This is a genomic window from Bradyrhizobium archetypum (genome assembly GCF_013114835.1).
Lineage (GTDB): Bacteria > Pseudomonadota > Alphaproteobacteria > Rhizobiales > Xanthobacteraceae > Bradyrhizobium > Bradyrhizobium archetypum.
Window position 1 is genome coordinate 686646 of record NZ_JAAVLW010000001.1, and the last position, 57671, is coordinate 744316.

At 63.6% G+C, this 57671-nt stretch carries 46 protein-coding genes and 1 pseudogene (1 of these 47 only partly in view); 20 read left to right on the forward strand and 27 right to left on the reverse strand.

The window, feature by feature from the left end; translation table 11 throughout:
• Positions 1 to 304 precede the first annotated feature (304 nt).
• On the forward strand, positions 305 to 1915 hold the full coding sequence (locus HCN50_RS03070; RefSeq protein ID WP_311966963.1) for a flavin-containing monooxygenase: 1611 nt from the start codon (positions 305 to 307) through the stop codon (positions 1913 to 1915).
• 769 nt (positions 1916 to 2684) lie between these two features.
• Here the strand turns inward: HCN50_RS03070 and HCN50_RS03075 are convergent.
• Positions 2685 to 6017 (reverse strand): carboxyl transferase domain-containing protein, encoded by a 3333-nt coding sequence (locus HCN50_RS03075; RefSeq protein ID WP_171708130.1) that lies wholly within the window; start codon positions 6015 to 6017, stop codon positions 2685 to 2687.
• A 225-nt stretch (positions 6018 to 6242) separates the two neighbouring features.
• Here HCN50_RS03075 and HCN50_RS03080 point away from each other — a divergent pair, with 225 nt between their 5' ends.
• Positions 6243 to 7457 carry a mandelate racemase/muconate lactonizing enzyme family protein gene (locus HCN50_RS03080; protein ID WP_171708131.1) on the forward strand — a complete coding sequence of 405 codons (1215 nt, stop codon included), beginning with the start codon at positions 6243 to 6245 and terminating at the stop codon, positions 7455 to 7457.
• 137 nt (positions 7458 to 7594) lie between these two features.
• Here HCN50_RS03080 and HCN50_RS03085 read toward each other — a convergent pair whose 3' ends face one another.
• The 5 genes from HCN50_RS03085 to HCN50_RS03105 all read right to left on the reverse strand — a co-directional run bounded on the left by HCN50_RS03085 (position 7595) and on the right by HCN50_RS03105 (position 15374).
• On the reverse strand, positions 7595 to 8821 hold the full coding sequence (locus HCN50_RS03085; RefSeq protein ID WP_171708132.1) for an ABC transporter substrate-binding protein: 1227 nt from the start codon (positions 8819 to 8821) through the stop codon (positions 7595 to 7597).
• Positions 8822 to 9465: 644 nt separating this feature from the next.
• Entirely contained in the window at positions 9466 to 11511 is a 2046-nt protein-coding gene (locus tag HCN50_RS03090) for a hydantoinase/oxoprolinase family protein (protein WP_235976708.1), read from the reverse strand.
• A complete protein-coding gene (locus HCN50_RS03095) occupies positions 11508 to 13172 on the reverse strand; it encodes a hydantoinase B/oxoprolinase family protein (protein WP_171708133.1) in 1665 nt (554 codons plus the stop codon). Before HCN50_RS03095 ends, HCN50_RS03090 begins: the two co-directional genes overlap by 4 nt.
• A 45-nt stretch (positions 13173 to 13217) precedes the next feature.
• Positions 13218 to 14450, reverse strand: coding sequence for an MFS transporter (locus HCN50_RS03100; protein ID WP_171708134.1), 1233 nt, complete (start codon positions 14448 to 14450; stop codon positions 13218 to 13220).
• Positions 14451 to 14528: 78 nt separating this feature from the next.
• The gene (locus HCN50_RS03105; protein WP_171708135.1) at positions 14529 to 15374 is read right to left on the reverse strand and encodes a CmcJ/NvfI family oxidoreductase; all 846 of its coding nucleotides are present in this window, start codon (positions 15372 to 15374) and stop codon (positions 14529 to 14531) included.
• Positions 15375 to 15493: 119 nt separating this feature from the next.
• Here HCN50_RS03105 and HCN50_RS34180 point away from each other — a divergent pair, with 119 nt between their 5' ends.
• The gene (locus tag HCN50_RS34180) at positions 15494 to 15628 is read left to right on the forward strand and encodes a hypothetical protein (protein ID WP_283812038.1); all 135 of its coding nucleotides are present in this window, start codon (positions 15494 to 15496) and stop codon (positions 15626 to 15628) included.
• Between the two features lie 258 nt (positions 15629 to 15886).
• Here the strand turns inward: HCN50_RS34180 and HCN50_RS03110 are convergent, their stop codons facing one another.
• Positions 15887 to 16186, reverse strand: a complete 300-nt coding sequence (locus tag HCN50_RS03110) for an HU family DNA-binding protein (protein WP_028347431.1) — start codon at positions 16184 to 16186, stop codon at positions 15887 to 15889.
• Positions 16187 to 16615: 429 nt separating this feature from the next.
• Here HCN50_RS03110 and HCN50_RS03115 point away from each other — a divergent pair, with 429 nt between their 5' ends.
• From HCN50_RS03115 to HCN50_RS03130, 4 genes are read left to right on the forward strand one after another with little or no spacing between them, the layout of a single operon-like run.
• On the forward strand, positions 16616 to 18232 hold the full coding sequence (locus HCN50_RS03115) for an ABC transporter substrate-binding protein (protein WP_171708136.1): 1617 nt from the start codon (positions 16616 to 16618) through the stop codon (positions 18230 to 18232).
• Positions 18233 to 18255: 23 nt separating this feature from the next.
• The gene (locus tag HCN50_RS03120; protein ID WP_171708137.1) at positions 18256 to 19233 is read left to right on the forward strand and encodes an ABC transporter permease; all 978 of its coding nucleotides are present in this window, start codon (positions 18256 to 18258) and stop codon (positions 19231 to 19233) included.
• A 4-nt stretch (positions 19234 to 19237) separates the two neighbouring features.
• The gene (locus HCN50_RS03125; protein ID WP_171708138.1) at positions 19238 to 20068 is read left to right on the forward strand and encodes an ABC transporter permease; all 831 of its coding nucleotides are present in this window, start codon (positions 19238 to 19240) and stop codon (positions 20066 to 20068) included.
• A complete protein-coding gene (locus HCN50_RS03130; protein WP_171708139.1) occupies positions 20065 to 21696 on the forward strand; it encodes an ABC transporter ATP-binding protein in 1632 nt (543 codons plus the stop codon). Before HCN50_RS03125 ends, HCN50_RS03130 begins: the two co-directional genes overlap by 4 nt.
• 173 nt (positions 21697 to 21869) lie before the next feature.
• Here HCN50_RS03130 and HCN50_RS03135 read toward each other — a convergent pair whose 3' ends face one another.
• The gene (locus HCN50_RS03135) at positions 21870 to 23174 is read right to left on the reverse strand and encodes an NAD(P)/FAD-dependent oxidoreductase (RefSeq protein WP_171708140.1); all 1305 of its coding nucleotides are present in this window, start codon (positions 23172 to 23174) and stop codon (positions 21870 to 21872) included.
• Positions 23175 to 23248: 74 nt separating this feature from the next.
• On the opposite strand from HCN50_RS03135, the gene HCN50_RS03140 reads away from it, so the two are divergent.
• Complete coding sequence (locus HCN50_RS03140) at positions 23249 to 24103, forward strand: VOC family protein (protein WP_171708141.1); 855 nt, start codon at positions 23249 to 23251, stop codon at positions 24101 to 24103.
• Positions 24104 to 24241: 138 nt separating this feature from the next.
• On the opposite strand, the gene HCN50_RS03145 is transcribed toward HCN50_RS03140, so the two are convergent.
• The 4 genes from HCN50_RS03145 to pucL all read right to left on the reverse strand — a co-directional run bounded on the left by HCN50_RS03145 (position 24242) and on the right by pucL (position 28960).
• On the reverse strand, positions 24242 to 25900 hold the full coding sequence (locus HCN50_RS03145; protein WP_171708142.1) for a regulator: 1659 nt from the start codon (positions 25898 to 25900) through the stop codon (positions 24242 to 24244).
• A complete protein-coding gene (locus HCN50_RS03150) occupies positions 25897 to 26604 on the reverse strand; it encodes a cysteine hydrolase family protein (RefSeq protein ID WP_171708143.1) in 708 nt (235 codons plus the stop codon). Before HCN50_RS03150 ends, HCN50_RS03145 begins: the two co-directional genes overlap by 4 nt.
• Positions 26605 to 26778: 174 nt before the next feature.
• Positions 26779 to 28056, reverse strand: a complete 1278-nt coding sequence (locus HCN50_RS03155) for an allantoate amidohydrolase (RefSeq protein ID WP_171708144.1) — start codon at positions 28054 to 28056, stop codon at positions 26779 to 26781.
• Between the two features lie 61 nt (positions 28057 to 28117).
• On the reverse strand, positions 28118 to 28960 hold the full coding sequence (pucL, locus tag HCN50_RS03160; RefSeq protein ID WP_171708145.1) for a factor-independent urate hydroxylase: 843 nt from the start codon (positions 28958 to 28960) through the stop codon (positions 28118 to 28120).
• A 169-nt stretch (positions 28961 to 29129) separates the two neighbouring features.
• On the opposite strand from pucL, the gene HCN50_RS03165 reads away from it, so the two are divergent.
• Positions 29130 to 30524 (forward strand): nucleobase:cation symporter-2 family protein, encoded by a 1395-nt coding sequence (locus tag HCN50_RS03165; protein ID WP_171708146.1) that lies wholly within the window; start codon positions 29130 to 29132, stop codon positions 30522 to 30524.
• Positions 30525 to 30535: 11 nt separating this feature from the next.
• On the opposite strand, the gene uraD is transcribed toward HCN50_RS03165, so the two are convergent.
• From uraD to HCN50_RS33375, 8 genes are all read right to left on the reverse strand, one after another.
• Positions 30536 to 31420, reverse strand: a complete 885-nt coding sequence (uraD, locus tag HCN50_RS03170; RefSeq protein ID WP_171708147.1) for a 2-oxo-4-hydroxy-4-carboxy-5-ureidoimidazoline decarboxylase — start codon at positions 31418 to 31420, stop codon at positions 30536 to 30538.
• Positions 31421 to 31430: 10 nt separating this feature from the next.
• Complete coding sequence (gene puuE, locus HCN50_RS03175) at positions 31431 to 32369, reverse strand: allantoinase PuuE (protein ID WP_171708148.1); 939 nt, start codon at positions 32367 to 32369, stop codon at positions 31431 to 31433.
• Positions 32370 to 32371: 2 nt separating this feature from the next.
• Positions 32372 to 32785, reverse strand: coding sequence for a DUF3830 family protein (locus HCN50_RS03180; protein ID WP_171708149.1), 414 nt, complete (start codon positions 32783 to 32785; stop codon positions 32372 to 32374).
• 130 nt (positions 32786 to 32915) lie between these two features.
• Positions 32916 to 34058, reverse strand: coding sequence for a mechanosensitive ion channel family protein (locus HCN50_RS03185; protein ID WP_171708150.1), 1143 nt, complete (start codon positions 34056 to 34058; stop codon positions 32916 to 32918).
• A 153-nt stretch (positions 34059 to 34211) separates the two neighbouring features.
• Positions 34212 to 35000: a shikimate dehydrogenase family protein gene (locus HCN50_RS03190; protein ID WP_171708151.1), complete on the reverse strand. Its 789-nt coding sequence runs from the start codon at positions 34998 to 35000 to the stop codon at positions 34212 to 34214.
• 4 nt (positions 35001 to 35004) lie between these two features.
• Entirely contained in the window at positions 35005 to 35844 is an 840-nt protein-coding gene (locus HCN50_RS03195; RefSeq protein WP_210264745.1) for a carbohydrate ABC transporter permease, read from the reverse strand.
• Positions 35841 to 36740 (reverse strand): carbohydrate ABC transporter permease, encoded by a 900-nt coding sequence (locus HCN50_RS03200; protein WP_171708152.1) that lies wholly within the window; start codon positions 36738 to 36740, stop codon positions 35841 to 35843. Before HCN50_RS03200 ends, HCN50_RS03195 begins: the two co-directional genes overlap by 4 nt.
• Positions 36737 to 38101 (reverse strand): ABC transporter substrate-binding protein, encoded by a 1365-nt coding sequence (locus HCN50_RS33375; RefSeq protein ID WP_311966964.1) that lies wholly within the window; start codon positions 38099 to 38101, stop codon positions 36737 to 36739. Before HCN50_RS33375 ends, HCN50_RS03200 begins: the two co-directional genes overlap by 4 nt.
• Positions 38102 to 38253: 152 nt before the next feature.
• Here HCN50_RS33375 and HCN50_RS03210 point away from each other — a divergent pair, with 152 nt between their 5' ends.
• The 3 genes from HCN50_RS03210 (at position 38254) to HCN50_RS03220 (ending at position 41227) form a co-directional block, all read left to right on the forward strand.
• A complete protein-coding gene (locus tag HCN50_RS03210) occupies positions 38254 to 39012 on the forward strand; it encodes a FadR/GntR family transcriptional regulator (RefSeq protein ID WP_210264747.1) in 759 nt (252 codons plus the stop codon).
• A gap of 79 nt (positions 39013 to 39091) precedes the next feature.
• Positions 39092 to 40165, forward strand: coding sequence for an LLM class flavin-dependent oxidoreductase (locus HCN50_RS03215; protein WP_171708153.1), 1074 nt, complete (start codon positions 39092 to 39094; stop codon positions 40163 to 40165).
• A gap of 84 nt (positions 40166 to 40249) precedes the next feature.
• Complete coding sequence (locus HCN50_RS03220) at positions 40250 to 41227, forward strand: NADPH:quinone oxidoreductase family protein (RefSeq protein WP_171708154.1); 978 nt, start codon at positions 40250 to 40252, stop codon at positions 41225 to 41227.
• A gap of 104 nt (positions 41228 to 41331) precedes the next feature.
• On the opposite strand, the pseudogene HCN50_RS03225 reads toward HCN50_RS03220, so the two are convergent.
• Positions 41332 to 42579 (reverse strand): annotated as a pseudogene (locus tag HCN50_RS03225) (SulP family inorganic anion transporter); the annotation flags it as partial.
• A gap of 303 nt (positions 42580 to 42882) precedes the next feature.
• Here HCN50_RS03225 and HCN50_RS03230 point away from each other — a divergent pair.
• The 7 genes from HCN50_RS03230 to HCN50_RS03260 all read left to right on the forward strand — a co-directional run bounded on the left by HCN50_RS03230 (position 42883) and on the right by HCN50_RS03260 (position 50538).
• Positions 42883 to 43137 (forward strand): hypothetical protein, encoded by a 255-nt coding sequence (locus tag HCN50_RS03230; protein ID WP_171708156.1) that lies wholly within the window; start codon positions 42883 to 42885, stop codon positions 43135 to 43137.
• Positions 43138 to 43498: 361 nt separating this feature from the next.
• The gene (locus HCN50_RS03235; protein ID WP_171708157.1) at positions 43499 to 44437 is read left to right on the forward strand and encodes an ABC transporter permease; all 939 of its coding nucleotides are present in this window, start codon (positions 43499 to 43501) and stop codon (positions 44435 to 44437) included.
• Entirely contained in the window at positions 44434 to 45321 is an 888-nt protein-coding gene (locus HCN50_RS03240; RefSeq protein ID WP_171708158.1) for an ABC transporter permease, read from the forward strand. Before HCN50_RS03235 ends, HCN50_RS03240 begins: the two co-directional genes overlap by 4 nt.
• A gap of 71 nt (positions 45322 to 45392) precedes the next feature.
• Positions 45393 to 46886, forward strand: coding sequence for an ABC transporter substrate-binding protein (locus HCN50_RS03245; RefSeq protein ID WP_171708159.1), 1494 nt, complete (start codon positions 45393 to 45395; stop codon positions 46884 to 46886).
• Between the two features lie 12 nt (positions 46887 to 46898).
• The gene (locus HCN50_RS03250) at positions 46899 to 48470 is read left to right on the forward strand and encodes an ABC transporter substrate-binding protein (RefSeq protein ID WP_171708160.1); all 1572 of its coding nucleotides are present in this window, start codon (positions 46899 to 46901) and stop codon (positions 48468 to 48470) included.
• Positions 48470 to 49450 (forward strand): ABC transporter ATP-binding protein, encoded by a 981-nt coding sequence (locus tag HCN50_RS03255; protein WP_171708161.1) that lies wholly within the window; start codon positions 48470 to 48472, stop codon positions 49448 to 49450. The genes HCN50_RS03250 and HCN50_RS03255 overlap by 1 nt, the downstream gene beginning before the upstream one ends.
• Complete coding sequence (locus tag HCN50_RS03260; RefSeq protein WP_171708162.1) at positions 49447 to 50538, forward strand: ABC transporter ATP-binding protein; 1092 nt, start codon at positions 49447 to 49449, stop codon at positions 50536 to 50538. The genes HCN50_RS03255 and HCN50_RS03260 overlap by 4 nt, the downstream gene beginning before the upstream one ends.
• 87 nt (positions 50539 to 50625) lie before the next feature.
• Here the strand turns inward: HCN50_RS03260 and uxuA are convergent, their stop codons facing one another.
• The 6 genes from uxuA to HCN50_RS03290 all read right to left on the reverse strand — a co-directional run bounded on the left by uxuA (position 50626) and on the right by HCN50_RS03290 (position 56799).
• Entirely contained in the window at positions 50626 to 51816 is a 1191-nt protein-coding gene (gene uxuA / locus HCN50_RS03265; RefSeq protein WP_171708424.1) for a mannonate dehydratase, read from the reverse strand.
• A 31-nt stretch (positions 51817 to 51847) separates the two neighbouring features.
• The gene (locus HCN50_RS03270) at positions 51848 to 52894 is read right to left on the reverse strand and encodes an L-idonate 5-dehydrogenase (RefSeq protein ID WP_171708163.1); all 1047 of its coding nucleotides are present in this window, start codon (positions 52892 to 52894) and stop codon (positions 51848 to 51850) included.
• Positions 52891 to 54297 carry a TRAP transporter large permease gene (locus HCN50_RS03275; RefSeq protein WP_171708164.1) on the reverse strand — a complete coding sequence of 469 codons (1407 nt, stop codon included), beginning with the start codon at positions 54295 to 54297 and terminating at the stop codon, positions 52891 to 52893. The genes HCN50_RS03270 and HCN50_RS03275 overlap by 4 nt, the downstream gene beginning before the upstream one ends.
• 4 nt (positions 54298 to 54301) lie before the next feature.
• Positions 54302 to 54880 (reverse strand): TRAP transporter small permease, encoded by a 579-nt coding sequence (locus HCN50_RS03280; protein ID WP_171708165.1) that lies wholly within the window; start codon positions 54878 to 54880, stop codon positions 54302 to 54304.
• A gap of 132 nt (positions 54881 to 55012) precedes the next feature.
• Positions 55013 to 55921, reverse strand: a complete 909-nt coding sequence (locus HCN50_RS03285; protein ID WP_376700251.1) for a sialic acid TRAP transporter substrate-binding protein SiaP — start codon at positions 55919 to 55921, stop codon at positions 55013 to 55015.
• A 146-nt stretch (positions 55922 to 56067) separates the two neighbouring features.
• Positions 56068 to 56799: a FadR/GntR family transcriptional regulator gene (locus tag HCN50_RS03290; protein ID WP_171708167.1), complete on the reverse strand. Its 732-nt coding sequence runs from the start codon at positions 56797 to 56799 to the stop codon at positions 56068 to 56070.
• 123 nt (positions 56800 to 56922) lie between these two features.
• Between HCN50_RS03290 and HCN50_RS03295 the strand changes: the two genes are divergently transcribed.
• A protein-coding gene (locus tag HCN50_RS03295) for a mannitol dehydrogenase family protein (protein ID WP_171708168.1) crosses the window boundary here: on the forward strand, positions 56923 to 57671 show its start. It continues 772 nt past the right edge of the window; 749 of the gene's 1521 nt are visible here — the first part of the coding sequence; its start codon is at positions 56923 to 56925; its stop codon lies beyond the right edge, outside the window.

Genomic DNA, 57671 nt, shown 5'->3' on the forward strand with positions numbered 1-57671 from the left:
TCATTGCGAGGAGAGTCGCGACGAAGCAATCCATATCTCCGCAAGCGGCAAAATGGATTGCTTCGCTTCGCTCGCAATGACGGGGCGGCAGGGCGACTCCAAACTGGCAAATTCCCGCTGGCCTCAGCCATTGCTCCCCCCATCCAGCGCCGCCGCTTGCCAGGCGATCTGAACCCCGACGATAGGGGCAGATGCGGTCGCGAGTAAAGTCGACAGGCCGACGACAAACCTGCAACCCTGCCACGCGTCGATGCGGGGTTTGTCGGCGGACATCGGAGCGGATAGGCTGAGCCCAAACAAGGACGTGGAGGCCACGCCGATTCCGGACTACGACGCCATCATCATCGGCGCAGGCATGTCGGGCCTGTACCAGCTCTACCGGCTGCGCGAGCAAGGTTTCCGCGTGCGCGGGTTCGAGGCCGCGACCAATGTCGGCGGCACCTGGTATTGGAACCGCTATCCCGGCGCGCGCTTCGATTCCGAAAGCTATTCCTACGGCTACTCGTTTTCCAAGGATCTGTTGGATGAATGGGAGTGGTCGGAGCATTTTGCCGGCCAGCCGGAGACGCTGCGCTATCTCAATTATGTCACCGACAAGTTCGACCTGCGCCGCGATATCCAGTTTCGCAGCCGGGTGACGGCTGCAGTCTACGACGAGGATTCGCGGAGCTGGAGCATCGCGCTCGAAGACGGCAGCCGTTTCAACTCGCGCTTCCTGATTACGGCGATCGGGCCGCTTTCCACACCGACGCTGCCGCGGATCGAGGGCCGCGATGATTTCAGGGGCGCCTCCTTCCACACCGCGCGCTGGCCGAAGGAGCCGGTGGATTTCGCCGGCAAGCGCGTCGCCGTGATCGGCACCGGCGCAACGGGCGTGCAGACGATCCAGACCATTGCGAGCCAGGTCGGCCACCTCACCGTGTTTCAGCGCACGCCGAACTGGTGCGCGCCGCTGCACAACGGCAAGATCGACGCCGAGACGCAGGCGAAGATCAAGGCGGGCTATCCGGAAATCTTCGCCCGCTGCAAGGAAACGTTTGCCTGCTTCCTGCATACGCCTGATCCGCGCGGCGCGTTCGACGTGTCGGACGAGGAGCGCGACGCGTTTTACGAAAAACTCTATGCCGAACGCGGCTTCGGCATCTGGCAGGGCAATTTCCGCGACATACTGATCGACCGCAGGGCCAACGCCACGATCTCTGACTTCGTCGCGCGCAAGATCCGCCAGCGCGTGAAGAATCCGGTGGTCGCGGAAAAGCTGATCCCGAAAAATCACGGCTTTGGCACCCGCCGGTTGCCGCTCGAGACCTTCTATTACGAGGTCTACAACCAGGACAATGTCGAGCTGGTCGACATCAAGGAGACGCCGATCGAGCGGATCACGCCTCTGGGGATCAAGACCAGCGAGCGGGAATACGAATTCGACATCATCATCTATGCGACGGGTTTTGATGCCATCACCGGCAGTTTCGACAAGATCGATTTTCGTGGGGTTGCCGGCGCGCGGCTGAAGGACAAGTGGAAGCACGGGCCCGAAACCTATCTCGGCATCATGGTGCATGAGTTTCCGAACATGCTGATGCTGATGGGACCGCATACCGCGCTCGGCAACATCCCGCGCAGCATCGAATACAGCGTCGACTGGGTGACCGGGCTGCTCATGTTCGCGACGGAAAAGGGACTGACGCGGCTGGAGGCGACGCCGGAGGGCGTGAAATCCTGGACCGATCACGTCAAGGCGCTCGGCGAGGGCTTGCTGTCGAACGAGGTCGATTCCTGGATGACCGGCATCAATTCCAACATCGAGGGCAAGCAGAGGCGCATCGTGGCCCGCTACAGCGGCAGCGCGCCGGCGTATCGTGCCAGATGCGACGAGGTGGCGGCGAAGGAATATGATGAGTTGAGGCTGGGGTAGATCGTAGCATATGAGCCTTCCGCACTCGGTGACTGTCATCCCCCGCATGCGGGGATACAGTACACTGCGGCTTCTCCGTCGAATCACTGACGTCTCTGGAATACTGGATCGCCGCCTTCGCGGGCATGACGACTGAATGTGGGTTCGCATTCTCGCGACGCATTGCGCCCGAGGTTTGCTTTCAACTTCCCGCCCTCTCCAATTCAGAGGGCGCAGGGAAGACCGGGTGCGCGCCGCACCCGCGGTCTCATGTGCTGCTTGCGCATCAAGAAAATGCACACGAGCATACAGGTACAGCGGGAGCATCCCGGCCTTCCCTGCGCAATGGCTTTACGGCTTACTTCGTGCTCTCCCCGGAGAACGGCTCTTTTGCCTCCGTCGTCGGCGGGACACTTCCCGCCCACTTAACGCCAGCACCGCGGCGTCCGAACCACACGACTTCACCGTACGCATCCGGCGCGTCCGTCTCGCACGCCATCCGCGTCCATCGCATCTCACCGCACGTTAGTGACGATGGCCAACGCCCCTCATCTGCCGCGAGACAGGCGGAGTTATGCGAGTGATTTGGGTGAAAACGAAAGCGGAATATTTTTGATTGCGGGACTTGACACGATTTCTGAAAATCAGAAGTGATTTGCCCCGTCGGACAAGTGACATACGTTGGCAGGAAGGGCAGGCAAAGCGACAGCGTGCCCACGATCAAGCAGCGTGCTCGATTGACAGATGGTGGGCACGGCGCTGTTGCACCTTTGCCCACGCTACGGATCAGCTACCACGGATCGATGCACGGCCGCTTCTTTGTCGTGCGCGCTCCCGGCTTCGGCACCGAGCGGAGGCCCGACATGATCCAGTGCCGCGTGTCGGCGGGATCGATCACTTCGTCGATCTCGAGCACGGAAGCGATCGAGACCGCCTTGCCGTTGGCGTAGAGCTCGGCGACCTTGGCCCTGTAATAGTTCTCGCGCTCGACCGGATCCTCGATCGCTTCCATCTCCTTGCGGAAGCCGAGGCGCACGTAGCCTTCCAGCCCCATGCCGCCGAACTCGCCGGTCGGCCAGGCCACCGTGAAGAAGGAAGCGTGGAAGCCGCCGCCGATCATCGATTGCGCGCCAAGGCCGTAGCCCTTGCGCAGCACGATGCCGAACAGTGGCACCGTCAGGCTTGCGCCGGTCACGAACATGCGCGCGACGTGGCGCACGATCGCGGTTTTTTCGGCTTCGGGGCCGACCATGAACCCCGGCGTATCGCACAACGACAGGATCGGGATGTCGAAGGCATCGCAAAGCTGCATGAAGCGCGCTGCCTTGTCGCCGGCCGGCGCGTCGATCGCGCCGCCGAGGTGTTTTGGATTGTTGGCGATCAGGCCGAACGGTTTGCCCTGAATGCGGATGAAGGCAGTGATCATGCCGACGCCGAAATCCCGGCGGATTTCCAGCACCGAACCCTCGTCAGCCAGGAGGTCGATGACGTTGCGGATGTCGTAGACCCGCAGCCGGTTTTCCGGGATCGCCCGCCGCAACAGGCGCTGGTCCGGCGCCTTCCAGTCGGTGACAGCGCCCTGGAAGTAGGAGAGATACTTTTGCGCGGCAATCGTCGCCTCGGCCTCGTCTTCGACCAGAATGTCGATGACGCCGTTCGGCGACTGGAACGACACCGGCCCGACTTCGGCCGGATGATAGACGCCAAGCCCGCCGCCCTCGATCATCGCCGGACCGCCCATCCCGATCGAGGCGTTCCTGGTGGCGATGATGACATCGCAGCAGCCGAGCATCGCGGCGTTGCCGGCGAAGCAATAACCGGAGACGACGCCGATCACCGGCACGAGGCCGGAGAGTTTTGCGAACTGCACGAAGGATGGGCCGTCGAGGCCGGTCATGCCAAGCCAGTCGGTATCGCCGGGACGGCCGCCACCACCCTCGGCATAGAACACCAGCGGCAACCGCCATTGCTCGGCAAGGCTCAGCATGCGGTCGATCTTCTTGTGGTTCATGTGGCCTTGCGTGCCGGCGAGCACGGTGTAGTCATAGGCGATCACCATGCAGCGGGCGGCTTCCGCCCCGAACAGATGCGCGTTCACGGTGGCGACGCCCGAGATCAGGCCGTCGGCGGGCGTATTGCGGATGAGATCGTCGACGGTGCGGCGGCGGCGCTGGGCGGCAATCGCGAGCGAGCCATATTCGACAAACGAGCCTTCGTCGACGAGATGGGCGACGTTCTCGCGCGCCGTGCGCTGATTGGTCTTGCGGCGGCGCTCGACCGACGCCGGGCGATTTTCATCCAACGTGATGGCGTGGCGCTCGATCAGTTCGGCCAGATCGGGGCGGATGTGGTCAAGGTCGACATCCTCCTCTTCCTCCGCATCATGGGCGTCGATCTCGGCGTGCTCCAGATAAAGTATCACTTCGTCCTGCATCAGCGTCACGCCGGCCTCGGCCGCAATCTTGGTCACCCGCCCGCCATGCGGCGCGGTGACCAGATGCTCCATCTTCATGGATTCCAGCACGGCGATCTGCTGCCCCGGGCGGACGAGGTCCCCTTCCCTGACATCGACCGCCACGATGGTGCCTTGCAGCGGCGCCGGCACGGCCACCGAATCTGCCGGGCCGGTTGCCGACGCAGCAACCGCGACCGCGAGCGTCTCGTCATCGGCAGCGCTGCCGGATTCGACCAGCGCCGCCTCCGCGGTCGCCTCGACCATCCGCTTGGCTTCGCCGACGAGATCGGCGACATGCCGGTCGATGAAGCTGGTAGAGAGGCGGTTCTCGGCAAAATCCGAATGGGCCAGGATCGCCGCGAGGAACGGCAGGTTGGTGGCGACGCCGTCGATGCGGAACTCGCGCAGCGTACGCGAAGCCTTGTGCACGACGTCGGTCCAGTTACCACCCGGCGAATGCACGATGACCTTGGCGAGCAGCGAATCGAAGGCGGTGCTGGTCCGATAACCCGAATAGCCGAACGTATCGACACGGACGCCGGGGCCGGACGGGAGATCGAACATCGCGAGCGTCCCGCCGGTCGGCCTGGTTGCGCCAGTCTCGTCCATCACCTCCATATTGACCCGAAGCTGCATCGCAAAGCCGCGCGGCCGCGGGATATAGCCCTGGGCCAGGCCGAGCGAGCCGAGCGTGGCACCGGCTGCGACCGCAAGCTGCGACTGCACAAGATCGAGCCCGAGCACCTGCTCGGTGACGGTATGCTCGACCTGCAGCCGCGGATTGGCCTCGATGAACGCAAAGGCCTTGTCGCTGGTACGGGCGTCGTTATCGACCAGGAATTCGAAAGTGCCGAGATTGTCGTAATTGGCGGCAGCCGCGAGTTCCTTGGCGGCGTCGATGATGCGGATGCGCAGCGCGTCGTTCAAGGACGGGCTCGGCGCGACCTCGATAAGCTTCTGGTTGCGGCGCTGCACGGTGCATTCGCGCTCCCAGAGATGGCTGATCGCGCCATGATGGTCACAGATGACTTGCACCTCGATATGGCGGGCGTTGCGGATCAGGCGCTCGACATAGACGCCGTCGCTGCCGAAGGCGGCCATCGCCTCGGACTGGCAGCGCGCATAGGCTTCCTCCAGCCGCGCCGAATCGTCGACGATGCGCATGCCGCGGCCGCCGCCTCCGGCAATCGCCTTGATCATGATGGCGCCGCGCTCGCCGAGGGATTGAAGGAAGGCTCTGGCCTCTTCCAGGCTGGTCGGCCCGCTGGTGCCCTCGATGACCGGCACGCCGCATCGCTTTGCCAGCGCTTTCGCCTGTGCCTTGTCGCCGAACAGGTCGAGCGCATCCGGCGACGGCCCGACGAAGACGATGCTCTCCTCGATGCAGCGCCGGGCGAACGCGGCGTTCTCGCTGAGGAAGCCGTAGCCGGGATGAATGGCGTCGCAACCGCTCGCCTTGGCGGCCGATATCACCGCCTCGATATCGAGATAGGCCCGCGCGCCGCGCCCGGGGATTTCATGCGCGGCATCGGCGGCGCGCACATGCAGCGACTGGGCGTCGTCGGCGGAATGGATCGCGACCGTGGCAAGCCCTGCGTCGCCCGCCGCGCGCGCGATGCGGATGGCGATCTCGCCGCGGTTGGCGATCAGCAGCTTGTGGAAGGACATGGACGTTCCGTTCGGCCTCTAACGTTCGCCGCCTGATTTCTCCAGCGCAAAACCGCTGTCGATCCAGATTCTTGTTGCCGAACATGACAGCCTTGCGGGAATTGCGATGCAAGTGGAATTTTGTTCCGCACAACGGGAAATCACCGGAAGTCACACGTCATTGACCGTTCAGGCCATCCATTGTTGTTATCAACCAACGACAACAACAGGCGGGGCAACGAACGCATGGCTAAAGCAACCCAAATAAGAAGCATCGAGACACTCGCTTGCGACGCTGGATGGCGGAACTATCACTTCGTCAAGATCACAACCGAGGACGGCATTGTCGGCTGGAGCGAGTACGATGAGGGCTTTGGCGCGCCCGGGGTGACCACGGCCATCGAGCGGCTCGGTACGCGCGTGGTCGGCAACAACGCGTTTCAGCACGAGCGGATCTATGCCGAGCTGTTTGCCGCGACGCGGCCCGCCGCCGGCGGCGTGGTGGCGCTCGCGCTTGGCGCGATCGAGAATGCGCTGCTCGACGTCAAGGCCAAGGCGCTGGGCGTGCCCTGCTACGAACTGCTCGGCGGCAAGATCCGTGACCGCATCCGGGTCTACTGGTCGCACTGCGCAACCTGGCGCATCAACCATCCCGACTGGTTCAAGCCGGCCATCACCGATCTCGATGGCGTGAAAGGAATCGGACGCGAGGTGCGCGAAAAAGGCTTTACGGCGATGAAGACCAACATCTTCGTCTATGCCGACGGCAAGCCGCAGGGCTGGCGGCCCGGCTTCGGCTCGCCATTCCAGCCTGAGCTCAATGTCGACCGAACGGTGCTGCGAAACCTCTGCATGCATCTGGAGGCGATCCGCGACGGCGCCGGCCCCGATGTCGATCTGCTGCTCGACCTCAACTTCAACGCCAGGACCGAAGGCTATTTGAAGATCCTCCGCACCATCGAGGACATGGACATGTTCTGGGTCGAGCTCGACACCTTCAACCCGCAAGCGCTCGGCTATATCCGCCGTCAGAGCCCACACCCTATCTCGTCCTGCGAGACGCTATTGGGCCTGCGCGAATTCCTGCCCTATTTCAACGAGCAGGCGATGGATGTCGCGATCGTCGATACGCCGTGGAACGGGGTCTGGCAATCGATGAAGATTGCCGCCGCCGCCGAGCATTACGAGGTCAACGTCGCCCCGCATAATTTCTATGGCCACCTCTGCACCATGATGAACGCGCATTTCTCGGCCGCGGTGCCGAATTTGCGCATCATGGAAACCGACATCGATCGCCTCGCCTGGGACCACGAACTGTTCGCACATGTGCCTGATATCGTCGATGGCCATCTGGTGATTCCGGACCGTCCCGGCTGGGGCACCGAACCCAACGAGGAGGGACTGCGCGCCCATCCGCCGAAGAGCAAGGGCGGGCTGTTGAACTACGGGCAGAAGAAGTAGCGGAGCTCGCCTGTCATACCCCGCGCATGCGGGGTATCCAGTACGCTGCGGCCTGTCGGCTTGAGCGCGAGCGTCACGGCGTACTGGATCGCCCGCCTTCGCGGGCGATGACAGCCATGATGGATGGAATCAGAACTTCACTTATCTCCCGGCACACCGAGAAACGCGCTCTCGATCACGTCGCCGATCGGTTGCCAGGCGCTGCCGTCGAACTGCACCAGCCGCATCTGTTCGATCGGGTGGAAGTCGGCCGGCCCGGTGTTAACAGTTATTCCCGGGAATGCGACCGTGCTCTGATAGTTCCGCAAGGACGCCGCCTGCCGCATGATATTCTCGCGCGACAGGTCGTCGCCGCACTGGGTCAAAACCTGCACCAAGGTCTCGGCCGCGGCGTAGCCGAAGATGGCGTTGCCATCCTCCTTGTCGCCATCGGGATAGTACTTGTCCATGAACGCCAGCCACGCCTTGATGCCAGCGTCATCTTTCCACGTAGTGTCGCTGGCGTCCTTCAAAAACGAGGTCGAGATCACGCCGACGGAATTCTGAAGTCCCGCCGGCCGCAGCGCGTTCGCGATCGACGCCGCTGCATTAACCAGCACCAACACCGGATACCAGCTCTGTTCTGCGGCCTTGCGGATGGCACGCGCCGAGATCGGCGGCGCGCAATTGAGCACTAGCACTTCGGCGCCGGAGTTCTTGAGGATGTCGACCTGGGTATCGATCGACATGTCAGCATCGATGGCAATGTCGGCAACGATCATGTTGGCGGTGATGCCAAGCCCCTCCTGCAGTCCCCGGAACAGGTCGCGGCCGAACTGATCATTCTGCCAGAGCACGGCGATCTTTTTGCTTGGATAAGCGGCCTGGATATAGTTCGCGTAGATCCTGCCCTCCGAACGGAATGTCGGCTGCCAGCCCATCGTCCACGGAAACCGCCTCGGGTGCGCCCACTCCTCGTCGCCGGAAGCAACGAAGAGCTGCGGGATGTTTCGCTCGTTGAGATAGCTTCGCGTCGCCAGATTGCTCGGCGTGCCGAACGACCCGAACATCAGGTGCACACGCTCCTGCTCGACCAGCTCACGGGTATGCTCGACCGCCGTTCTCGGATTTGAGCTGTCGTCGCGGGAGATGAACCTGATCTTGCGCCCGTTGATGCCGCCGCGCTCGTTGATCATGTCGAAATAGGCAGCCTCCGCCCTGCCGATCGATGCGAACGCGGCCAGCGGGCCGGTGTAGGGCATGATGTTGCCGATGCGGATTTCGGTATCGGTCACACCGGCGGAGCGCGTTGGCTGCGGGGCGGCCAGTATCGATGCCAAGAACAATGCGAAGGCTGGTGACAGCCATTTTATTCTTGTTTTCATCAACGCGGCCCTCGAACGTCGAGCAGTTCAGAGCTCGTGACGCCACCCAGCGATGACGATGATAGCGCGGGAATTCAGGTTGTTAAAATGAAATGTTGGTGGCGCGGCATTGCCACGCCAGATGGGTCGGCAGTCTTCATAAAATGAGACGTTGCGGTTCAGGCGCGTTTGATGTCCGATATACCCTCAGCAGCGGCACGAATTCGAACATCGCTGGATATCCGATTTGCATCTAAGCCGTGTGTGGCAAGGAGGTCGAGGCATGAGGATAACGATCGTAGCTTTGGGAACGGCCCTGGTCCTGTCTAACCTGGGCACGTTTAGTACCGCAGCGCATGCGCAGACCGCCCAAGTCGTTCGTGAACCACGGGAAAGGCCCATCATCAGGGTGCCCGTCGTAAGGCCAACCCCCTACTGGGATTACAATATCGTTCCACGATATCGTTATCGCCCTGAAGACGACCGGGTCGATCCATGCGGCGGGCCCGTAGTGCCGGTGATACGCTATGGACCTCAAGAGGAAACGGTTCCGTTGTGGCTGGCGAACCAATTGGGTCTTGGCCGTGTGCATGGTCGAGATTGGCCGTGTAGGGGCCGATACCGGTAGTACTCCGGATATCGCTGCGCTCATCCGGGCTACGGCATCACCGCAGCTCAATATCCAGCCAGCCCAACGGATTGACCCTGACTTGATCGCCGGTGTCGACCAGCACCGTCGTGGTCTCGGCTTCGATGATCGCTGGCCCCATCAACGTATGGCCCGGCTGCAGCTCCTCGAGCGCATAGACGGGGACTTCGCGCCAGCCGCCGAAGAAGGCCTGGCGCTTGCTGCGTGGCGAACAGGCGCTGGAGGATGCGGCCTCGCGTGCGCCTTCGTCCTGCCGCTCCACTTCGCCGATCGCCGCAACGCGGGCATTGACGAAGACGACCTCCTGGCCGCGCGAGGCGTAGGTGTATAATTCCTCGTGCCTGATGTGGAAGCGGTCTTCGATCCGTTCGACCAGATCGGGCGCGTTCCAGTCGAGGCCGTCTAGCGACACGTCGATCTCGAAGATCTGCTCGCCGTAGCGCATCTCGGCGGAGCGCTCGATCGCTATCTTGCCGTTGAACCACGAACGCAGCCGGCCGGCGGCCTGCTGCTCGAGCCCGGCGAACAGCTCGCGCACTTCATCCGCCGAGATACGCACGCCGGCACCATAATGCGTGCGGCCGACTTCGTAGCGGAGATCGCTGGTCAGCATGCCCCAGGCCGACAGCACCGAAGCCACCGTCGGCACGATGATGCGCCTGATCTCGAGTTCGCGCGCGACCTCGGCTGCATGCAGGCCGGCCGCGCCGCCGAAGCTCAGCAGCGCGAATTTCCGGGGATCGACGCCGCGGCGCAGTGTCATCAGGCGGATGCCGTCGGCCATGTTCAGGTTGATCATGCGGTAGATGCCGGCGGCGGCCTCGATGCGCGACAGCTCCATCGCGGCGGCGACGCGGTCGATCGCGGCTTCCGACGCCGCGCGGTCGAGCGGGCGTTTGCCACCCATGAAGGCTGCGGCATCGAGATAGCCGAGCACGACATTGGCGTCGGTGACGGTCGCGGCCTCTCCGCCATTGCCATAGCAGGCCGGGCCCGGCACCGAACCGGCGCTCTCCGGCCCCACCCGCAGCGTGCGGCTGGCATCGACGCTGGCGATCGAGCCGCCGCCGGCCGCGATGCTCGCGATATCGAGGCTACGCAGCGCGATGCGCTGCCCGGCGAGCATGCCGTCGGCCGACAGCGAGGCCTGCCCGCCCGAGATCAGCGAGATGTCGGTCGAGGTGCCGCCCATGTCGAACGGCACCAGATCGGGAATGCCGACCAGATCAGAACAGCGCCGCCCGCCGGACATGCCGCCGGCAGGACCCGACAGCACGGTGCCTGCGGCAAGGCGTGAGGCTTCTTCAACCGGCGCCATGCCGCCATGCGAGAGCACGACAAACAGACTGCCCTTGAATCCGGCTTCCGCGAGGCGCGCTTCGAGATTGGTCAGATAGCGCCGCACGATCGGCTCGACATAGGCGTTCACGATCGTGGTCGAGACGCGCTCATATTCCTTGATCTGCGGCAGCACGTCGCTGGAGCGCGAGATGCTGATATCAGGCAGCGCCTGTCTGAGCCGTTCCACCGCGGCAAGTTCATGCGCGGGATTGAGATAGGAATGCAGGAAGCACACCGCGACCGAGCTCGCGCCGGACTGCCGGATGCCGGCAATCGCGTCGTCGAGCGATTTCGCATCGAGCGGAATCAGGACCTCGCCGTTGGCACGAAGCCGCTCCCGAACGCCAAGCCGCAAGTCGCGCGGCACCAATGGCACCGGCGGCGGCGAGCGCAGATCGTAGCGGTCGGGCTTGAGGCCCTCGCGCATCTCGATGACGTCGCGATGGCCCTCGGTGGTGATGAGCGCGACTTTTGCGCCCTTGCGCTCCAGCAGCGCATTGGTGGCAACCGTCGTGCCGTGCACGAGGCGCTCGGTCGCGGCAAGCATTTCCGCGCGCGTGACGTTCAGGCGCAGCGCAAGCTCCTCGAGCCCAGCCATCACGCCGAGCGATTGATCCGCCGGAGTCGACGGCGATTTTGCGAAGATCGTGCGCCCGCTCTCATCGGTCGCCACCAGATCGGTGTAGGTCCCGCCGACGTCAACGCCTATCCTGAACATCATGAGGACGCCTGCTCCGCCGCTTCGGTCAGGCCCTGCTCGCGGTCGCGCCGGCGCGCCTCGGCCGATCGCTTGTCCGGCGGCCCCCAGCCGCCGCCGCCGGAGGAACGGATCTCAAGGCAGTCGCCGGGACGCAGCTCGATGCCGACTTCCTTGGTGCGGAGCACGCGCGGCTGGCGGCCTTCGGACAAGAGACGATAACGATGCGGCTTGCCGTCCTTGCCGCCCAGCATGCCGCAGGGACCATGGCGCGCGCCGTCGCCGGCCGTGTTGCCCTTGGCGGGCTTTTCGGTTTCCAGCACCAGATCGAGCGACACGCCGAGGCCGCCGCGATGCTGGCCGTCCCCGCCCGAACCGGGGCGGAATTCATGGGTGCGGAAATGCAGGGGAAAGCGCACCTCGGCGACTTCAAGGCTGCCGAACTTCAGCCCGCCGACCGAATGCCACTCGCCGATCGACGACCAGCCGTCGCCGCCGGACGACGCACCGCCGCCGGGCCGCGCCTGGAACAGGTGCCAGATGAAATTCTTTCCCGTGCGCGGGTCTTCGCCCTGGATTGCGATCCGGAACCTTCGGCTCCAGCCGGCCATCGCGCGTTCCGGACACGACGCCGCCAGCGCCTTCACGATCGCTTCCACGATTTCATTCGAGGGATGGCTTGTGCACAGCGTCACCGGCCTGCCCGGATCGGCCCACACCACCGTGCCCTGTTTTGCGATCACCTTCAGCGGGCGCAGCGCGCCGGTGTTCTTCGGAATTTCGGCGTCGATCAGATAGGCAAACGCCATCGCGACCGCCGCCTGCATGTTGGCGTGGGAGGAGTTCACAAAGCTGGTCGATTGCGGGTCGCAGTCGGACAAATCGACCTCGACGTCGCTGCCCTTCTTGGTGACCTTCGCAGCGATGCGGATGTCGGTGCGGCCATGGCCGTCATCATCGAGAAACGCCTCGCCATAAAACACGCCATCCTTCCATGTCGAAACCACCGCGCGGGTCTGCTGCTCCGTGGCGTCGAGGATCGCTTCCATGGCCGCTTCGACCACGGGCGCGCCGAATTCGCCGAACAGCCGCGACAGCCGCCGCTCGCCGAGATGCGCTGCACCGAGCATCGCCGCGAGGTCGCCGCGGAATTCCCGGGGGTTACGGATGTTCAGCGCCAAGAGATCGAGCAGATCGTCGCGGAGCTTGCCGGCCTCGTAGAGCTTGATCGGCGGGACACGCAACCCCTCCTGATAGATCTCGGTGGCGGCTGGATTGTAGGCGCCATGGGTGGCGCCGCCGATGTCGCTCTGGTGCGCGCGCACGATGGTCCAGAGCAGGCGCTTGCCGCCGGCGAAGACCGGCACGAAGGCGGTGAGATCAGGCAGATGGCTGCCGCCGTAATAGGGATCGTTGAGCAGGATGACATCGCCCTGCGCGACGTCCTTGAACCGCTCCTCGACGGCGATCGTCGCCCACGGCAACGCGCCGACATGGACCGGCAAGTGATCGGCCTGCGCGATCAGCCGTGCCGACGTGTCGCAGATCGCCAGCGAGAAATCGCGGCTGGAATTGAGAATCTGCGAATAGGAGGTGCGAAGCATCGCCTCGCCCATCTCCTTCACGATCGAACTGAGGCGATGCTGGACGACGGAACGCGTGATAGGGTCGATCTTGGCGGACATGGTTACCCGTTATTGCTTGTGGCGCTTCGAAACCGAGGCCAAGGGTCAGGTATACAGTAAAAACACGATCGTCCCCACGATCAAGGCCGCCGCCATGAACAGCAGCACCGCTGGCAGGCCCAGCATCGCCGCGACCACGCCTGTTGCCGATTGCATCAGCGCGGCGCCGAGGAAGAACGCGAGGTTGATGGCCGACAGCGCCTTGCCGGCATTCTGCGCGCCCGCCATTTGCTGCGTCATGCCGAACAGCAACGGCTGCGTCGATATGGCGATGCCGATCAGGATAAACAGCGCGCCGTCGATCCGCGCCGGCACGGCGCTTATGCCGAGCAGCTCAGAAAGCGGATAATTTGGCGCGCCGGCCGCCATCAGGGCGAGCAGCAGCGCGGCAAAGCAATGCGTCGCCGCCAGCACTTCGCGGCGATGCCCGATGGTACGAGCGACAATCCCCATCAGTACGGGACCGGCGATCAGCGCGAGCGTGAACAGGCCGAGCGCGTTGCCGGCCTCGACGCGGCCGAGCGCCTTGATCTCCATCAGCCATGGGCCGCCCCACAGTCCCCTTAGTACGAGCGAGGCGGCGAGCGACACCAGCGCCAGCGCGATCAGGCCGCGCAACTGATACGACAGGCCGATGCGCAACACCTCGGCCATTTGCGACAGCGGCGAGGACGGATCGGCATGCGCGGCCGGCTGTTTCGGGACCAGCGCAAACACCGCGAGCGCGACGGCGGCGCCGAGGCCGGCGGAGATCCAGAACCCTGCCCGCCAGCCAAAATGTTCGACGACGAAGGCCAACGGGCTTGAGGATAATAACATGCCGATGTTGCCGACCGAGAGAATGATGCCGGACCACAGGCCGAAGCGCGCCGCCGACATCTGCTTGGCTGCCAGCGTCATCGGGCACATCAGCATGCCCGACGTGGCGATGCCGAGCAGCAATTGCCCGAACAGAAAGCCCTCGGGCCCCGTGGCGAACCCGGATGCCAGCGCGCCGACGATGGTTCCGGCGAGCAGGCTCAGGGAAACCGGGCGGACGCCGAAGCGATCCATCGCGGCGCCAACCGGAATCTGCGAGGCGGCGAAGGCGAAATGATAGATCGAGGTGAGGCTTGCCAGTGTCTGCGGGGCAGTTGCGAAATCCGCCGCCATCACGTCGAGGCTGACGGCCGGAATCGTCCGCAGCAGCGTGGAGAGCATATGGCCGCAGGCCAGCGCCAGAAGCGCGAAAATCAAAGCGCGGAAATTGGGATCCGCGCTATCAGCCTTGCCGTCCATGCGCCGTCTCGCCCCAAGCTGTTTTGGGGCGAGGTACCATCAATAGCGCGGGAATGCGAATCCGGCTGCTCGCCGCGATCAGTTCCTGTGGAACACCAGCGTTCGCAGCTCGATGCTCTCGCGCGGCGGCGCATCGGCCGGCGTGCTCGGATCGGTGAAGGCGGTGTGCGGCCCAAACCTCGTGCGGCCGTCGGTCGCGGAATCGTAGCACTTCAGGAGCAACGCCTCGTCGGTCCGCATTTCCGGAATGTAGTACCAGCGATGGTTCGGGTTGTATTTTACGGAGTAGGTCTCGCCGGTGCGGTTCGGATAGATCAGATCGGAGGCGATGAGATCGCCCGGCTCGACGGTCTGGCCGTCGCACATGGCGAGCGGCGTATCACGCAAGGGGCCCCGGATTGGGCGCCACACATTGATGACCTGCACGCGTCCCTTCAGCAGTTCGTCCGCCTCATCTGGCAGATGCTCGCGAACGCGGTTGGCGCCTGACTTATCGGTCTGATCGACATGGACGCGCGTGGCCGGCTGGCGCGGGCCGGCGCCTCTGATATCGGCGGCGCCTTCGACGCGCTTGCGCACGGTGTGATCGAAGATGAAGACGCGATCGGCCTTCAGCGTCGCCTTCAGGAAGGCTTCCACGGCGGGATAGTAGACGTTCCTCACTTCCTTGTCGTCGTAGAAATTTTTGACGATGGTAGGATGGCGGACCAGTGCAAAGCCTTCGCGGTCCAAGGACAGATTAGCGGCGATCAGTCGCGCGTCGAAGATCGGGACGTTGTGCGGTTCGGGCAGCGCGGTGGATTTGGGTTCGCCCGGTGGCGGATCGAACGCGTAGGTGCGGGGCTTTCCCGCTGTCGGCGCGAGATAGTTCAGCTCGGCCGTGACGAAGGGAAGCGATTCGAGTTTGGCTTGCTGCAGGCCCATGGTGGTCTCCTGGACTCCATTGTTGTTCTGCTTGATGTTGGCGTGACCGCCGGGCCTCACAAGGCGCGCTCGAAAATAGCAACATTGCCGCTCCCGGCGGCGGCAAACAGGGAAAATCCTTGTCGGAGACGCCTGCCCAACCGGATGGTATTTCCGCCGCTCACGCGTTCGTCATCGAACGCGAGCGCGCGTTGCCTCCGGTCTCACGGGCGGCCGGGATGGCGCTGACCAAGGTGATGGCGAGCGAAGGGTGACGAGCACAAGATTCTGGTAGGAGTCGTTCATCAGCGGCACCGCCATCAATGTCGACGGCGAACAGCAGCAGTGATGCAAGGCATTACGTGCAGCAAACTCAGGTCACCTCGCCCCGCTTGCGGGGAGAGGTCGAAACTCAAGCGCAGCTTGAATTCGGGTGAGGGGGACTCTCCGCGAGCACCTGTACTAGAGAGGTCGCGGAGGCAGCCCTCACCCCAGCCCTCTCCCCGCAAGAGCGGGGCGAGGGAGATTGATTCTTAAACCGCGTCCTTGGCGGCCTTGACCGGGCGGGCCCGGACGATCTTGCGGGCCGGCTTGGCCTTGAACATCATTTCTTCGCCCGTGAAGGGGTTGGTGCCCTTACGAGCCTTGGTCGCCGGCTTCTTGACCACGACGAACTTCGCGAAGCCAGGAACGAGGAATAGCCCGTTCTTCTTGAGCTCCTTGTGACCGACGTCAACGAGCGTGTCCATCACGTTCTTGACCTCTTTCTTCGAAAGTTCGGTGGTGGTCGCGATCTTCTCGATCAGCTGCGACTTAGACATTTGGGTGGCCATGGTTGCTCCATTGATTCTGGCACAGGGCGACGATATGGCGAAAAACGCCTAGAAAATAGGGTTTTCGACATTCTGCACAGCTATCTCGCTAGTCGAGTTGCAGTGATTCGTCCAATTTTTCCGGGGTTTTTTCGCATCGGAAGCCCTCCGGAGCCTATTTTTAGGGGGATTCAGCGAACCCCGACGCCCCATTTCCGGACAATCCGGGGCTGCTCTCCAGTCCCCGTCTCTATCGGAGCGGGCCGTGAATTTGCCTTCCGGCAGGACGAATGCGCAGATGGATCGGCGGCAAGCACGTTGTTTTCAGGAAGGATTTTCCAGGCCACCGCGTTGATTTGAAAATGACTCGCGCTCCCGATCCATCGTAACATCGCGGCCAAGGCGGACGCGTGAACGGTTCGCCATCAGTATCGTGTTCGGAGACTTCGCATGGATTTGACGCGCCTTGAAATCAATCGCCGCACCGCGCTGCTGACGTCGGCGGCCATCGCGGCCAACGTGATCAATCCAATGCGCGCCTTCGCCCAGGAAACCCCACGCAAGGGCGGCGTGTTCACCGTCCATTACGCCGCCGAGCAGCGCCAGCTCAACCCGAGCATCCAGGCTTCCACCGGCGTCTACATCATCAGCGGCAAGATCCAGGAGAACCTCGTCGATCTCGATGCCAACGGCCAACCGGTCGGCGTGCTCGCCGAAAGCTGGGAGGCCACGCCTGACGGCAAGACGGTGACCTTCAAGCTGCGCCAGGGCGTCACCTGGCACGACGGCAAGCCGTTCACCTCGGCCGACGTCGAATTCACTGCCATGAACATGTGGAAGAAGATCCTCAATTACGGATCGACGCTGCAGCTCTTCCTCACCGCGGTCGAGACACCGGATGCCCACACCGCGGTGTTCAAATACGAGCGGCCGATGCCGCTGAACCTGTTGCTGCGCGCCCTGCCCGACCTCGGCTATGTCTCGGCCAAGCATCTCTATGAGAGCGGCGATATCAGGCAGAACCCGACCAACCTCGCCCCCGTCGGCACCGGCCCGTTCAAGTTCGTCAAGTATGAGCGCGGGCAATACATCATCGCCGACCGCAACGAGAATTACTGGCGGCCCAATGCGCCCTATCTCGATCGCATCGTGTGGAAGGTGATCACCGATCGCGCAGCTGCGGCCGCGCAAATGGAAGCCGGCGAACTTCACTATGCTCCATTCTCGAGCCTGACGCTCTCGGATCTCGCTCGCCTCGGCAAGGACAAGCGCTTCATCGTCTCCACCAAGGGCAATGAGGGCAACGCGCGGACCAACACGCTGGAATTCAACTTCCGGCGCAAGGAACTGTCCGATATCAAGGTTCGCCGCGCGATCGCGCACGCGATCAACGTGCCGTTCTTCATCGACAACTTCCTCGGCGATTTCGCCAAGCTCGGCACCGGACCGATCCCCTCGACCTCGACCGATTTCTATCCGGGGCCGGACACGCCGCAATATCCCTATGACAAGGCCAAGGCGGCCGCACTGCTCGACGAAGCCGGCTTCAAGGCCGGCCGCGGCGGCACGCGCTTCTCGCTCAAACTGTTGCCCGCGCCGTGGGGTGAGGACATCTCGCTGTGGTCGACCTTCATCCAGCAATCGCTCGGTGAGGTCGGGATTCCCGTCGAGATCGTGCGCAACGACGGCGGCGGCTTCCTCAAGCAGGTCTATGACGAACACGCATTCGACCTCGCCACCGGCTGGCATCAATACCGCAACGATCCCGCGGTCTCGACCACGGTCTGGTACCGCTCCGGCCAGCCCAAGGGCGCGCCATGGACCAACCAGTGGGGGTGGGAAGACAAGAACGTCGACAAGACCATCGACGATGCTGCGACCGAAGTCGATCCGGCCAAGCGCAAGGCGCTCTATGCCCAGTTCGTCAAGGAAGTGAATACCGAGCTGCCGGTCTGGATGCCGATCGAGCAGATTTTCGTCACCACGATCACGGCCAAGGCGCGCAACCATTCCAATACTCCGCGCTGGGGATCGACGAGCTGGCACGATCTTTGGCTTTCGGCCTAAGCCGTAATCCGCCAAGATAGGTTATGCGCATCTTGACCCTTGCGGGGCGGCGGCTTGCCGCCTCGATCCCGACCCTTATCCTGATCCTGATCGGCGTGTTCCTGCTCTTGCAGTTCGCGCCGGGCGACACTGTCGATGCCATGATGGCGCAGATGGGCGGCGGCGATGCCGCAACCGCGCGCGAGCTGCGCAAATTCTACGGGCTCGACCTTTCCATTCCCGCCCAGCTCGGCAATTACCTTTGGCGACTGGTGCGGCTCGACCTCGGCTTCTCCTCGATCTACGGCAAGCCGGTGGCCTCGGTGATCCTGGAGCGGCTGCCGCCGACCATCCTCCTGATGACCGCGTCGCTGTCGTTTGCGTTCTTCTTCGGCCTCGTGTTCGGCGTGATCGCAGCGCGCGGCGTCAACCGCTGGCCGGACACGCTGATCTCGACGCTTGGCCTGATCTTCTACGCCACGCCCTCGTTCTGGTTCGGCCTGATGGCGATCGTGGTGTTTTCCGTTTACCTGCAGTGGCTGCCGCCCGGCGGCTTCGAGGATATCGGCGCGGTGCGGACCGGGATCTGGCGCGTGCTGGATATCGCGAGCCATCTGGTGCTGCCGACGCTGACCCTCGGGCTGATCTTCCTGGCGATCTACCTGCGCATCATGCGCGCTTCCATGCTGGAGGTGCTGAACCTCGATTATGTCCGGACCGCGCGCGCCAAGGGGCTCGACGAGACGCGAGTGGTGACGCGGCACGTGCTGCGCAATGCGCTGCTGCCGATGGTGACGCTGATCGGGCTGCAGGCCGGCACCATGCTGGGCGGATCGGTAGTGGTCGAAAGCGTGTTCTCGCTGCCCGGCCTAGGCCGGCTTGCCTATGAATCGGTGGTGCAGCGCGACCTCAACACGCTGCTCGGCATCGTATTCGTCTCGGCACTGCTCGTCATCACCGTGAACTTCGTCGTCGACCTCATCTATGCGCGGCTCGATCCGCGCATTACGGCCGAGGGCTAGCGCGATGGATGCGGTCAAGCGCTATTTCCGAAGTCCCGCCGCGATCGCGGGCCTGATCCTGCTCCTGATCGTGATCGCGATGGCGATCTCGGCCGGCTGGCTCTATCCGCGCGATCCCTTGGCGCTCGCCGGCCGGCCGCTGGTCTGGCCGTTCTCCAACCCGCGCTTCCTGCTCGGCACCGACAATTCGGGACGCGACATCGCCGCGCAGATTTTCTACGGCGCGCGGATCTCGCTCCTGATCGGCGGCGTCGCCACGGCGATCGCGATCCTGATCGGCATCCTGGTCGGCGCCTTCGCCGGCTACTATGGCGGCTGGGTCGACAATGTCTTGATGCGGATCACCGAAGCGTTCCAGACGCTGCCAAACTTCGTGCTGCTCTTGGTGCTGGTTGCCGTGTTCGGCTCGACGCTGACAACGGTGACCATCGCTGTCGGCGTGGTATCGTGGCCGGCGCCGGCGCGGCTGACCCGCGCGGAATTTTTGTCGCTGCGCAACCGCGAATTCGTCCAGGCCGGACGAACGCTCGGCATGAAGAATATCCAGCTCATTTTCGGCGAGATCCTGCCCAATGCGCTGCCACCGGTCATCGTCTATGCCAGCGTGGTGATGGCGGTGGCGATCCTGCTCGAGAGCGCGCTCGCCTTTCTGCGGCTGTCCGATCCGAACGTCGCGTCCTGGGGCAATTTGATCGGTCTCGGCCGCGACGTGCTGCGGGTGCAGTGGTACGTCTCGGCAATCCCCGGCATCGCCATCCTCGTTACCGTTCTCGCGGTGTCGCTGGTGGGCCAGGGCCTCAACGATGCGCTCAATCCGAGGCTGAAAGGCCGATGAGCGCGAAAGATACCATCCTCTCGCTCGATCGCTTGAGCGTCCGCCTGCCCGGCGGCGCGGATAGAGCACATGCGCTATCGGGCGTGTCGCTGGAAATCGCTTCCAACGAGATCCTCTGCGTGGTCGGCGAATCCGGCTCCGGCAAGTCGATGATGGCGAATGCGATCATGCGGCTGCTGCCCAATGAGGTGGCGATCGATGGCGGCCGAATGTTATTCGAGGGCCGCGACCTCTGCGCAGCTTCGGTTGCTGAAATGCGCGAGGTCCGCGGCGCCGGCATTGCGATGATCTTCCAGGAGCCGATGACGGCGCTCAATCCGCTGCGCACCATCGGCGACCAGATCGCCGAGATGTTCTCGACCCATACCGAATTGTCGAAGGCCGAGATCGGCGCGAAAGTATTGGCGCTGCTCGCCGACGTGCGCATTCCCGATCCGAAGCTGGCGGCAAGGGCCTATCCGCATGAACTCTCCGGCGGCCAGCGCCAGCGCGCCATGATCGCGATGGCACTGGCGCTCGATCCAAAACTGCTGATCGCCGATGAGCCGACCACCGCGCTCGACGTCACCACACAGGCGCAGATATTGAAACTGATCCGCGACCTGCAGCAGCGCCGCAGGACGGCGGTGATGTTCATCACCCATGATTTCGGCGTGGTGGCCGAGATCGCCCACCGCGTGGTGGTGATGCAGCATGGCCTCATCGTCGAGCACGGCACGGCTTCCGATGTGCTGCACCGTCCGCAGCATACCTACACCAGGCAGCTCATCGCCGCCGTGCCGCCGCTGAAGGCGCCACCGCCGCGCGTGCTGGCAGCCGATAACATCCTGACGATCACGGATGTCTCGAAAACCTATCGCACCGGGGGCTTTCTCGGGCGCGGCGCGCGGGTGACGCCGGCCGTGAAGAATGTCTCGCTCAACCTGCCGCGCGGTGCGACGCTCGGCATCGTCGGCGAATCCGGCTCCGGCAAATCGACGCTGGCGCGCTGCATCGTGCGGCTGATCGATCCCGATACCGGATCAATCGTGCTCGATGGCAGCGACTGGGCGACGATGTCGCGTGAAGAGGTCCGCCGCGAGACGCGCCACATCCAGATGGTGTTTCAGGACCCGTTTGCCTCGCTCAACCCGCGCCGCAAGGCGGCGGAACTGGTGGCGCAAGGGCCGATCGTGCATGGCACGCCGCGGGCGGAAGCGATCGCGCACGCCAGGGAGCTGTTCGCGCTGGTCGGGCTCGACCCTTCCGCCGGCGACCGCTATCCGCATGAATTCTCCGGCGGCCAGCGCCAGCGCATCGGTCTCGCCCGCGCCTTGGCGCTGAAGCCGGACGTGCTGGTGGCGGACGAGCCGGTGTCGGCGCTCGACGTTTCCGTGCAGGCGCAGGTGCTGAAACTGCTGGCTGAATTGCGGGCGCGGCTTCGGCTTTCCATCGTCTTCATCACCCATGATCTGCGTGTTGCGGCGCAGATCTGCGACCTCGTTGCGGTCATGAAGGACGGCGAAGTGGTGGAGCACGGCCGCGCGGCGGAAGTGTTCGGCAATCCGCAGCATCCCTATACGCAGGCACTACTGGATTCGATCCCGGGCGGCGAGTTCGCCCGGGAGCATGCCACGGAGGCGGTGTAGCTCTAGCGGGCGGTGTCTCTTCTCCCGCTCCCCGCTCTTCGCGGGGAGAGGGTTGGGGTGAGGGGCTGCTTCCACATACTCCAACGCTCATTTGGATTCGCGGAGAGAGCCCCTCACCCCGACCCTCTCCCCGTGAAGGATGGGGAGTGGGAGAAGTGGCAGCTCATCATGCGTCACGACATCTCTTTTGCATCTCTGCGCCGATAGACCAGCAGCATCAATGGCGCCAGCTTGCGCAGGATGCCATGCGCGACAATCGGCACCGGCTCGGTGAACGGCAGCGCCAGTTCGTTGTTCGGCACGCCACGGACGGCTTTTGCCAGTTCGTTGCCGAGCGGAATGGTCAGCGCCACCGCGCGCCCGTTGCAGCCGGTCCAGCCGAACGCGTTGGGCCCGAGCTTGTGGATGCGCGGCAGGAAATCCGTGGTCATGCCGACATAGCCGTTCCAGACATAGTCAAACGAGACCTCGCCGATCTGCGGCCACAGCCGCTGCAAGCGCTCGGTGACGCGCGCCTTGATGCGCTCGACCTTGTTGCCGGGGCCGATCACCGCGCCGCCGGTGACGAGACGGTTACGCGCGTCATAGCGCGCGAAATAAAGATCGCCATGAGTATCGGACATCGCCTGCCGGCCGGGGATGATGGTCTTGCGGACGTTGTCCGACAGCGGCTGTGTCGCCATCTGCCAGGACAGCACCGGCATCACCTCGCGTGCAATCTCCGGCACCAGCGATCTCGAGAATTCGCCGCTATAGGCATTGGTTGCCACCACCAGCGCGCGGCCGGAAATCTCGCCCCTTGCCGTCTTCACCACCCAGCGGTCGCCCCGGCGCTGGAAACTTTCCGCCGGCGAACGCGCGTAAATGCGCGCGCCGAGATCGAGCACCGTGCACGCCAGACCGCGCGCCAGCGCCAGCGGATTGATGTGGCCGCCGGTTTTGTTCCAGAACCCGCCGAACCATGCATCGGAACCGAGCATGTCGCGTGTCTGCTGGCGCGACAGCAATTCGACGGGCGCGCCGAACTTCGACCATTGCCGCACGCGTCGCTCCGCGATCTTGATGCGGCCCGGCGAATGTACCGGCTGAACCCAGCCGGTCTGTTCCCCCTCGGCGTCGATGTTGTAGCGCCGCGTTACGTCGAAGAGATAGGAAGCGCTGTCGCGCAGCATGCCGACAAAACGTTCTCCCGCCTCGCCGTGCCTGGCGACAATGTCCTCCGGATCGGGCCGCGACAGGGTCGGGATCACCTGGCCATTGTTGCGCCCCGAAGCGCCCCACCCCGGCTCCGCCGCCTCGACAACAGCGACATCGACGCCGGCCTCGCGCAGATGCAGCGCGGTGGAAAGGCCGGTGAAACCGCCGCCGATCACGATCACGTCCGCCTGCTGCGCGCCGGTCAATTCCGGCAATTCAGGTCCCGATGGCGTCATCGCGGCCCACAGGGAATCGGGCCAGCGGACGTTGCTCGTATTCATCGGTATCCTTTCTTGCAGCCGCCGGATCGTTCTGCTTAGCTTAATCCGCTCACAAGCCTCAAGGAAACAAAAGAGTGCCACTCAAAAACGTCATCGGCATCGATCACGCCGTGGTCATGGTGAAAGATCTCGACAGGGCCGCCGAAAACTACAAGCGGCTCGGCTTCACTGTCTCGCCGCGCGGCACCCACAGTGCGCATATGGGATCGGGCAATTACACCATCATGTTCGATCCCGACTATATGGAATTGCTCGGCGTGCTGACGCCGACAGAACACAATGCTCCGGCCCGGACGTATCTGGAAAAGAACGGCGAAGGCATCGAGCGCATCGCGTTCACGGCGGTGGATTCCGCCGCAGGCGCGGAAGAGATCCGCGCGCGCGGCTACCCGCCGATTGGACCGACTGATTTCGAACGGCCGGTGACGATGCCCGATGGCACGATATCCGCCGCCAAGTTTCGCACCTTCCAATGGCCGACGGCGGAAGCGCCGGGCGGCGTGCGCATCTTTGCCTGCCAGCACAAGACGCGCGAGACGGTTTGGATTCCCGAACTGATGAAGCACGCCAATGGCGCCAAGCGGCTGAAGCAGGTGCTGATCGTCACCCCGGAGCCGGCCGACGATGCCGCGCAACTTGCGAGCATGATCGATCGTGAAGCAAGGGTCGAGCCGGACGGCGTCATTGCAGTGCCTTCAGGCGGCGACCGCGCCGATTTCGTATTCCTGACAAAGACCCAGCTCGGCACACGTTACCCCGACGTGCCGCTGACGGGCCTGCCGGAGCGTGGCGGCGCGGGACTGGTGATCACGGCCGATGTCGCGGCAGCGGAAAAGGCGCTGGGCGCTGTCGGCGTAAAGAGCGCCGGTGGCGTTGTGGTGCCGCCGGCGGCGGGCAACGGCACGATGCTGGCGTTCGTCGAGGGGTAAGTCGGAGTGCTCGTGTCCCGGACGCGATGCAGCGTGTAACGCTGCTTCGCAGAGCCGGGACCCAGAAGCGGCGTGGACCCCGGCTCTGCAGCGCACCGCTGACGCGATGCGCTGCGTCCGGGGAACGCGACGGGCGGTTCACTCCGCCGGTGCCGCGGCCGCCACCTCCGGGGGCGCACGGTACGCGACGCTGGCGCCCGTCTTCGCCAGCGCGAACAACCCCGCCGCCATCACCGCATAGGCCAGCGCCACACCCGGCGTCACACCGAGGCCGCCGCCGATGCCGACGGCTTCGCCGTGCATGAAGCCGAAATAGGTCATGACGGCACCGGCCATTGCGAAGGCCGAGGCTTTGAGAAAGTCGCGCTCGATCACGAAGACGCCGATCGCACCCAGCACGAGGCCGGCGAGGATCGAGCCACCGCCAATTACTTCCAGACCGCGATAAAGCACGCCCTGCTGCGGCAGGGCCGATATCGCCGCCATCTTGACCGCGTCGACCTTGTCGGCGGCGAGACCGCCAACGGTTTGCGCGGCCGTGATTGTCGAGCCGAGCATGGTGTCGATCTGCAGCTTGGCCCAGGCGGCGAGATGCGGCGTCAGCGCCAGCACGATGGCGGGCGCGTGCTTGATCGGCGCGGTCTGAAACGCCTGCGCGCCGATCAGCATGCCGATATAGAGCAGGATCGGCGAAATCGCGACGACGGGCACCAGTGCGAGCAGGACCGAGATGATGCCGAACCAGCTTAGCAGCACCACCATCAGGCCCGTCGCCGCCGAATAGCCGATTCGACCGCCCATCGCCTTCCAGCCGGGATGGCCGATGTAGACCGCGTTGATGAAGGGATTGCCCATCAAGCAGCCGATCAGGCTCACGACGCCGTCGGCGGTGAGCACGCGCGTCGTCGGATATTCGTCCCCGGCCGCTTCCGCGCTTTCGACATTGTCCATCGCTTCGACGAGATCGTAGATGCCGAACGGAATGGCCGTGACGAGGATGATACCGAGGAATTCGAAGCCGGAGAACACCTGCCCGAACGCCGGCAGCGGCACCGAGAAGCCGAAATTGGCGAAGGCATCACTGAGGCCCTTCAGGCTCAGCCCGCCAAGCCCGAAGCCGAACAGGTTCGAGCCCCAGGCGATCAGCATGCCGGCGGCAATGGCGACGAGGCCGGCCGGAATTCCTCTCGGGTACTTCACCCCGCCGAACCAGCTCACCAGGATGATGGCGAAGCAGACGAGGCCGATCTGCGGCGTCATGTACATCTCCAGCGCCGGCCGCATCGAGATGAAGGTGACGGAGACGCCGGCGAGCGTGCCGAGCAGCGCGGCGCGCGGGGTGATTTTGCGGATGTACGGCGCGATGAAGCCGCCGATCATCAGGATGAAACTCTGGAAGAACACCCAGACGAGGCCTGCCGACCAGCCTTTGACGGGATCGCCGGTTTTCAGCGTGATCGGCAGCATGATCACGAAGGTGACGATGAACATGTGCGGCACGCTGACGCCTGACGGCAGCGCGCAGACGTCGTTGCGGCCGGTCTTCTGCGCCAGCCGGTAGGCGAGATACGCATAGTAGACGGTGGAGAGGCACATCATCAGGCCGAGCGCCGGCAGAATGCGGCCGAACACGAGTGAGTCAGGCATCTTCAACACGAAGCGCAACAGCCCGGTCAGAACCAGCATGTTGACGAGAATGTTGGTGCCGAAGCCGAACAGCGCGTTCCAGTCGCCTGGAGTCCATAACGCCGGCTTGAATCCTGAGGTGCCTGCAGTCCCCGTCCCGCTCGTGCTCATCGTGATGCCCCTACTGCTGCTACTGGAATCACCGGTGAAAGCGCCTCCAGCACCGCGGCTGAGTCGGAGACCCAGCCGAAGATGCCGCCCTGGGCCTTGATCATCTTCAGGCCCATCTCGTGGAATTCGGGAAAATAGGATGCGCAGCCGTCCGCCAGCACCACGCAGCGATAGCCGCGGTCGTTGGCCTCGCGCACGGTCGTGTTGACGCAGACCTCGGTGGTGACGCCGCAGACCAGCAGGTTCTCGATGCCGTGATGTTGCAGCACGTCGCCGAGTTCGGTGGCGTAGAACGCGCCCTTGCCGGGCTTGTCGATCACGATCTCGCCGTGGATCGGATAGAGCTCGGGAATGATGTCGTGGCCCACCTCGCCGCGAATGAGGATACGCCCCATCGGGCCGGGATCGCCGATCCGCAAGGATGGCGCGCCGCGCTCGATCTTGGCCGGCGGCGCGTCCGAGAGATCGGGCAGATGGCCCTCGCGGGTGTGAATGACCAGCATGCCGGCCGCGCGCGCCGCATCCAGCACCGCAGCGATCGGCTTTACCGCGCGCGCGAGCTGGCTGACATCATTGCCGAGTGTTTCGCCGAAGCCGCCGGGCTCCATGAAATCGCGTTGCATGTCGATGATGAGGAGCGCGGTCGCCGTCCAGTCGAGCTCGATCGGCTCAGGCTCCGCTGCGAGCTTTCTTGAGTTCGCCATGACCTACGCGCCCCGAACGAGAACTCCCGCGGGAAAGGCAAGCAAGGCGCATGCCATTGTGTACAATGGCGGCAAGTATCCGGTGAAAACGAATTCGATCGTTCTTTCAATTCGTTGATTGCAGATGCTGTGCGGACGTGCGCGCTGTCCGGCGCTTCCCGGACGTGCATCTGCTCACGAACTGGGCAGCCGCGGCTTAAAGTTCTCGATGAACCGCAGCAGCACGCACGCGCCGGCATCGGCATCGGCAAGTTCGACATGCTCGGCCGGGTTATGGCTGATGCCGCCGCGGCAGCGCACAAACAGCATGGCGACATCGGCGATGTCGATCATCGCCATGCCGTCATGCCCCGCCCCGCTCGGCAGTTCGAATACGCCATAGCCCTCGCCAGCGACCGCTTCGGCGACCTGCGCTTTGAGCCATGGCGCGCAGGGCACCGTTCGGTTTTCGTGGGTAACGTCGATCTGCAGCGACAGTTCACGCCGCTTCGCGATCGCCTTGATCCGCTGCACGATTTCGGCAACCGCCTGCGTGCGGTGCTGATCATCAGGCGCGCGAATATCGAGGGTGAAGGAGGCGCGGCCGGGGATCACGTTGGTCGCCCCTGGCAGCGCGCTGATGACGCCCACGGTGCCGACAAGGCCGGCGTTATCCGCCTTGCAGAACTGCTCGACCGCGACGATGCATTCGGCCGCGCCCGCCAGCGCGTCGCGCCGCAGCGCCATCGGCACCGTGCCGGCGTGGCCGGCCATGCCGGAGAGCGTTGCGGCGAGCCGCGTCGCGCCCGAGATCGCCGTCACCACGCCGACCGGAAGGTTCTGCTGTTCAAGCACCGGCCCCTGCTCGATATGAAGCTCGACATAGGCATGCAGCTCGCCCGGCTTGCGTGCCGCCGCACCGATCTGGCCGGGATCGAGGCCGAACTGCACCATGGCCTCGCGCATGCTGAGGCCGTTCGCGTCGCGCGCTTCGAGCACGCTGTCGTCAAACGTTCCGGCGAGGGCCCGACTGCCGAGCAGCGTGGAGGAAAATCGCACGCCCTCTTCATCGGCAAAACCGATCACCTCGATCGCAAACGGCAACCGCAAGCCGCGACGGTTCAGGTCGGCGACGCAGGCAATCGCCGTGATCACCCCGAGCGGCCCGTCCCATTTGCCGGCGTCGCGCACGGTATCGTAATGCGAGCCCAGCATCAGGCAGGGCAGTCCCGGGTAATCACCCTCGTAGCGGCCGCAGACATTGCCGATGGCGTCGAGATGCGCGGCCATGCCGGCATCCTTCATCCAGGACATGAGGAGATCGGCGGCGGTGCGGTGCTCGGGCGAAAGGAAGATCCGCGCCAGATGTTCGCTCGTCTCCGAAATCGTCGCGAGCTGATTGATCCGGCTTACGATTTCATCGCCGAGTCGCGATCGTGCCGCCTCGCCGCTTGCCGTCTGTGTCTCGTTCATGCTGTTCCAGTGAAGCGCGCCGCGCGCGCGCGGCGCGCTTTCGACATTGTGGGGGTGCTTTTTACCCCCTTCCCACCGTGCACTCAATCTGGCCGTGGGGTTCGTCGGTCGGCAGGAAGACGTCGTTATTGTTATCGAGGCCAAAGGCCGACAGGTTCATCGGGATGAAGTGCATGTTGGGGCAGGCCATGCTGATTTCCGAGATTTCGGGGACCGCCGCCAGTGCCGCCTCGCCCATCCGATAGAGGCTGTCCTGCACGCTCATGCTGTAGGTCGTGCTGAACACTTCCAGCACGGTATCAAGAATCTTCGCGTTGGCGGCCGGATAGTTCGACGGCTTGCCCGACCACTTCCACGACGCGACCATGCTGGTCGCGCACATCCGGTCGGCGGTCTCCGGCAGCGTAGTGTAGCGGTCTTTGGGGTAATTCTCCCAGCCGGACTGCGTCGACTTCATGAAGGAGAACCCGTCGATGCCGGAGGTCAATGTCGACGGCCCGCCCCGCGCAGCCGCGACCTCGACGAACGGCCTGCCATTATTGTCGAGCACGAAGCTGTGGGGATGCGGCTTGCCGCAAAAACTCAGCCGCCTCCATTTGGTCTCGTGCGCAGTGATGGCAACCGAGGCAATCTGCGGATAGGTGTCGAGATATCGTTTTGCCAGCACCTGGCAGAAATCTTCCGCGCAAAGGCCGGTATTCTCGCGCGCCACGACGTTGACGATGTTCTTGATCGTATCTGTGGCCACCGACGTGGAATTGTCGGCATGGGTATAGGCGCGGGCGAAATCGCCTTCCATCATCGCCTTGATGCTGAGCTGGCTGACCTCATGGCGGTCGCCGTCCCGGTGAATCCGCATGACCCGGACGCGGCCCTTTCCGTAGCGGTTCTTGATCAGCGGCATCCAAATGTCTCCCGTTCAGCCGGAATTTGCGGCGATCGCCATCGCCCGTTATGGTTTCAATATTGAGCAACCTTCGTGCCACGGGGCAAGGGTCCGGGAGACGCTTTTGGCACGAGCCTTGTATCGGTTCAGGCAGGCCTGAAAGCCTGCACCAGGGGGATTTCCGAACATGAGCAGCCAAATCCATTCCGTTGACGAGATGCTGCCGGCGCCACGCTTGCTGGCGCTCGGCCTGCAGCATGTGCTCGTGATGTATGCCGGCGCGGTCGCCGTGCCGCTGATCATCGGCCGGGCATTGAAGCTGCCGCCCGAAGACGTCGCCTTCCTGATCAGCGCGGACCTGTTCGCCTGCGGGATGGCCACGCTGGTGCAATGCATCGGCTTTCCCGGCGTCGGAATCCGGCTGCCGGTGATGATGGGCGTCACCTTTGCCTCCGTCAGCCCGATGCTGGCGATGGCCGCCGCACCCGACATCGGCCTGCTCGGTATCTACGGCTCGGTGATCGCAGCCGGGCTGTTTGCGGTTCTCGTCGCCCCCTTCGTGAGCCGGCTGCTGCCGCTGTTTCCGCCCGTCGTGACCGGGACCATCATCCTGGTGATCGGCATTTCGCTGATGCGGGTCGGCATCAACTGGGCCGGCGGCGGTCTGCCGACCTTGACCAAGGTCGTCGACGGCGTACCGGGCGCCTTCCCCAACCCCGCCTACGGTCAGTTGCAAGGGCTCGGGATTGCGCTGTTCGTGCTGCTGGTCATCCTCGGCCTGATCAAATGGGGCTCCGGTTTCATTGCCAACGTCGCGGTGCTCCTTGGCATCGTGGCCGGCGCCATCCTCGCTACCGTGCTCGGCGTCATGCATTTCGAGAAGGTCGCCGCCGCGCCGTGGGGCGCGATCGTGCTGCCGCTGCATTTCGGTGCTCCGAAATTCCAGCTCGTGCCGATCATCACCATGTGCATCGTGATGATCGTGGTGATGATCGAGTCGCTCGGCATGTTCCTGGCGCTTGGCGAGATCACCGGCAAGGCCGTCGACCGCGACGCGCTGACCAGGGGGTTGCGGGCCGACGGCGTCGGTACGTTTCTGGGCGGCCTGTTCAACACCTTTCCCTACACCTCGTTCTCGCAGAATGTCGGCCTCGTCGGCGTCACCGGCGTGCGCTCGCGCTGGGTGACGGTCGCGGGTGGCGGGATCCTGTTGCTGCTCGGGCTGGTGCCGAAGATGGCCGCGCTGGTCGAGGCGGTGCCGATCGTGGTGCTCGGCGGCGCTGGCCTCGTGATGTTCGGTATGGTGGCGGCCACGGGTGCACGCATCCTCACCGCGGTCGATTTCAGAAACAACCGCTACAATCTGTTCGTGGTGGCGATCTCGGTCGGCTTCGGCATGATCCCGCTGGTTTCGCCGAATTTCTTCAAGAACCTGCCGCACGACCTGCACCCACTGCTGGAGTCCGGCATTTTGCTCAGCGCACTGGTCGCGGTGACGCTGAATGCGTTCTTCAACGGCGTCGGCGGCAAGGCGGCGGCGGAAGCGGATGCAGCGGCCGCGGCGGCAACCGCGACGCATTAGGATGGAAGTGATCAACTCCCTCGATAGGTCGCGTAACTCCACGGCGTCACGAGCAGCGGCACGTGGAGATGGCCTTCGGGCTCGCTCACCGAAAAGCGCAGCGGAATCTTGTCGAGAAACGGCGGGTCCGCCATTGGAACGCCATGCCCGGCAAAATAGTCGCCGACGCTGAACAGCAACTCGTAGCGGCCGATCGGCACCGGCCGGCCGCCGATCAATGGCTGATCGGTGCGGCCATCGCTGTTGGTAATGGTCCGCGCCACCACGCGTGGCTGCCCGAGATCGGAAAGTTCGGTGAGTTCAATCGAAATGCCCGCGGCGGGCCTGCCGCTATGCGTATCCAGCACATGGGTCGACAGCCGTCCATGCACCGGCAGCCGGTCCTCGGAGGCGACGAGCTGGTCGAGGCGCAGCGCCGCAATCCGGCAAATTTCCGCAATCGACCTTCGCATTTCGGCCTTCGCATCGTTAGGCAGACGGCGCTCGAAATCACGAAGAATGGAATCGCGGGTATGGCGGCGGACGCAGACGATGTAGGGAAAGCCGAACTTGGCGCGGTAGGCGCGGTTGGCGCGCTCGAAGGCCGCATATTCGGCGTCCGACAGCCGGTCGAGGCCAACACTGTCCTGCTCGGCGGAGGATTCCGGGGTGAGGCCTGTGGCGCGCTGCGTCTTGTTGGCGAGATCGGGATGCGCGCTGATCAGCGCCAGTTGCATTTCATCCGGCGCGCGGTCGACCACCGTCGTCATCGCCGCAAACAACGCGCCGATGCCTGCGAACGGCCGCAGCGCGGCCGCCGCCTCGGCCACCCACGGCGAATGTTCGAAAATATTGGCGAGTGCGGCGACGAAATCGTCCTTGCTGCAATGATTTAGATCGGAAAGCTTCTTCAACATCGATGCCGGCCTATCCGATATCGAAAGCGTTATCGGCAAGGTGCGAAAGGTTGGCGTGCCAATGCTGGGCGATCTCGAGCCGCGTCGGCACCCAGACGCGCTCATGCTGTCCGATATAGTCGAGGAAGCGCATCAGCGACGCCGCGCGGCCGGGACGGCCGACGACCCGGCAGTGCAGGCCGATCGACATCATCTTCGGCGCGCTCTCACCTTCCCTGTAAAGAACGTCAAAGCTGTCCTTGAGATAGGTGAAGAATTCATCGCCACCGCCAAAGCCCTGCGGGTTGATAAAGCGCATGTCGTTGGCATCGAGCGTATAGGGAATGACCAGATGCGGCTTCGAGCCGCGCGACCTGATCCAGTATGGCAGGTCGTCGGCGTAGGAATCGCAGAGGTAAAGCAAACCGCCTGCTTCCATCAGGAGCCGCAGCGTGTTGATCGACGAACGTCCGGTGTACCAGCCGAGCGGGCGCTGCCCGGTTGCCTCGGTGTGGACGCGGATCGCCTCTGCGATCTCGGCCCGCTCCTCGTTCTCCGACATCTCCTTGTGCTCGATCCATCGAAGGCTATGGCTGGCGATATCCCAGCCGGCCTCCTTCATCGCGGCAACCACGTCGGGATTGCGCTTCAACGCCTTGGCGACGCCGAACACGGTGACCGGCAGATTTCGTTCGGTGAACATCCGCCACAGCCGCCAGAAGCCGGCGCGCGAGCCATACTCGAACATCGATTCGATATTGGCATGGCGCTGGCCCGGCCAGGGTTGCGCGCCCAGCACGTCGGACAGGAAGGCCTCCGAGGCGCGATCGCCGTCGAGAACATTGTTCTCGCCGCCCTCCTCGAAATTCACCACGAACTGCACCGCAAGGCGCGCATTGCCCGGCCACTTCGGATCGGGCGGGTTGCGGCCGTAGCCGCGGAAGTCACGCGGGTAGACCGGCGCCGCCATGCTCAAACTTCCTCGAAGCGGATTTTCTGCGCGCCCTGCCACAGCACGGTCTTGCCGAACGTGGTCAGGTTCTCCAGCCCCGACGTCAGCGTGATGAAATGGTTGCCGGCGAGCTGTCCCATCTTGCTCGCGAAATGAACCCCGCCATAGGCCAAGAGAATCTCGGTCTCGCTGATGCCGCCGGGATAGAGAATGATCTGGCCCGGCGCCGGATAGCTGGTGTGGTTCTCGTAGGAGACGCCGAAATCGAGATCGCCGAGCGGCATCCAGACACCCTCCCCGCTCCAGCGGACGTGGATCGCCTGGCTCTCGAATGGCATCGCCTTGCGAAAGGCGGCAACCGTCTTCGGCGCCAGTTGCTCCTCGAAGCGGGCCTGAAAGGTGAATTCACCGGCACGGACAATCAGTTGGCTCATCGATCTCTTCTTCTGGATGTAGGTATGAGGACGGGTTCAGCCGTATCCATTGCAGCCGGAACAAGCGGACGCAAGGCCGATTCCGGCCTCGCGGGCGGCCTTCAGCGCCTGAAATCTGCGCTTGCGGGCCTCAATTTTGAGCCCTTGCCGCGATCGGCCCTGAGGCAGCATCCGGTCGTTCAAAGAGAGCGCCGGGACCGGCGAGCGGCGGCGATATCATGGCGCGTTCGCGCGGGAACGCTTCGGGCATCTCCTCGCGAATGAAGGCCAGCAGCTTTTCCCTGATCTCGCATCGAAGGTCCCAGGATTGCGGCGCCGATCTGGCGCTGACCAGCGCCCGAAGCTCGATCGACCGCGGGGTCGATTCGATCACCTGGAGATTGACCACGGCGCCATCCCACAATTTGGACTCGCGCGCAGCCTCCTCCAACCGTTGCCTGATCCGCGAGACGTCGGTGCAGTAATCGACATGAAAGGCGATGGCCCCGATCAGCGACTGGGTGTCGCGGGTCCAGTTCTGGAACGGACGCTCGATGAAGTACGACAGCGGGACCACCATCCGCCGCCAGTCCCAGAGGCGAACCACGACATAGGTCGAGGCGATGTCCTCGATCCATCCCCATTCGTTCTCGATGATGACGGCGTCCTCGATCCGGATCGGCTGGGTGATCGCGATCTGCACGCCGGCGATCAGGTTCGAAAGCAAGGGCCTTGCGGCAAGGCCGACGATCAGGCCGGCGGCGCCGGCGGAGGCGAACAGGCTGACGCCGTATTGCTTGACGGATTCGAAGGTCATCAAAGCGGTGGAAATCGCAATGATCACGACCAGCGTATCGATCACGCGCTTGAAGACGCGAACCTGGGTGACGTGCTTGCGGGCGAGAAAGTTCTCATCGGTATCGAGGCGGAACCGCTGCAGGTAACGCGCAGCGCCCATGTCGACGGCACGAACCGTGATCCAGCCGATCAGCGCGATTACCGCGACGATGAAAAAGTGCCTGAGCTGCTCGCGCAGAACGTCGTTCAGCGGCGCCAGCGGCAGCACCAGCGCCACGGCCACCAGGCAAAGCGCCAGCCGCGCCGGGCCCGCGATCCGTTGTAGAAGCAGAGTTACGGCCGGCCAGCGCTGTCCGATCGCGCGTCTGACAATCCGCGCCGCAATGCCGTGCACGAATAGCGCAATGATGATGGCGCCGACGACGAGGCCGAGCCCCACCAGCCATTGCGGCACCCAGCCAAATATCTGTTCGAACCTTGACAGGATTTCATCCATTGCGATCCCCGCTGCTGTCGCCCTAGGCCTTGGCCGCTAACGCACTCAACCGTGCATTGGTCCCGTATCTGACGCAGCGCAGCAATTCATGACGCGCAAGGTGGAACTGGGCCGGACAGGAAGGGAACTTTGGCTCGATGGCACCGTCCGGCGTTATTCGCCGCGCCAGAACGCGGTCTGCAGCGGCAGTTGATGTTTGATCATCGCCACGCCATCGACCACCTTCAGGCCGCGCGCAGCACAGGCTTGCATGAACTCGGTCCGGCGGGCGGCGATGATGTCGAACACGGCGCAATCATCCGGCAGCCTCGCCGGATCCATCGGCAGCGCGTCCGTGTCGTGAAGCCCGAGCGAGGTGGCGTTGACGAGAAGCCCGGCGTCATCGAATTTCTCGTCGAAGCTGATCTCGAGGCCGGCGAAACGGCTGCGAAGTTTGGCGGCGAGGATTTCGACCGGCCCCGGCGTTTCGTTCAGGATTCGCAGCCGGCGCAGTCCCGCGGCAGCGAGCGCGTGACAGATCGCGCGGCCCGCTCCGCCCGCGCCGATCACGACGCAGCGACGATCGGAATCAAAGATGCCAGCCTCACGCGCGGCATTCAGGAAACCGCCACCATCGAAGGATTCGCCAACAAGCCGGCCGCCGGCCTCGATCCGGATCGTGTTGACCACGCCTTCGAACTCGGCGGCCGGCCCGACCGCGTCGCATAACTCGAACGCGGCCGGCTTGTGCGGCATGGTGAGATTAAAGCCAGCGACGCTCGGCGATTTTGCCAGCGCGCGAATGGTATCGGCCAGATGCGCCGGTGCGATGTCGAGCGGCACCATGTGCCAGTCGAGTCCGTTGCCCTGGAAGTACGGCGTGTAGTGGCGCGGCGCGCCGACGTGGCCGGCCGGATGGGCGAAGATGAAGACGAAGCGTGAAGCCCCGCTCGGAAGCCGCATTGCTCTATCCTTTCACGGCGCCGGCCGTCAGCCCGCTCACCAGATAGCGGCGCACCGCGAGCGAGAAGATCAGGACCGGCGCCATCACCAGCGATCCGCCGGCGGCGATCTTGCCCCACTCCCATCCCTCGTAGTTCATGAAATTCACCACGGCGACCGGCGCGGTGCGCGCGTTGGTGCGTGTCAGAATCAGCGCGAAGAAGAAGTCGTTCCAGGCGTAGAGAAAGCACAGGATCGCGGTGGCGGCGATGCCGGGCGCGACCATCGGCAGCACGATTTCGAGGAAGATCACGCGGATTGGCGCGCCATCGACCAGTGCCGCCTCCTCCAGCGAGGGCGGCACCGTCTCGAAGAACGGCTGCATCATCCAGATCACCAGCGGCAGGTTGAAGCTGGTGTAGACCAGCACGAGGCCCGTCACGGTATCGAGCAGCCCGATCCAGCGATAGAACAGGAAGAAGGGAATCGTGAACGCGATCGGCGGCGCCATCCGCGTCACCAGGATCGCAAAGCCGAGCGCATGCCTGCCCCGCCCGGCCCATCGCGACAACGCGTAGGCCGCTGGCACTCCGAGTAGGAGCGCCAGCGCGGTGGAGAACGAGGCACTCATCAGGCTGTTGACGAAGGAGGCCGGAAACGCGCCCTGCCACAGCGAGGTGTAATTCTCCAGCGTGGGCTTGAAGAGCAAGGGCGGCGGAAACTGCAGGATCAGCTCGTTGGACTTGAAGCTCATCTGCAGGAGCCAGAGGAACGGCGACAGCAATACGAGCAGCGTCGCGCCGATCGCAGCGAGCCTGCCCCGGCTAGCCGAACGGCGGATCGGCCCGCTCATGCCTGCACTCATGCCATGGCCTCCCGGCGGCGGCCCATCCACACCACGCCGAACGAGACGGCAACGACGAGCAGCAGCAACACGACCGTGACCGAGCTGGAATAGCCGATCTCGTTGAAGTCGAATGCGAGCAGATAGGCGTAATAGTTCGTCACCTCGGTGACGCTGCCCGGCCCGCCGCCGGTCAAGAGGAACACCAGCGGGAAAGCCTTGACGCTGTCGATCAGCCGAAACATGCCCGAAATCACCAGCACCGGCGTAATGAAGGGAAGCGTGACGTAGTAGAAGATCTGCAGCCGGTTGGCGCCGTCGACGAGGGCGGCCTCCGAAAACTCGTCCGGAATGGTCTGCAACGCGGCCAGCACCATCAGAAAGGTAAACGGAAGCCATTCCCAGCTGTCGGCGATGATGATCGCGGTCAGCGCAAAATCGACGCTGGAGGTCAACGACGGCATCGTCACGTTGAGCAGGCTTGCCGCGTAATAGAGCGGGCTGATGTCGGGCGTATAGATCAGCTTCCAGATGATCGCCACGACGATAGGCGGCAGCACCATCGGAATCAGGAAGAAGGTGCGGGCGAATTCCACAATCCGCGACTGCGTGTGCAGCAACAGCGCCAGCAGCATGCCGAGCAGGACCTGAAACAGCACGCCCCAGAACGACAGCTTGGCCTGCACCCACAGTGAATTGACGAAGCGCGGATCATCAGGCAGCAGGCGATAGTTGCGCAAGGGCGAAGAGAAATCGGTCGACGATCCCGGATTGACCAGTTGAAACGGCGTCAGGCTGGTCACGACGAGATAGATCGCGGGCAGACCTGCGATCACAAACAACACGACCAGGCTCGGCGCCAGCGCGATGGCGTTGAAGTGGCGGCGCCCGGCGTCGACCAGTCCACTTCCCTTCAAAGCGCAGTTCCGGCCCGGCGGAGATTGGCGACCGCCTGCTCCTGCGCGGCGTTCATCGCGGCTTGGGCGGCAAGCTGCCCGGTCGCCACCTGCTCGAACGCCTTGTTCAGCACATCGCCCACGATCGGGAATTCCTTCACCGTGCGATAGGCCATGTAGTTCTCGCCCTTGGCCGGAAGCCCCAGCACTTCGAGATAGAGCGCGCCGAGGTCCTGGCCGTTGACCGTGTTGAGCTTGCGGTACTCCTCGCTCTCGATCACCGATCTGCGGCAGACCGAGGAATGGCCGTGCTCCTTGACGAGCCGCATCGAGATTTCCGGGCTGACCGCCCATTTGATGAATTCCCATGCGGCCTTCTTGTTCTTGGCGTTCTTGGGAATGCCGAGACCCTGGCTGTTGGAGGCCGGGAAGTCATGCACGGGGCCGGCGGGCATCCGCACGACGCGCGAGGTGTCCTTCACCTTGCTGTCGTTCGAGAGCAGAATCGGCGTGATCCAGGCGCTGGAATGAATGAAGATGTTGGAGCGGCCGGTCAGCAGGGCCTGGCGCGCCTGATCCTCGGTATAGGTGAGCACGCCCTTCGGCGCGTAGTTCTTGAGCAGATTTGCATAGAACTCCACGGCCTGAATGGCCTGCGGTGAGTTCAGCGCCGGCATGATGTCGGCGGGCGGATTGCGAAAGATGTTGCCGCCAAAGCCCTGGATATAGGGCGGCAGGCACCAGTGATGGAGCTGGAAGCTGACGATGCCGTTGACGTTGTCGGTGCCGTTGATCTCGGCGCAGACCTGCTGCAGCTCGGCAAAGCTTTCCGGAATCTTGAGACCCTTTTTCTCCATCAGGTCCATGCGCGACAGCCCCATCACCATGGCGCCGCCTTCCCAGGAATAGCCGTAAGTGGCGCCCTTGGCGTCGCGATACGGCACCTGCGCGCCCTCGACGAAATCCTTCGGATTCCATTCGGCCGGAGTCAGGTTGGGATCGGACGTGAACTCATCGAGATTGGTGAGCAGCCCGGCCGCGACCCAGCGTGCGGCAAGGATAAAGGTCACGTTGACGAAATCGAACGCCGATCCGCCCGACGACAGTTCGAGATTGGCCTGCTGGTTGTAGACGGGAAAGGCCGAAAGCTGCAGATCGACCTTCATGCCAGTCTGTGCCTCGAATTCCGGAATGTAGTTCTGCAGCAGGGTGAAGAAGCGGTGCTGGAAGGATGCGCCGCGCAGCGTGATCCCGGCAAACGGTTTGGTTTGCGCGATACCCGGCATCGGAAACGCTGCCGCGCCGAGGGTAGCCGCGCCGGCCTGAAGCAATCTGCGGCGGCTGAGTGCCGAGGATCGACGGCGGGAATGGTTGTTGGTCACGGCAGCCTCCCTGTCTGTTTTTTGATAATATGACCGACATAAAATGCCATGTCAAAAGAAGGCTAGGTCAAAATTGGAGAGCTATCCGCCATAGATTGACATCGCCTCATAATAAAGCAGACAATATTGTTCCAACGCTTGAGGGTCACGATTTGCCCAGGGACGCCGAACCCCGCCAGTCCAACACGCATGTCGCGCGCGAGATCGCAAAACTGATCGTGACCGGCGTGTGGCAGGAAGGCTGGACCCTGCCGCGGGAGATCGAGCTCGCCTCGCAGTTCGAGGTCAGCCGCACCTCGATTCGGGAGTCGCTCTCCATTCTCAAGGCCAAGGGATTGATCGCCGCCCGCCAGAAGGCCGGCACGCATGTCCGCGAGCGGATCAACTGGAACATGCTGGACGCTGAGCTTTTGGAATGGACCTGGGCAGGACGGCCGAGCGAGGAGTTCGCCCGGCAGCTCACGCAGGTGCGCCGGATCGTCGAGCCGGAAGCCTGCGCGATCTGCGCCGAGCGCGGCTCGGACACCGATCTTGCCCGCATCGAACGCGCTTATCGCGAGATGGATGCAGCGGGCATGGATAGCCGCGCCTATTCCGAGCCCGACCTTCGCTTTCATCGCGGTATCCTGACAGCGACGGGCAACGACTTTCTGGTCGCGTTCGGCGCGACCGTCGAAGCCGCATTGCGCATGTCGTTCGAGCTGTCGACCTTGAACCCCGGCGCGCCGCGCAAGAGCCTGCCCTATCACCGCGCTATCCTCGACGAGATCTGGGCCCGCAATCCCGACGGTGCGCGGCGTGCGATGCACCGCCTGATGGACCTGACCGAGCGCAATATCACGTCCGCTCTGTCGCGCCGCAGAAATGGCGAAGCGATGGCGGCCGCCGCGGAACGCGAAGGCGACGCGTAAACGCAAGTCGCTAAGCGCTTGCATTCCCTGAACGATGCGCGTTTCATTCGGATCAAGCAACAACGTCCGGGGAAACACAATGCCCGCGAGAATCATCGGAATGATCGGCACCCAGCAGGAAGGTGTCGCGGTTCACCTGATCAAGGGACAGATATCGCGGCAATGGGTGATCGACTTTACCCGACTGCATGAGCAGTGGAACTATGATGCCGTCCTTGTTGGTTATTACGCCTCCGCCGCCGAAGGTTTTGCGATTGCTCTCTATGCGGCCGATCACACCGAGCGGATCAAGTTCCTGATCGCGCACCGGCCGGGCTCGGTGGCCCCCGCACTGGCCGCGCGGCAGGTCGCGACCTTCGACCAACTCACGCAGGGCCGGATGGCGCTGCATATCATCGCCGGTACCAGCGACGCCGACCAGGCCAGCGAGGGCGATTTTCTGCCCAAGAACGACCGCTACCGCCGCGCCGGCGAATATCTGGAGGTGATGCAAAAACTCTGGACCAGTGACAGCCCGATCGATCACAAGGGTGAATTTTATCGCGTCGAGGGCGGCTATTCCGATATCAAGCCGCATCAGCAGCCTTACCCCAGCCTCTTCTTCGGCGGCTCGTCGGAGGGCGCGCTGGAGATGGGCGCCAGGCATTGCGACGTGTTCGCGATCTTCGGCGAGCCGCTGAAGGAGACACGCGAGCGGGTGCAGGATTTTCGCCGTCGCGCCGCCGCCTTCGGCCGCAACGTCGGCTTCAACATGTCGCTGCGGCCGATAATGGCGGATACCGAAGGCGCCGCATGGGACAAGGCTAATGCGCTACTGGCGGATATCGAACGCAAGACGGGCGCCGCGCCGCAGCCGACCAATCATTCCTCTGAGCGCCTGCTCGGCTACGCCGCGCGCGGCGACGTCCATGACGAGCGGCTATGGATGGGGATTGCCCGCGCCACCGGCGCGCCCGGCAACACGTCCTGCCTGGTCGGAACGCCCGATCAGATCGCGGCAGCGGTGCTGGAATATTACCGGCTCGGCATTCATTCCTTCCTGCTGCGCGGCTTCGAGAATCCGCATGACACGATGGCGATCGGCCGCGATCTGATTCCGCGCATCAAGGAAGGCGCGCTTGCAATCGACCGGCAGGCCGAAGCGGCCGAATAGAGTTCACCTGAAGCATCCGCACGGACCTCAGAAGCCTGTGCAAGGTCTTGGCGCATGAAGGGGAAAACGCATGGAAAAATTTGCATGAAGGCAGTCGTTGTCGAGAACTATGATTCGATCGACCGCATCGCGATCAAAGAGATCGATGCGCCCGGCCTCGCCGCCGGCGAAGTCCGCGTCAGGATCGGCGCAGCGGCAGTCGGCTTCGTCGATGGCTTGAAGGTGCAGGGTCTTTACCAGACCAAGGATCCGCTGCCGTTCGTGCCGGGAACGGAGTTTGCCGGAACTGTCGACGCCGTCGCGGACAATGTCGGCGCGTTCAAGCCGGGCATGCCGGTGATCGGGATGGCCCGTTCCGGGGCGCTGGCCGAATACATCGCGGTGCCATCAGCAGCGCTCCAGAAACTGCCGCCACAGGTTTCCTTCGAAGCCGGCGCATCGTTTCAAGCCAACTATCTGACCGGGCTTTACGCGCTGGATGCCCGCGCGGCGCTGCGCCAGGGCGAGATATTGCTGGTGCTGGGCGCGGCGGGCGGCGTCGGTATTGCGGCCGTTCAGATCGGCAAACTGATGGGCGCGCGGGTGATCGCGGCCGCCTCAACCGCGGAGAAGCGTGACTTCGCGGTTCGTTATGGCGCCGATCAGACCATCGACTACACCAAGGCGGACTGGCGCGACACGCTCAAGGAATTGACCGGCGGCTATGGGCCGGATGTGATTTACGATCCGGTCGGGGGTGACGTATCGCTGCAGGCTTTCCGCTCAATCGCCTGGCGCGGCCGGCATCTTGTGGTCGGATTCGCCTCGGGCACCATCCCGGCGCTGGCGTTCAACCTGCCGCTGCTCAAAGGCGGCGCCCTGCTCGGCGTCGATCTCGCCCAGATCCAGAAGCGCGAGCCGGAGACGCACACCCGCCTGATGGCGCAATTATTCGACTGGCTGGCATCGGAAAAATTGCAGCCGGTGGTCGGGAAGGTCGTGCCGTTCGAGAATTTCCGCGAGGCCTTCAAGACCATGCAGTCGCGATCGGCGCTCGGCAAGATGATCGTCAAATTCGGCTGAAGCAACGCATCGATAAGGGACTTGGCGCCAGGCGCCCGATCATCCAAGCACTGTTTCCGTCCGACCAAGCCGGCGGCGAAGGATTAGGCGCGAACGCGATCGTAGATCGCAAACGCCGCGGCCAGCGCGCAGCCTGCGATGATGCCGAAGGTCAGGTCCTCGACCAGCGTCAACCCGAAGGTTGCGATCAGCACCGCGGCGCTCCGCCAGTTGCGCAGCAGGCGAAAGAACTCCTCCTTCTCCGCCATATTCCAGCAGACAACGACCAGCACGCCCGCCAGCGCCGACAACGGAACAAAGCTTGCGAGCGGCGCCGCGAGCACCATGAACACCAGCACGAACAACGCATGCGCCATGCCGGAGACCGGACTGCAGGCGCCCGCGCGGATATTGGTGGCGGTCCGGGCGATTGTGCCGGTGACGCTAATGCCGCCGAAGACGGCGGAGGCGATGTTGGCAATGCCTTGCGCCACGACCTCCATGTTGTAGCGATGCTTGCGCCCGGTCATGCCGTCGGCGACCTTGGCGGAGAGCAGGCTTTCGACGGCGCCAAGCAACGTGAAGGACAGCGCCGCCGGCAGCACGTCCAGCACGGTTGCGTAGGAGATCACCGGCAGACGCGGCCCCGGCAGTCCGTCCGGAAGCTGGCCAAAGCGGCTGCCGCTCGTTTCCACCGGCAGATGGAACAACCACGCGGCGACTGCGGCCAGAACCACCGCAATCAGCATTCCCGGCAAATTCGGCGACAACCGCCGCACCAGGAAGATCAAAGCCGCCGAGCCGATACCGATCGCGAGCGCGGCCGGCGAGATGGTCGGCAAGGCATGACCGAGCGCCGCAAGCTTTGGCAGCAGGGGGCCAGGCTCTGCGGCCGGAAGTTTCAGGCCGCCAAGATCTCTGAGTTGGCTGGCAAAGATCGTGACCGCGATGCCGCAGGTGAAGCCAACGGTCACGGCATGGGGAATGTAACGGATCAGGGCGCCGGCCCGCAAAAGACCGATCAGCGTCAGCAGGAAACCGGAGATGAAAACCGTCAGCAACAGCCCCTCGAGCCCGAACCTCGTCACGGTGGCCGATACCAGGACGATGAACGCGCCGGCGGGACCGCCGATCTGATAGCGGCTGCCGCCAAGCGCGGATACTAAAAAGCCGCCGATGACGGCGGCGTATAATCCCCGCTCGGGCGATACGCCCGAGGCGACGGCGATCGCCATCGAAAGCGGGAGAGCGACTATCGCAACCGTCAGCGCCGCCAACATATCCTTTTGAAAGTGGCGGACGCCGTAGCCGTCTGTCAGGACGGTGATGAGCTTGGGGCGGTAATGATGGGCGGTGGCGGAGCCGTCAGGCATTTCTGGGAGCGAGTCAGTGAGGGTTCGACGATTATATATAGTGGAGGACCTGCCGCCCTGCCACCGGATCGAATACGGGCCCGAAGCGATTCGGCCCCGGCGTCCGGCGAAGCGCCGCTGCCTTCTCTATCGCTTCAGTAGATTTGGATAAAACATACATCTATAGGCTGCGGAAAGAAGGCGCTGCCGAACCCCCCAAGGGAGCTAGATTAAATCGTCACTGCCGTCTGGCAAGCGACTGGCCGACATCCGCGCCTGAGAGTAAGCTCCGCGCCCACAAGCCGGAACGACGGGAGCGCCAGGATGAGCAATTACCGCGTGTTCTTCTACAAGGACCTCTTGAATTCCGCCGGTCACAGCTTCAAGTGCCTCCAGCGTCAGGTCGATGTCCAGTCGGACGATCCGTCTCAGGCGAAGGTGCTTGCGGGGCGGCTGGTCGACAACGATTGGCTCAACGCCGATTGCATCGAGGTGATGCACCTGATGGACAGTCATCATCAGTTCGAGCGTTCATCGGGGCGTGTGGCCAGCCAGCCCACCGGAAACGTCGCGCAGTAGTTCACGGTGCGGATCTGATCGTTGCGCGTGCGGCTAACATTCGCTGCGGTTCATTGAGCAATTGCGGGCCGCCACACCCAATTCGTTCATCATTGAGTGCCGGACTGAGCACGGCCGGCACGTCAGCGAAAATCCCGTGACACGGATTATCGTATCGCAAGAAGTCGTCAGTTCGAAGCGCAAAAGGACGCAGCCCAATCGAATTGACAGATTGGGCGTGACGCCGCGCCGGACGCATGTCACTATTCCCCGATAATCAAATGCCGCGCACGTCGGACGAAGCGCGGCTGCCGAGGGGGAGACAATAGCGTCGGCATCGGCGCGCGAGTTCCTTTTGGCCCAACCCGTCCGTTGGCGTCGCATGGGACAACAGATTGTCCATCGTCTGCTGATTTCGTTCCCCGCCCTGCTCGGGGTTCTCTTCCTCTGCTTTTGCCTGTTGCAGGTGGTGCCCGCCGATCCGGCGATGATCATTGCCGGGCCCGACGCCAAGGCCGAGACCGTCGCCGCAATCCGCCAGGAACTCGGGCTCGACAGATCGATCCCGGTCCAGTTCTTCGAATACATCCTGCGTGTTTTGCACGGCGATCTCGGCCGCTCCATCATCTCCAACCGGATGGTCAGCGAGGAACTGGCGATGACCATCGGTCCCACGATCGAATTGATGCTGGGCGCGATGCTGATCGCGGTCCCCAGCGGCCTTGCGCTCGGCACGCTGGCGGCCGTCAACCGCGGCCGCTTGACCGATCGCATCATCATGGCGTGCTCGGTGGCCGGCGTGTCGATGCCGGTGTTCTTCATCGGCCTGATACTGATCCAGTTCGTCGGATTCAAATGGGCCCTGCTGCCGTTCACCGGCCGTACCGGGCCGGTGTGGGATGGTGGATTGCCGAGCCTAATCCTGCCGGCGCTGACACTGGGCGCGGTGCTGATCGGCCCGATCGCGCGATTGACGCGCACCGCCGTGCTCGAAGTGCTTGGCGCCGACTTCGTGCGCACTGCGCGCGCCAAGGGACTGCGCGAACGCGTGGTGATCATCCATCACGCCTTGCGCAACGCCATGATCCCCGTCGTCACCCTGATCGGGCTGCAGGCGGCATTCCTGCTCGGCGGCGCCGTCGTCACTGAAACCATGTTCTCGTGGCCCGGCGTCGGCCGGCTCGCAGTCGGCGCCATCGTCTCCAGCGATTTTCCGACCGCCCAGGGCGCAATCATGATCCTTGCCGTCGCCTTCCTCACGATCAACCTCCTGGTCGATGTGCTCTACGTCTATCTCGACCCGAGGGTGCAGCGCAGATGAGCGCCGAAGCTCTCGATACGGGCTTTGCCCAGGCGCGTGAGGCCGCGGTATTTGCTCGCGCCGGGGTGTTGCGCCGGCTGGCGCGCGACCGGGTCGCCGCACTCGCCGGGCTGGTGCTCGCGGGCATCGTGCTGGCCGCGCTGTTTGCGCCGTGGATCGCGCCCTACGACCCCTACTTCACCGACCTTACCAAGGTGATGCAACCGCCCGGTGCCGGGCACTGGTTCGGTACCGACAATACCGGCCGCGACATCTTCAGCCGCGTGCTCTACGGCACGCGCAACACGCTGATGCTCGGGCTGGTCGGCGTGATCGTCGGCGGCTTCATCGGCGGCGTGCTCGGCATTCTCGCCGCCTATTACCGCCGCCTCGACGGCTGGATCATGCGGCTGGTCGACATCATGCTGGCCTTCCCCGCGATCCTGATCGGACTTGCGGTCGCCGCGATCTTCGGCGCCGGGCTGACGGCGGTGGTGATCGCGCTCGTCGTCGCCACCGTGCCCGACGTCGCGCGGGTGGCGCGGGGCGCGGCGATCAGCGTAATGGGCCAGGAATTCATGGAGGCCGGCCGCGCCGTCGGCGTCTCCGACGGCGAATTGATCTGGCGCTACCTCACGCTCAACTGCATCTCGACGATTTTCGTGTTTCTCACCTTGCGCTTCGGCCAGATCATCCTGATCGGCGCAGCGCTCGGCTTCCTCGGCATGGGCGCACAACCTCCGACCGCCGAGCTCGGCATGATGGCGGCGCAGGGCCGCGACTTCCTGTTCATGGCGCCGCATATCGCGACGATCCCGAGCTGTGCCATCTTCGTGATCGTGCTGGCCGCCAACCTTCTGGGCGACGCATTCCGCGACGTCCTCGATCCGAGGCTGCAGACATGATCAGGTTCGCACTGGGAATGTCCTTGGCACTATGCGTCACGGGCCCAGCGACGGCCCAGACGCTCCACCTGATGAAGGGGATCGACGCGCCGCATTACGATGCGCAGCGCACCACCTGGGGGCCAACCTCCGACATCGTCAACATGTTCCAGGATACGCTGGTGGCGCTCGACTGGGACGGCCGCACGCCGATTCCCTATCTCGCCAAATCCTGGACGATCAGCGAGGACGGCAGGACCTATACATTCAAGCTGCGTGACGACGTGTCGTTCTGCAGCGGCAAGAAGTTCACCGCCGATGATGTGGTCTACAGCTTCAAGCGGCTCAAGGATCCCGCGATCAAGGCGCCGTATGCCTGGCGCGCGGGCAACATCAAGGAGCTGCGCGCGACCGATCCCTACACCGTCGAATACGAGCTCGAGGAGCCCTATTCCGAACTGCTGCTACAGCTCACCATGTTCACCAACGTGATCCACAACAAGGATAGCGTGGAGGCGCTTGGCAAGGACTACGGCATCAAGGGCGCCGACGGCACCGGTCCGTGGTGTTTCGAAAGCTGGCAGCCGCGCACCGAAATCGTGCTGAAGCGGCACGACGCCTACAAATGGGGGCCGTCGATGTACAAGAACAAGGGGCCCGTGAAGTTCGAAAAGCTCAGCGTCAAGATCATGCCCGAGGAATCCAGCCGCGTCGCGGCCATGATGGCCGGGCAGTTCGATATGACCCATCAGTTTCCGCCGCAATTCATTGCCCAGGCCAAGGCTGCACCGATGCTGACGGTCACCGCCGCAAAGCCGAATTTCCAGTTGCTCTATTTCGGCTTCAAGACCACGCGGCCGATGGTGGAAGACCGGCGCGTGCGCGAAGCGATGAGCATCGCCATCAACCGCGCCGAAATTGCCAAGGGCGTGCTGCTCGGCAATGCCGAACCGGCCTTCACCATCGTCGATCCGGACGCACTCGATCACGACCCAGCTACCACGGGCATTGTGAAGGAAGATATCGAGCGCGCCAAGACGCTGCTGGATGAAGCCGGTTGGAAGGTCGGCAGCGATGGCGTCCGCGAAAAGGACGGCGTCAAGCTGCAGCCCAAGGTCTACTACACCCAAGCCGGCAACACGCCGCGCGTCGCGGAGGCGATCCAGGGCTATCTGCGCCGCATCGGCGTGCAATGGCAGCTCCAGCCCTGGGACTCGACCATTGCGTCGGCCAAGATGGCCGAGCAGGACTATGAAATCTGGTCGGTAACCGTGCCTTATCTATCGGCCGGCGACCTCATGAACATCTACTTCGATTCCAGGAACATTCCGACGCCCAACCGGATGAACTGGAAGGACGCCGAAACCGATGAATGGCTGAAGCAGGGCCGCGCGGCGCTGACCGAAGCCGAACGCGCCAAATACTACGCGATGGTGCAGCAGAAGGTGATGCGCGAGCATCTCTGGATGCCCGTTCTCAACATCAACATGGACCAGGTGGCGAACAAGAAGATATCAGACGCGAGGCCGCACATGCTCTATCAGAACACTTTCTACAAAGGCCTGGACGTGTCGCGGCAGAAATAAGGGAGGAATACGATGCGCAGCATTCTGACGGGCGTTGTAGCGCTGCTGGGAGCGGCCGCAATGTCTTCGGCGGCCGAGGCGCAGACCTTGCGGGTAATGAAGTCGCTGGATGCGCCGCACTACGACGGTCAGCGCACCACCTGGTCGCCGACGTCGGATATCGTCAACATGTTCCAGGATACGCTGGTCGCGCTCGACTGGGATGGCAAGACGGCGATCCCCTACCTCGCCAAGTCCTGGACCATCAGCGAGGACGGCAAGACCTACGTTTTCAAGCTGCGCGACGACGTGACGTTCTGCAGCGGCAAGAAGTTCACCGCCGCCGACGTCGTCTACACTTTCAAGCGGCTGAAGGATCCCGAAACCAAGGCGCCCTACGCCTGGCGCGCCGGCGACATCAAGGAAGTGCGCGCGCCCGATCCCTATACCGTCGAATATGAGCTCAACGAGCCCTATTCCGAACTGCTGCTGCAGCTCACCATGTACACCAATGCGATCCACAATCAGGAAAGCGTCGAGCAGCTCGGCAAGGACTACGGCATCAAGGGAATCGACGGCACCGGTCCGTGGTGTTTCGAGAGCTGGCAGCCGCGCACGGAAATCGTGCTGAAGCGCCACGATGCCTACAAATGGGGCCCGTCGATGTACCAGAACAAGGGCCCGGTGAAATTCGAGAAGCTCAGCATCAAGATCGTCCCCGAGGACGCCAGCCGCGTCGCCGCCATCATGGGCGGACAGTTCGACCTCACCCACCAAGTCCCGCTGCAATTCATCGACCAGGTCAAGGCCGCGCCCAATCTGACCGTTCAGGAAGCCAAGCCGAACTTCCAGCTCATGTATTACGGCTACAAGATCACGCGGCCGATGGTATCAGACAAACGCGTGCGCGAGGCGATGAACATCGCCATCAACCGTGCCGACATCGTCAAGGGTGTCATGCTGGGCAATGCCGAACCGGCGTTCACCTTCGTCGATCCCAAGGCGCTCGATTTCGCCGAGAAGACCAAGGGCGTCATCAAGGAGGACGTCGAGCGGGCGAAGCAGCTTTTGGACGAAGCCGGCTGGAAGGTCGGCGCTGACGGAATCCGCGAGAAGGACGGCATGAAGCTAGCGCCCCGCGTGCTGTTCACGCAGGTGACCTATTTCCCGCGCGTTTCTGAGGCCATTCAAGGCTATATGCGCAAGATCGGCATCGACTGGAAGATCGTGGGCTTCGACTCCACGATCGCGCCTGCCGAGATGGGCAAGCAGGACTACGAGCTGTGGACCGTCACCGTGCCCTATCTGTCGGCCGGCGAGCTCATGAACATCTATTTCAACTCGAAGAACATCCCCACTCCTAACCGCATGAACTGGAAGGACGCCGAGACCGACGAGTGGCTGCGCGCCGGCCGCGCCGCACTGACCGATACTGAACGTGCGCTCAACTACGCCCGCGTGCAGGAGAAGGTGACGGGCGAGCATCTGTGGATGCCGGTGATGAACATCGCGATGTACACCACCAGCTCGAAGAAGCTGAAGGGCGTGCGGCCGCACATGCTCTATCAAAACACCTTCTACAAGGGCCTGGATTATTCGTTCTGATGGACAATCTTCTCGAGGTTCGCGGCCTGAAGACTCACTTCGCGACGGATCGCGGGCTGTTCCGCGCCGTCGACGGCATCAGCTTCAGCGTGCCCAAGGGACGCACGATCGGCCTGGTCGGCGAGTCCGGCTGCGGCAAGAGCGTGACGTCGCTCTCGGTGATGGGCCTGGTGCCGAGCCCGCCGGGCAAGGTCGAGGCCGAAGCCGTCCTGTTCGGCAACCGCGACATACTGAAGCTCTCGGCCGACGAGCGCCGCAGGTTGCGTGGCGGCAAGATGTCGATGATCTTCCAGGAGCCGATGACTTCGCTCAACCCGGTGCATACCATCGGCCAGCAGATCATCGAGGCGATCCTGGCCCACACCGCGATGTCGCCCCGCGCCGCGCGGGCACGCGCGATCGAAATGTTAGAGCTGGTACGGATTCCTTCCGCCGCGCAGCGCATCGACGACTTTCCGCACCACATGTCGGGCGGCATGCGTCAGCGCGTGATGATCGCGATGGCGCTCTCATGCGAGCCGGCGCTGTTGATCGCCGACGAGCCGACCACGGCACTTGACGTCACCATCCAGGCGCAAATTCTCGATCTCCTGAGCGACCTGCAACGGCGGCTCGGCATGGCGATCCTGATCATCACCCACGATCTCGGTGTCATCGCCGAGGTCGCCGACCAGGTGCTGGTGATGTATGCCGGGCGGATCGTCGAGAGCGCCGATGTCAACGACCTGTTTGCCGATCCGCAGCATCCCTATACGATCGGCTTGCTCGGCTCGATTCCGCGCATCGACGTCGACCGCAAACGCCTCGCGACCATTGAGGGCACGGTGCCCAGTCCGAACAACCAGCCGGCCGGCTGCCGCTTTGCGCCGCGCTGTCCGTTCGCAGACCAGCGCTGCCGGCTTGATCCGCCGCCATTGCGCGACATCGCGCCTGGCCATCGGGTGGCATGCTGGAAGGCGCCGGTCGAGGTGGCGTCATGAGTGACGTGCCAAGCGATGCGCCGGTTTTGCAGGTTAGCGAACTGGTCAAGCATTTTGCGGTTACGCGCGGGCTGATCCGCCGCAAGGTGATCGGCCTCGTGCGCGCCGTCGAGGATGTCAGCTTCGAGATCGCCCGCGGCGAGACGCTGGCGCTGGTCGGCGAATCCGGTTGCGGCAAGTCGACCACAGGACGCCTGATCCTGCGCCTGATGGAGCCCACCGCAGGGTCGGTCCGCTTCAAGGGCAAGGAGATCGCCGATCTCGACAAGGATGCGCTGCGCCGGATGCGCCGGCACATGCAGATCATCTTCCAGGACCCCTACGCCTCGCTCAATCCGCGCATGACCGTCGGCGAGATTCTCGCCGAACCGCTTAGGGTCCATGAGATCGGCGACGACACCTCGCGCGCGGCGCGCGGCCGCGAACTCCTGGACATCGTCGGCCTGCTGCCCGAACACGCCCAGCGCTATCCGCACCAGTTCTCGGGCGGACAACGCCAGCGCATCGGCATTGCGCGTGCACTCGCCGCCAATCCCGATTTGATCGTCTGCGACGAGCCGGTGTCGGCGCTCGACGTCTCAATCCAGGCGCAAATCGTCAACCTGCTGCAGAATCTGCAGCAGCGTTTTGGCTTGTCTTATCTGTTCATCGCGCATGATCTGGCCGTCGTGAAGCACATCAGCGACCGCGTCGCGGTGATGTATCTGGGCAAGCTGGTCGAGATCGCTGACAAGAAGTCGCTCTACGACCGCCCCCTGCACCCCTATACTCAGGCGCTGCTCGCGGCGATCCCCAAACCTGACCCCGCGCTGCGCACCAAGCGCGTGATGCTGCAGGGTGACGTGCCGAGCCCGTTCAAGCCGCCGACCGGCTGCCGCTTTCACACCCGCTGCCCGCATGCGCAGGCGCGCTGCTCGGCGGAGGAGCCGAGCTTACGCGAAGCGGCACCCGGCCACCGCGTGGCCTGTCATTTTTTTGAAACGCTGCCCGTCCCCATTATCCTGGCGCGCGCCGGGCTGGCGAAAGGGAAGTTTACCGAGCGGCTGGCGGCATTCGAGGCCGCCAAGACGGCACGGATGCCGGGCTGAGCCGGAGCGGTGTAAGAGCCCAGGCACAAAATTGCGAAAACAACCCCATGCAAAGTAGAATGGGCCCTGCTCGCGGCACTTCCCGCCCTAGCCGGCGTGCTCGATGGCGCGGATGGCGCCTCGCAGTTCGGCGAGCCCGCGCAACCGGCCGATCGCGGTGTAGCCGGGATTGGTGCGCTTGGTTTCCGCGAGATCGTCGAGCATGCGGTGGCCGTGATCGGGCCGGAACACGATCTGATTTCCCGGCGAACGCGTTCGGTTCTCCGCCAATAGCGCCTTGAGCACCGCGATCATGTCGACGTCGCCGTCGAGATGATCCGACTCGAAGAACGACAGGCCGTCGGCCTCCCGCTTGGTCGCGCGCAGATGGGCAAAGCCGATCCGCGGCGCGAAGCGCTTGGCCATCGCAGGCAAATCGTTCTCTGCGCGCACGCCGAGCGAGCCGGTACAGAAGCAGATGCCGTTGGCCCTGGACGGGACCGCATCGAACAGCGCCTGATAATCTTCCGCCGAGGATGCGATACGCGGCAAGCCGAACAGCGGGCGCGGCGGATCGTCCGGATGCAGCGTCAATGTCACGCCGAGTTGCTCCGCCACCGGCGTCACGCGCGCGAGGAATTCGCTCAAGTGCCGGCGCAGCACCATGGAGTCGATACCGCGATACTGCTGCAAGCGGTCGCGGAATTGCGGGATGGTCAGCGGATCGGTCGTGGAGCCCGGCAGCGCGCTGGCAATATTGGTGACGAGGACATCGATATCGGCCTGCGTCATCCGTGAGTATACTTCGCTTGCGCGACGCCGCGCGGCCTCGGAATACTCGGCCGGCGCCTCGGGGCGCTCCAGGATATGCAGATCGAATGCCGCGAACCGCTCCTGGTCGAAGCGCATCGCCTTGGCGCCATTCGGCAGCTCCCATTCGAGATCAGTGCGGCACCAGTCCACCACGGGCATGAAATTGTAGCAGATGATCTTGATGGCGGCGGCGCCCACCGCCTCCATGCTCGCGATCCAGGCCTCGATCGAACGTGTGGCCCCTCCCCCGAGCCGCTTGACGTCGTCGGGCACCGGAATCGATTCCACCACCGACCATTTCAGCGGCGATCGGCCTGGTTGCGAGTTCTCGATCAGGTTCTTGCGCTCCTCGACGGCGGCGCGCGTCCAGGCTTCGCCGATCGGCACCTGATGCAGCGCCGTCACCACGTCGGTCGCGCCGGCCTGACGGATATCGTCGAGCGACACGGGATCATCGGGTCCGTACCACCGCCATCCCTGCAGCATCATGGGCGATCTCCTGGAATGTGAATTGCCGTCAAGCCGTCAGCACGACCTTAACGCTCTGCGAGCGGTCGAGCGCCAGCCGCACCGCGTCCGGTGCGACCGCGAGCGGGCGTTGAGCGGTCACCAGCGACAGCACGTCGACACTGCCGTCGGCAATCAACTCGACCGCGGTGAAGAATTCCATTCCGAAGCGGAACGAGCCGCGCAGGTCAATCTCCTTGGCCATCACCGCATTCGCCGGCACCTGAATCTGCCCGCCCGGCAGGTTACCGACCTGAACCACGACGCCGCCGCGCCTGACCACGCCGATGGCGCTGGCAAGGCCGGCCGCGGTGCCCGAGACTTCGAACGCCACGTCGAACGGACGCGCCGCCGCCTCTGCCTTCAGCGCGTCCTCGCCGCCGGAGATATCGATGACGTCATTTGCGCCTAGCTTCGTGGCGAATGCCAGCGGCGCCGCCGCAATATCCACGACCGTCGCTTCCGCGATCCCCGCGCGCTGCGCCGCCAGCATGGTCAATAGACCGATCGGGCCGGCACCGAACAGCACTGCGCGCTTGCCGGTAACGTCGCCTGCGCGGGCGACCGCGTGCAAGCAAACCGCGAGCGGCTCGGCGAGCGCTGCCGCCTGATACGTCACGTGGTCCGGTATCTTCACGCATTGCGCCGGAATGGCGTCGAAGTAGGACGCAAAGCCACCCTGCATGTGCGGGGTCTTCGAAGCCGAGCCCATGAAAAAGATATTCTCACACAGGTTCGGACGGTTCTCGTGACAGGGCTTGCAATGACCGCACCAGCGCGACGGGTTCACTGCAACTCGGTCGCCGACCTTCAGGTCCGGCGCGGTGCCCGCGATCTCCACGACTTCGCCCGCGATCTCGTGGCCGAGCACCAGCGGCGAGGTCACGACAAAATCGCCGGTACGGGCATGGCGATAGTAGTGCATGTCCGAGCCGCAAATGCCGCCAGCGCCGAAACGGATGCGCACCATGCCCGAGACAAGCGGATCGAGCGGCCGCTCGACCATGCGCAGATCTTCCGGGCCGAACAGCGTTGCGGCCAAAGTCATCGATGTCATTTTGAGAGTCCCATGTATTTAGGCAGCCAGAGCGTCAGCTCCGGGATGTAGGTGATGGCGACGAGCGCCAAAAGAAGCGGCACGAGCCACGGCAGGATCGCCATGGTCGTGCGCTCGACGGACAGTTTCGCCACCCGCGCCAGCACGAACAGCACCATGCCGAGCGGCGGATGCAACAGGCCGATCATCAGGTTCAGCGTCATGATCAGGCCGAAATGAATGGGATCGATGCCCAGTTTCAGAACGATCGGCAGCAGGATCGGCACCAGAATGGTGATCGCGGCGATGGTGTCGATGAAGCAGCCGACGAACAGGATCAGGATATTGGCCAATAGCAGGAACACCCATTTGTTCTGGGTGATGCCGAGCATCGCATCCGTCAGCGTCTGCGCCGCCTGGGATACCGTGAGCAGCCAGGCGAAGATCGAGGCCGCGGTGACGATGAACAAGACCGACGCCGTAGTCTCGATGGTGTCGAAGGTTGCTTTCGCCACCGTCTGCAGCGTCATCGAGCGGTAACGCACCAGCCCGAGGAACAGCGACCAGATCACCGCGGCAACCGCGGCTTCCGTCGGCGTGAACCAGCCAAGCGTCATGCCACCGATCAGGATGACCGGGGCCATCAGCGCCATCACCGCGGAGAAATCGAAGTACCAGTCGAGCGCCAACAGCGCGACGAGGCCGATGCCGACCGCCACGTTGACCGAAAGCCCGGCGACGACCATTAACCAGACGACCAGCGGGAACGCGAACACGATGAGGATTTCGATCGCGGCCGCGCCGAGCTGCGGCCAGGAGAACGGGGTGTCGCTGCCCCAGCCTCGCCGGTGGGCGAAATAGGCCACCGTCGCCATCATGGCCAAGGTCATGACCACGCCGGGAATCACGCCGCCGAGAAACAGCGCGCCGATCGAAACGTTCGCCATCATGCCATAGATCACGAACGGCAATGACGGCGGGATGATCGGTCCGAGGGTGGCGGATGCGGCGGTCACGCCGACGGCGAACTCGGTGGAGTAGCCGTGGTCCTTCATCGCCTTGATCTCGATGGTGCCGAGGCCCGCGGCGTCGGCGATCGCAGTGCCGGACATGCCGGAGAAAATCACCGAACCAACGATGTTGACGTGGCCGAGGCCGCCGCGCATCCAGCCCACCAGCGCGACCGCAAACTTGTAGATGCGCCCCGTGACGCCCGCGATATTCATGAGGTTGCCGGCCAGAATGAAGAACGGCACCGCCAGCAGCGGAAAGCTCTCGACGCCGGCAATCATGCGCTGCGCCAGCGTCACGTCAGGCGTGATGCCAGTGACGAGAATGTAGACCAGCGACGACACTGCCATGGCGAGCGCGACCGGCAGGCCGAGCAGCATCAAGAGCAGAAATCCCCCAAGCAGCAGCAGCATCGCCCTACCCTTCCGTTCCGTCGAATGCGCCGGGTCGCTCCAGGATGGAATAGCCGCGCCGCCAGTTCTCGACTGCAATCTGGATCGAGCGCGCGAACATCAGCACGAAGCCGAGCAGCACGGCGTAATAGACAAAGCCTTTTTGAAACTTGATCGTGGTCATCCGCTCGTCGCCAATGATCTGGATGAACTGCCAGACCAGCTTGATCGCATAGCCGAAGAACGCGATGCGGATCAGGTCGATGACGGTCGAAAGTAGCCGCGCCGGAACGTGCGGCAAATAGCGGAACACCAGATCGACCTGGATGTGCCGCGACAGCCGCACGCACATCGCCGAGCCGATGAACACCACGCCGATCAGGCAATAGGTCGCAATCTCCTCGGTCCAGGCGTAGCTGTCGTTGAGGACATAGCGGGTGAAGAACTGCAGGAAGACGGAGAGCGCCATGATCCAGAAGATCACCAGCGCGAGCCAATCTTCGGGCGCGTATCCGCGGAGATCGGCGCCCTTGGGGACTTCGTCCTCAAAGGTATGGGCGATCTCGTCCGCCGTGATTTGCTTGTGCACTTCAACCGTCGACATGCGCTTGTTCCCCAACTGGCTCCCACGTCATTCCGGGGCGGCTCGAAGAGCCGAACTATGGTGCGCAATTGCGCACCTGAGAATCTCGAGATTCCGGGTCGACGCTAACGCGTCGCCCGGAATGACGGCTCGTCACTTCACCGCCTGGATGCGCTCCCAATCGGCCTTGCGATAGTCGAAGCTCTCGAAGCTCACGTTCTTGAGCACGGTGTCGCGGAACTCGTCCTTGTTGACCTCGGTCACCGTCAGGCCCTTCTGCTTGAAGAAGTCGACCAGCTTGCCCTCGTTGGCCTTGATCTCGGCGGTGGCCTTGGCGGCTGCTTCCTGCGCGACATCGGTGAAGATCTTGCGATCTTCTTCGGACAGCTTCTTCCAGAGCGCGCCGGCGATGACCGTATTGAGATGATCGACGATATGGCCGGTCAGCACGATGTGCTTCTGCACCTCGTAGAACTTCTTGGCTTCGATCGTGGTGAGCGGATTTTCCTGGGCTTCCACGGTGCCGTTCTGCAGGGCCAGATAGACCTCGGCAAAGGCGATCGGCGCGGTGTTGGCGCCGCAGGCACGCGGCATCGCCAGATAGGCCGGCACGTCGGGCACGCGCATCTTGAGGCCCTTCATGTCGGCGCAGGACTTGATCGGCTTGTTCGAGGAGGTCTGGCGAACACCATAGTAGGTCACCGCGAGGATGCGGTGGCCGGTCTTGTCCTCGTAGCCCTTGGCCAGCTCCTTGAAGACGTCGCTCTTGGTGTAGGCCAGGAGATGATCGGCGTCGCGGAAGGTGTAGGGATAATAGGTTACGCCGATCGGCGGAAAGCTCTTGGCCGCGAAGCTCGAGCCGGAAATGATCATGTCGACCGAGCCCAGCGACAGTCCCTGGTTGATGTCGGTTTCCTTGCCGAGCTGCGAAGCCGGATAGACGTCGATCTGATAGCGCCCGTTGGTGCGCTTGTTGATTTCGCCCGCGGCCCAGACGGAAGCGGTGTGGAACGGCTCCGAGGTTTCGTAAACATGCGCCCATTTGAGCTTGGTCTGCGCCATGCCCGATGTGGTGGCGGCCACCAGGGCGGCAGAGGCGGCGCATGCAATCGTCAATTTCCTCAACACGTGAATTTCCTCCATTGCTACAAATTGCTTTTGTTACCCAACCGGCCCGGCACTTCGCCGAGCCGTTCGAATTCTTCTCGTCAGCCGCTCCTTGCGCGGGAAGCGGAAGACGCGTCCGCTCCGAAATTTTGAGCAAAGCGCGCCTGCGAACGCGCCAGATGCTCGCGCATCGCAACGCGGGCTACGTCCGGATCATGTGCGGCGATGGCATCGCGGATCGCGCGGTGCTCGGCCAGTGCCGCGTTCCACGATTCCGGATTCTCGAAATAATGCGCGAGCTTGGCGAAGTAGGGATTGAGCCGCTGGTCGAACAATTCGCCGACCACGCGGACCAGGACGGCGTTATCGAGACATCCGGCCACCGCGACATGAAACGCGCGGTCATGAATCATGGAGGCTTCGCCCGGATGCTGCACGGTGGCCATCGCATGGAGTGAAGCGTCGATGCGCGCGATGTCGTCAGGCCTAACGACCCGCGCCGCCTGCTCGGCGATGGCGCCTTCGAGAAATTCGCGCGCGCGCAACAGTTCGAACGGACCTTCGATCTCGGCCGCTGCCGGCAAGGGCGGCACGAGCGCTGGCGGCTCGCTGACATAAATCCCGGAGCCGACACGAATCCGAACCCTGCCCTCGACTTCCAGGGCGATCAGCGCTTCACGCACCGTCGGCCGCGACACCTTCAACTGTTCGGCAAGATCGCGTTCGGTTGGAAGCCGGCTGCCGACCCGGTATTCGCCGCTGTCGATCAAGGCGCGGAGCTGATCGGCAACCTGGCGATATAAACGTCGTGCTTCCACGGCTTCGAGCGGCACGCTCGGCTCTCCCTTGACGACCCCTCGGGTGGATCGATTTTTCTTGCTTTGATCGGGCCAAGGCCAATAAATCTGGAAAATTGGCCTTACCAATTGACCAAAGATTGATAGATCGAGCTTCCCATGTCAAGCGACGCGGCAAAAAGTGAGCTTTCCGGCCCAAACGGAGGCAGTTTTCGGCTGTCCAATGCCAGCCTTGATCGGCTTCCCGGCCAGATCCGCCGGCCACGGTATGATCGCTCGCTGATCTCGCCGGGCATCGTTCATCTCGGAATTGGCGCGTTCCACCGTGCCCATCAGGCGGTGGTGATCGACGACCTCCTCGCCGGCGGCGCGATGGATTGGGGAATTGTCGGCGCCAGCCTGCGCAGTCCGGAAACCCGCGATGCCCTCGCGCCGCAGGACGGCCTCTACACATTGGCGGTTCGCTCCGGCGCAGGCACCGATCACCGGGTCATTGGCTCGGTTCTCGCGATCGACGTCGCCACCGAAAAACCGGGGCAGTTGATCGCGCGCCTGGCTGACCCGGCCACGCGCATCGTCTCGCTGACGGTTACCGAGAAGGGTTATTGCCATACGCCGCAAACCGGCGATCTGGACGAGCGTCACCCCGAAATTATTCACGACCTGCAGAATCCCGGCACCCCGCGCTCGGCGATCGGATTTCTGGTGGCCGCGCTCGCGCGCCGGCGGATTGCTGGCACAGCCCCCTTCACCGTTCTGTCCTGCGACAATCTCTCCGCCAACGGCCATACCGTCGGCCGCATCGTGACGCAGTTTGCCGCGCTGCGATCGCGCAATCTCGCGAAGTGGATCGAGGCCGAGGTCGCTTTTCCGTCCACCATGGTGGACCGGATCGTGCCGGAGACGAC

What these genes read in the sequence shown, in the direction of transcription:
- HCN50_RS03075 (WP_171708130.1), bottom strand. Translation starts at nt 6,017, where the DNA reads ATGTCCTTCCACAAGCTGCTGATCGCCAACCGCGGCGAGATCGCCATC.
- HCN50_RS03080 (WP_171708131.1), top strand. Translation starts at nt 6,243, where the DNA reads ATGGCTAAAGCAACCCAAATAAGAAGCATCGAGACACTCGCTTGCGAC.
- HCN50_RS03085 (WP_171708132.1), bottom strand. Translation starts at nt 8,821, where the DNA reads ATGAAAACAAGAATAAAATGGCTGTCACCAGCCTTCGCATTGTTCTTG.
- HCN50_RS03090 (WP_235976708.1), bottom strand. Translation starts at nt 11,511, where the DNA reads ATGATGTTCAGGATAGGCGTTGACGTCGGCGGGACCTACACCGATCTG.
- HCN50_RS03095 (WP_171708133.1), bottom strand. Translation starts at nt 13,172, where the DNA reads ATGTCCGCCAAGATCGACCCTATCACGCGTTCCGTCGTCCAGCATCGC.
- HCN50_RS03100 (WP_171708134.1), bottom strand. Translation starts at nt 14,450, where the DNA reads ATGGACGGCAAGGCTGATAGCGCGGATCCCAATTTCCGCGCTTTGATT.
- HCN50_RS03105 (WP_171708135.1), bottom strand. Translation starts at nt 15,374, where the DNA reads ATGGGCCTGCAGCAAGCCAAACTCGAATCGCTTCCCTTCGTCACGGCC.
- HCN50_RS03110 (WP_028347431.1), bottom strand. Translation starts at nt 16,186, where the DNA reads ATGGCCACCCAAATGTCTAAGTCGCAGCTGATCGAGAAGATCGCGACC.
- HCN50_RS03115 (WP_171708136.1), top strand. Translation starts at nt 16,616, where the DNA reads ATGGATTTGACGCGCCTTGAAATCAATCGCCGCACCGCGCTGCTGACG.
- HCN50_RS03120 (WP_171708137.1), top strand. Translation starts at nt 18,256, where the DNA reads ATGCGCATCTTGACCCTTGCGGGGCGGCGGCTTGCCGCCTCGATCCCG.
- HCN50_RS03125 (WP_171708138.1), top strand. Translation starts at nt 19,238, where the DNA reads ATGGATGCGGTCAAGCGCTATTTCCGAAGTCCCGCCGCGATCGCGGGC.
- HCN50_RS03130 (WP_171708139.1), top strand. Translation starts at nt 20,065, where the DNA reads ATGAGCGCGAAAGATACCATCCTCTCGCTCGATCGCTTGAGCGTCCGC.
- HCN50_RS03135 (WP_171708140.1), bottom strand. Translation starts at nt 23,174, where the DNA reads ATGAATACGAGCAACGTCCGCTGGCCCGATTCCCTGTGGGCCGCGATG.
- HCN50_RS03145 (WP_171708142.1), bottom strand. Translation starts at nt 25,900, where the DNA reads ATGAGCACGAGCGGGACGGGGACTGCAGGCACCTCAGGATTCAAGCCG.
- HCN50_RS03150 (WP_171708143.1), bottom strand. Translation starts at nt 26,604, where the DNA reads ATGGCGAACTCAAGAAAGCTCGCAGCGGAGCCTGAGCCGATCGAGCTC.
- HCN50_RS03155 (WP_171708144.1), bottom strand. Translation starts at nt 28,056, where the DNA reads ATGAACGAGACACAGACGGCAAGCGGCGAGGCGGCACGATCGCGACTC.
- pucL (WP_171708145.1), bottom strand. Translation starts at nt 28,960, where the DNA reads ATGCCGCTGATCAAGAACCGCTACGGAAAGGGCCGCGTCCGGGTCATG.
- HCN50_RS03165 (WP_171708146.1), top strand. Translation starts at nt 29,130, where the DNA reads ATGAGCAGCCAAATCCATTCCGTTGACGAGATGCTGCCGGCGCCACGC.
- uraD (WP_171708147.1), bottom strand. Translation starts at nt 31,420, where the DNA reads ATGTTGAAGAAGCTTTCCGATCTAAATCATTGCAGCAAGGACGATTTC.
- puuE (WP_171708148.1), bottom strand. Translation starts at nt 32,369, where the DNA reads ATGGCGGCGCCGGTCTACCCGCGTGACTTCCGCGGCTACGGCCGCAAC.
- HCN50_RS03180 (WP_171708149.1), bottom strand. Translation starts at nt 32,785, where the DNA reads ATGAGCCAACTGATTGTCCGTGCCGGTGAATTCACCTTTCAGGCCCGC.
- HCN50_RS03185 (WP_171708150.1), bottom strand. Translation starts at nt 34,058, where the DNA reads ATGGATGAAATCCTGTCAAGGTTCGAACAGATATTTGGCTGGGTGCCG.
- HCN50_RS03190 (WP_171708151.1), bottom strand. Translation starts at nt 35,000, where the DNA reads ATGCGGCTTCCGAGCGGGGCTTCACGCTTCGTCTTCATCTTCGCCCAT.
- HCN50_RS03195 (WP_210264745.1), bottom strand. Translation starts at nt 35,844, where the DNA reads ATGAGTGCAGGCATGAGCGGGCCGATCCGCCGTTCGGCTAGCCGGGGC.
- HCN50_RS03215 (WP_171708153.1), top strand. Translation starts at nt 39,092, where the DNA reads ATGCCCGCGAGAATCATCGGAATGATCGGCACCCAGCAGGAAGGTGTC.
- HCN50_RS03220 (WP_171708154.1), top strand. Translation starts at nt 40,250, where the DNA reads ATGAAGGCAGTCGTTGTCGAGAACTATGATTCGATCGACCGCATCGCG.
- HCN50_RS03230 (WP_171708156.1), top strand. Translation starts at nt 42,883, where the DNA reads ATGAGCAATTACCGCGTGTTCTTCTACAAGGACCTCTTGAATTCCGCC.
- HCN50_RS03235 (WP_171708157.1), top strand. Translation starts at nt 43,499, where the DNA reads ATGGGACAACAGATTGTCCATCGTCTGCTGATTTCGTTCCCCGCCCTG.
- HCN50_RS03240 (WP_171708158.1), top strand. Translation starts at nt 44,434, where the DNA reads ATGAGCGCCGAAGCTCTCGATACGGGCTTTGCCCAGGCGCGTGAGGCC.
- HCN50_RS03245 (WP_171708159.1), top strand. Translation starts at nt 45,393, where the DNA reads ATGAAGGGGATCGACGCGCCGCATTACGATGCGCAGCGCACCACCTGG.
- HCN50_RS03250 (WP_171708160.1), top strand. Translation starts at nt 46,899, where the DNA reads ATGCGCAGCATTCTGACGGGCGTTGTAGCGCTGCTGGGAGCGGCCGCA.
- HCN50_RS03255 (WP_171708161.1), top strand. Translation starts at nt 48,470, where the DNA reads ATGGACAATCTTCTCGAGGTTCGCGGCCTGAAGACTCACTTCGCGACG.
- HCN50_RS03260 (WP_171708162.1), top strand. Translation starts at nt 49,447, where the DNA reads ATGAGTGACGTGCCAAGCGATGCGCCGGTTTTGCAGGTTAGCGAACTG.
- uxuA (WP_171708424.1), bottom strand. Translation starts at nt 51,816, where the DNA reads ATGCTGCAGGGATGGCGGTGGTACGGACCCGATGATCCCGTGTCGCTC.
- HCN50_RS03270 (WP_171708163.1), bottom strand. Translation starts at nt 52,894, where the DNA reads ATGACATCGATGACTTTGGCCGCAACGCTGTTCGGCCCGGAAGATCTG.
- HCN50_RS03275 (WP_171708164.1), bottom strand. Translation starts at nt 54,297, where the DNA reads ATGCTGCTGCTGCTTGGGGGATTTCTGCTCTTGATGCTGCTCGGCCTG.
- HCN50_RS03280 (WP_171708165.1), bottom strand. Translation starts at nt 54,880, where the DNA reads ATGTCGACGGTTGAAGTGCACAAGCAAATCACGGCGGACGAGATCGCC.
- HCN50_RS03285 (WP_376700251.1), bottom strand. Translation starts at nt 55,921, where the DNA reads ATGGCGCAGACCAAGCTCAAATGGGCGCATGTTTACGAAACCTCGGAG.